The 57671-nt window shown below is 48.1% G+C and carries 46 protein-coding genes, 2 rRNA genes and 5 pseudogenes (2 of these 53 cut by a window edge); 32 read left to right on the forward strand and 21 right to left on the reverse strand.

From position 1 onward, the window contains the following. The 6 genes from ACGCCZ_RS00595 to ACGCCZ_RS00620 form a co-directional block, all read left to right on the forward strand. Positions 1 to 1358 (forward strand): 23S ribosomal RNA (locus ACGCCZ_RS00595); it begins 1475 nt to the left of the window's first position. A gap of 386 nt (positions 1359 to 1744) precedes the next feature. Beyond that, on the forward strand, positions 1745 to 2605 hold the full coding sequence (locus tag ACGCCZ_RS00600; protein WP_411655038.1) for a hypothetical protein: 861 nt from the start codon (positions 1745 to 1747) through the stop codon (positions 2603 to 2605). A gap of 317 nt (positions 2606 to 2922) precedes the next feature. Continuing rightward, positions 2923 to 3132, forward strand: a complete 210-nt coding sequence (locus tag ACGCCZ_RS00605) for a hypothetical protein (protein ID WP_085534383.1) — start codon at positions 2923 to 2925, stop codon at positions 3130 to 3132. A gap of 274 nt (positions 3133 to 3406) precedes the next feature. Next, positions 3407 to 3712: a hypothetical protein gene (locus tag ACGCCZ_RS00610; protein WP_054325052.1), complete on the forward strand. Its 306-nt coding sequence runs from the start codon at positions 3407 to 3409 to the stop codon at positions 3710 to 3712. Between the two features lie 65 nt (positions 3713 to 3777). Continuing rightward, positions 3778 to 4032, forward strand: a complete 255-nt coding sequence (locus tag ACGCCZ_RS00615) for a hypothetical protein (protein WP_411655039.1) — start codon at positions 3778 to 3780, stop codon at positions 4030 to 4032. 170 nt (positions 4033 to 4202) lie between these two features. After that, the gene (locus ACGCCZ_RS00620; protein ID WP_411655040.1) at positions 4203 to 5120 is read left to right on the forward strand and encodes a hypothetical protein; all 918 of its coding nucleotides are present in this window, start codon (positions 4203 to 4205) and stop codon (positions 5118 to 5120) included. A 299-nt stretch (positions 5121 to 5419) separates the two neighbouring features. Here ACGCCZ_RS00620 and ACGCCZ_RS00625 read toward each other — a convergent pair whose 3' ends face one another. Continuing rightward, complete coding sequence (locus ACGCCZ_RS00625; protein ID WP_411655041.1) at positions 5420 to 5815, reverse strand: hypothetical protein; 396 nt, start codon at positions 5813 to 5815, stop codon at positions 5420 to 5422. A 447-nt stretch (positions 5816 to 6262) separates the two neighbouring features. Then, positions 6263 to 6556 (reverse strand): annotated as a pseudogene (locus ACGCCZ_RS00630) (DUF4261 domain-containing protein); the annotation flags it as partial. A gap of 82 nt (positions 6557 to 6638) precedes the next feature. Here ACGCCZ_RS00630 and ACGCCZ_RS00635 point away from each other — a divergent pair. The 4 genes and pseudogenes from ACGCCZ_RS00635 to ACGCCZ_RS00650 all read left to right on the forward strand — a co-directional run bounded on the left by ACGCCZ_RS00635 (position 6639) and on the right by ACGCCZ_RS00650 (position 8566). Beyond that, complete coding sequence (locus ACGCCZ_RS00635; RefSeq protein WP_325213449.1) at positions 6639 to 7001, forward strand: helix-turn-helix domain-containing protein; 363 nt, start codon at positions 6639 to 6641, stop codon at positions 6999 to 7001. Then, the gene (locus tag ACGCCZ_RS00640; protein ID WP_054325002.1) at positions 6961 to 7338 is read left to right on the forward strand and encodes a TnpV protein; all 378 of its coding nucleotides are present in this window, start codon (positions 6961 to 6963) and stop codon (positions 7336 to 7338) included. The genes ACGCCZ_RS00635 and ACGCCZ_RS00640 overlap by 41 nt, the downstream gene beginning before the upstream one ends. 51 nt (positions 7339 to 7389) lie before the next feature. Continuing rightward, positions 7390 to 7992 (forward strand): annotated as a pseudogene (locus ACGCCZ_RS00645) (Type 1 glutamine amidotransferase-like domain-containing protein). 55 nt (positions 7993 to 8047) lie between these two features. Then, positions 8048 to 8566, forward strand: coding sequence for a ClbS/DfsB family four-helix bundle protein (locus tag ACGCCZ_RS00650; protein WP_007047424.1), 519 nt, complete (start codon positions 8048 to 8050; stop codon positions 8564 to 8566). Between the two features lie 98 nt (positions 8567 to 8664). On the opposite strand, the gene ACGCCZ_RS00655 is transcribed toward ACGCCZ_RS00650, so the two are convergent. Beyond that, positions 8665 to 9471, reverse strand: a complete 807-nt coding sequence (locus ACGCCZ_RS00655) for a helix-turn-helix domain-containing protein (protein ID WP_007047423.1) — start codon at positions 9469 to 9471, stop codon at positions 8665 to 8667. 483 nt (positions 9472 to 9954) lie between these two features. Between ACGCCZ_RS00655 and ACGCCZ_RS00660 the strand changes: the two genes are divergently transcribed. The 9 genes and pseudogenes from ACGCCZ_RS00660 (at position 9955) to ACGCCZ_RS00700 (ending at position 17776) form a co-directional block, all read left to right on the forward strand. Then, positions 9955 to 10143, forward strand: coding sequence for a hypothetical protein (locus ACGCCZ_RS00660; protein ID WP_002304353.1), 189 nt, complete (start codon positions 9955 to 9957; stop codon positions 10141 to 10143). Then, the gene (locus tag ACGCCZ_RS00665) at positions 10140 to 10481 is read left to right on the forward strand and encodes a DeoR family transcriptional regulator (RefSeq protein WP_005924748.1); all 342 of its coding nucleotides are present in this window, start codon (positions 10140 to 10142) and stop codon (positions 10479 to 10481) included. Before ACGCCZ_RS00660 ends, ACGCCZ_RS00665 begins: the two co-directional genes overlap by 4 nt. Further along, positions 10474 to 10770, forward strand: coding sequence for a DUF3847 domain-containing protein (locus ACGCCZ_RS00670; RefSeq protein ID WP_002594808.1), 297 nt, complete (start codon positions 10474 to 10476; stop codon positions 10768 to 10770). The genes ACGCCZ_RS00665 and ACGCCZ_RS00670 overlap by 8 nt, the downstream gene beginning before the upstream one ends. A gap of 345 nt (positions 10771 to 11115) precedes the next feature. Further along, positions 11116 to 11964, forward strand: a complete 849-nt coding sequence (locus ACGCCZ_RS00675; protein ID WP_054325003.1) for a MerR family transcriptional regulator — start codon at positions 11116 to 11118, stop codon at positions 11962 to 11964. A gap of 109 nt (positions 11965 to 12073) precedes the next feature. Continuing rightward, positions 12074 to 13649, forward strand: a pseudogene (gene mobQ, locus ACGCCZ_RS00680) (MobQ family relaxase). A gap of 66 nt (positions 13650 to 13715) precedes the next feature. Next, a pseudogene (locus ACGCCZ_RS00685) lies at positions 13716 to 14359 on the forward strand (CHC2 zinc finger domain-containing protein). Continuing rightward, a complete protein-coding gene (locus tag ACGCCZ_RS00690; protein ID WP_008394605.1) occupies positions 14328 to 15665 on the forward strand; it encodes a virulence-associated E family protein in 1338 nt (445 codons plus the stop codon). The pseudogene ACGCCZ_RS00685 and the gene ACGCCZ_RS00690 overlap by 32 nt, the downstream one beginning before the upstream one ends. 242 nt (positions 15666 to 15907) lie before the next feature. Further along, positions 15908 to 16105, forward strand: a complete 198-nt coding sequence (locus tag ACGCCZ_RS00695) for a hypothetical protein (protein WP_002595176.1) — start codon at positions 15908 to 15910, stop codon at positions 16103 to 16105. After that, on the forward strand, positions 16106 to 17776 hold the full coding sequence (locus ACGCCZ_RS00700; RefSeq protein WP_008394601.1) for a recombinase family protein: 1671 nt from the start codon (positions 16106 to 16108) through the stop codon (positions 17774 to 17776). Here ACGCCZ_RS00700 and ACGCCZ_RS00705 read toward each other — a convergent pair. From ACGCCZ_RS00705 to rrf, 3 genes are all read right to left on the reverse strand, one after another. Next, positions 17660 to 18526 carry a hypothetical protein gene (locus tag ACGCCZ_RS00705; protein WP_411655042.1) on the reverse strand — a complete coding sequence of 289 codons (867 nt, stop codon included), beginning with the start codon at positions 18524 to 18526 and terminating at the stop codon, positions 17660 to 17662. The two genes, ACGCCZ_RS00700 and ACGCCZ_RS00705, sit on opposite strands and share 117 nt — an antisense overlap. A gap of 194 nt (positions 18527 to 18720) precedes the next feature. Continuing rightward, positions 18721 to 19737 (reverse strand): 3-deoxy-7-phosphoheptulonate synthase, encoded by a 1017-nt coding sequence (gene aroF, locus ACGCCZ_RS00710; protein WP_054325012.1) that lies wholly within the window; start codon positions 19735 to 19737, stop codon positions 18721 to 18723. A gap of 242 nt (positions 19738 to 19979) precedes the next feature. Next, positions 19980 to 20096 (reverse strand): 5S ribosomal RNA (gene rrf, locus ACGCCZ_RS00715). Between the two features lie 626 nt (positions 20097 to 20722). On the opposite strand from rrf, the gene ACGCCZ_RS00720 reads away from it, so the two are divergent. Next, positions 20723 to 24559, forward strand: coding sequence for an MGH1-like glycoside hydrolase domain-containing protein (locus tag ACGCCZ_RS00720; RefSeq protein ID WP_411655043.1), 3837 nt, complete (start codon positions 20723 to 20725; stop codon positions 24557 to 24559). Positions 24560 to 24586: 27 nt separating this feature from the next. Here ACGCCZ_RS00720 and ACGCCZ_RS00725 read toward each other — a convergent pair whose 3' ends face one another. The 14 genes from ACGCCZ_RS00725 to ACGCCZ_RS00790 all read right to left on the reverse strand — a co-directional run bounded on the left by ACGCCZ_RS00725 (position 24587) and on the right by ACGCCZ_RS00790 (position 41694). Further along, the gene (locus ACGCCZ_RS00725) at positions 24587 to 24745 is read right to left on the reverse strand and encodes a hypothetical protein (RefSeq protein WP_411655044.1); all 159 of its coding nucleotides are present in this window, start codon (positions 24743 to 24745) and stop codon (positions 24587 to 24589) included. Between the two features lie 257 nt (positions 24746 to 25002). Continuing rightward, positions 25003 to 25290 (reverse strand): putative ABC exporter domain-containing protein, encoded by a 288-nt coding sequence (locus ACGCCZ_RS00730; RefSeq protein WP_411655045.1) that lies wholly within the window; start codon positions 25288 to 25290, stop codon positions 25003 to 25005. Continuing rightward, positions 25217 to 26635 carry a putative ABC exporter domain-containing protein gene (locus ACGCCZ_RS00735; RefSeq protein WP_411655046.1) on the reverse strand — a complete coding sequence of 473 codons (1419 nt, stop codon included), beginning with the start codon at positions 26633 to 26635 and terminating at the stop codon, positions 25217 to 25219. The genes ACGCCZ_RS00730 and ACGCCZ_RS00735 overlap by 74 nt, the downstream gene beginning before the upstream one ends. Further along, positions 26632 to 27348 carry an ABC transporter ATP-binding protein gene (locus tag ACGCCZ_RS00740; RefSeq protein WP_411655047.1) on the reverse strand — a complete coding sequence of 239 codons (717 nt, stop codon included), beginning with the start codon at positions 27346 to 27348 and terminating at the stop codon, positions 26632 to 26634. The genes ACGCCZ_RS00735 and ACGCCZ_RS00740 overlap by 4 nt, the downstream gene beginning before the upstream one ends. Positions 27349 to 27428: 80 nt before the next feature. Beyond that, positions 27429 to 27914 carry a zinc ribbon domain-containing protein gene (locus tag ACGCCZ_RS00745; RefSeq protein ID WP_152918417.1) on the reverse strand — a complete coding sequence of 162 codons (486 nt, stop codon included), beginning with the start codon at positions 27912 to 27914 and terminating at the stop codon, positions 27429 to 27431. A 164-nt stretch (positions 27915 to 28078) separates the two neighbouring features. After that, positions 28079 to 28246, reverse strand: a complete 168-nt coding sequence (locus tag ACGCCZ_RS00750) for a hypothetical protein (protein ID WP_153802361.1) — start codon at positions 28244 to 28246, stop codon at positions 28079 to 28081. A 48-nt stretch (positions 28247 to 28294) separates the two neighbouring features. Beyond that, positions 28295 to 28828, reverse strand: coding sequence for a hypothetical protein (locus tag ACGCCZ_RS00755; RefSeq protein ID WP_411655048.1), 534 nt, complete (start codon positions 28826 to 28828; stop codon positions 28295 to 28297). A 24-nt stretch (positions 28829 to 28852) separates the two neighbouring features. Next, a complete protein-coding gene (locus ACGCCZ_RS00760; RefSeq protein WP_411655049.1) occupies positions 28853 to 30676 on the reverse strand; it encodes a M56 family metallopeptidase in 1824 nt (607 codons plus the stop codon). Positions 30677 to 30690: 14 nt separating this feature from the next. Then, complete coding sequence (locus ACGCCZ_RS00765; RefSeq protein ID WP_411655050.1) at positions 30691 to 31044, reverse strand: BlaI/MecI/CopY family transcriptional regulator; 354 nt, start codon at positions 31042 to 31044, stop codon at positions 30691 to 30693. A gap of 334 nt (positions 31045 to 31378) precedes the next feature. Further along, positions 31379 to 31888, reverse strand: coding sequence for a hypothetical protein (locus tag ACGCCZ_RS00770; RefSeq protein WP_152918418.1), 510 nt, complete (start codon positions 31886 to 31888; stop codon positions 31379 to 31381). Between the two features lie 529 nt (positions 31889 to 32417). Beyond that, entirely contained in the window at positions 32418 to 34103 is a 1686-nt protein-coding gene (locus ACGCCZ_RS00775; RefSeq protein ID WP_411655064.1) for a M56 family metallopeptidase, read from the reverse strand. After that, entirely contained in the window at positions 34082 to 34234 is a 153-nt protein-coding gene (locus tag ACGCCZ_RS00780; RefSeq protein WP_411655051.1) for a hypothetical protein, read from the reverse strand. The genes ACGCCZ_RS00775 and ACGCCZ_RS00780 overlap by 22 nt, the downstream gene beginning before the upstream one ends. A 2-nt stretch (positions 34235 to 34236) precedes the next feature. After that, positions 34237 to 34602 (reverse strand): BlaI/MecI/CopY family transcriptional regulator, encoded by a 366-nt coding sequence (locus tag ACGCCZ_RS00785; protein WP_054324869.1) that lies wholly within the window; start codon positions 34600 to 34602, stop codon positions 34237 to 34239. A 495-nt stretch (positions 34603 to 35097) separates the two neighbouring features. Beyond that, positions 35098 to 41694 (reverse strand): polysaccharide lyase family 8 super-sandwich domain-containing protein, encoded by a 6597-nt coding sequence (locus ACGCCZ_RS00790; RefSeq protein ID WP_411655052.1) that lies wholly within the window; start codon positions 41692 to 41694, stop codon positions 35098 to 35100. 851 nt (positions 41695 to 42545) lie between these two features. Between ACGCCZ_RS00790 and ACGCCZ_RS00795 the strand changes: the two genes are divergently transcribed. The 10 genes and pseudogenes from ACGCCZ_RS00795 (at position 42546) to ACGCCZ_RS00840 (ending at position 54424) form a co-directional block, all read left to right on the forward strand. Beyond that, positions 42546 to 43586: an ABC transporter substrate-binding protein gene (locus ACGCCZ_RS00795; RefSeq protein WP_082402299.1), complete on the forward strand. Its 1041-nt coding sequence runs from the start codon at positions 42546 to 42548 to the stop codon at positions 43584 to 43586. 116 nt (positions 43587 to 43702) lie between these two features. Beyond that, a complete protein-coding gene (locus tag ACGCCZ_RS00800; protein WP_411655053.1) occupies positions 43703 to 45226 on the forward strand; it encodes a sugar ABC transporter ATP-binding protein in 1524 nt (507 codons plus the stop codon). Continuing rightward, on the forward strand, positions 45213 to 46226 hold the full coding sequence (locus ACGCCZ_RS00805; RefSeq protein WP_054324871.1) for an ABC transporter permease: 1014 nt from the start codon (positions 45213 to 45215) through the stop codon (positions 46224 to 46226). The genes ACGCCZ_RS00800 and ACGCCZ_RS00805 overlap by 14 nt, the downstream gene beginning before the upstream one ends. Further along, a pseudogene (locus ACGCCZ_RS00810) lies at positions 46223 to 46777 on the forward strand (ABC transporter permease subunit); the annotation flags it as partial. The gene ACGCCZ_RS00805 and the pseudogene ACGCCZ_RS00810, both read left to right, overlap by 4 nt. A 73-nt stretch (positions 46778 to 46850) precedes the next feature. Beyond that, a complete protein-coding gene (locus ACGCCZ_RS00815; protein ID WP_411655054.1) occupies positions 46851 to 47213 on the forward strand; it encodes an ABC transporter permease subunit in 363 nt (120 codons plus the stop codon). A 921-nt stretch (positions 47214 to 48134) separates the two neighbouring features. Further along, positions 48135 to 49925, forward strand: coding sequence for a sensor histidine kinase (locus ACGCCZ_RS00820; RefSeq protein ID WP_411655055.1), 1791 nt, complete (start codon positions 48135 to 48137; stop codon positions 49923 to 49925). A 5-nt stretch (positions 49926 to 49930) separates the two neighbouring features. After that, positions 49931 to 50746 (forward strand): response regulator, encoded by an 816-nt coding sequence (locus ACGCCZ_RS00825; RefSeq protein WP_411655056.1) that lies wholly within the window; start codon positions 49931 to 49933, stop codon positions 50744 to 50746. Further along, the gene (locus ACGCCZ_RS00830; RefSeq protein ID WP_411655057.1) at positions 50656 to 51132 is read left to right on the forward strand and encodes a helix-turn-helix domain-containing protein; all 477 of its coding nucleotides are present in this window, start codon (positions 50656 to 50658) and stop codon (positions 51130 to 51132) included. Before ACGCCZ_RS00825 ends, ACGCCZ_RS00830 begins: the two co-directional genes overlap by 91 nt. 64 nt (positions 51133 to 51196) lie before the next feature. After that, positions 51197 to 53080 (forward strand): substrate-binding domain-containing protein, encoded by a 1884-nt coding sequence (locus ACGCCZ_RS00835; protein ID WP_054325018.1) that lies wholly within the window; start codon positions 51197 to 51199, stop codon positions 53078 to 53080. 306 nt (positions 53081 to 53386) lie between these two features. After that, positions 53387 to 54424, forward strand: a complete 1038-nt coding sequence (locus tag ACGCCZ_RS00840) for an aldose epimerase family protein (protein ID WP_143255326.1) — start codon at positions 53387 to 53389, stop codon at positions 54422 to 54424. Positions 54425 to 55715: 1291 nt separating this feature from the next. Here ACGCCZ_RS00840 and ACGCCZ_RS00845 read toward each other — a convergent pair. Next, positions 55716 to 56588, reverse strand: coding sequence for a nuclease-related domain-containing protein (locus ACGCCZ_RS00845; protein ID WP_054324964.1), 873 nt, complete (start codon positions 56586 to 56588; stop codon positions 55716 to 55718). A gap of 357 nt (positions 56589 to 56945) precedes the next feature. On the opposite strand from ACGCCZ_RS00845, the gene ACGCCZ_RS00850 reads away from it, so the two are divergent. Continuing rightward, a complete protein-coding gene (locus ACGCCZ_RS00850; protein ID WP_085534328.1) occupies positions 56946 to 57494 on the forward strand; it encodes a biotin transporter BioY in 549 nt (182 codons plus the stop codon). An 8-nt stretch (positions 57495 to 57502) separates the two neighbouring features. Further along, positions 57503 to 57671 carry the 5' portion of a DUF1284 domain-containing protein gene (locus ACGCCZ_RS00855; RefSeq protein ID WP_411655065.1) on the forward strand. Its footprint extends 227 nt past the window's final position, so only the first 169 of its 396 coding nucleotides appear in the window; it begins with the start codon at positions 57503 to 57505; its stop codon lies beyond the right edge, outside the window.

Consider the following 57671-nt stretch of genomic DNA (forward strand, 5'->3'; position numbering starts at 1 on the left):
GCGATGGTCGCCCCGGGCGTAAGGGACCGAAATTAGAGTAGGGAAGCATGCTGGACGGGGGGCGAGAAAAGCTTATTGTATATCTGAGGCGCCCGTACCGCAAACCGACACAGGTAGATGGGAAGAGAATTCTAAGGCCAACGGGAGAAGGGTAGTTAAGGAACTCGGCAAATTGGTCCCGTAACTTAGGGAAAAGGGACGCCACGGAGACGTGGCCGCAGTGAATAGGCCCAGGCGACTGTTTAGCAAAAACACAGGTCTCTGCTAAATCGAAAGATGAAGTATAGGGGCTGACACCTGCCCGGTGCTGGAAGGTTAAGAGGAGATGTGCAAGCATTGAATTGAAGCCCCAGTAAACGGCGGCCGTAACTATAACGGTCCTAAGGTAGCGAAATTCCTTGTCGGGTAAGTTCCGACCCGCACGAATGGTGTAACGATCTGGGCACTGTCTCAATTACCCGCCCGGCGAAATTGTAGTACCGGTGAAGATGCCGGTTACCCGCGACAAGACGGAAAGACCCCATGGAGCTTTACTGCAGTTTAATATTGGGTTTCGGTAATTTATGTACAGGATAGGTGGGAGACTGGGAAGCCAGCACGCCAGTGTTGGTGGAGTCACCCTTGGGATACCACCCTTAAGTTGCTGGAATTCTAACCTGCGGCCGTGAATCCGGCCGGGGGACATTGTTAGACGGGCAGTTTGACTGGGGCGGTCGCCTCCAAAAAGGTAACGGAGGCGCTCAAAGGTTGGCTCAGCACGGACGGAAACCGTGCTTTAGAGTGTAAACGCGTAAGCCAGCCTAACTGCGAGGGTGACGGCCCGAGCAGTAACGAAAGTTGGAGTTAGTGATCCGGCGGTATGAGAGTGGAATTGCCGTCGCTCAACGGATAAAAGCTACCCTGGGGATAACAGGCTGATCTCCCCCAAGAGTCCACATCGACGGGGAGGTTTGGCACCTCGATGTCGGCTCATCACATCCTGGGGCTGTATTCGGTCCCAAGGGTTCGGCTGTTCGCCGATTAAAGTGGTACGCGAGCTGGGTTCAGAACGTCGTGAGACAGTTCGGTCCCTATCTGTCGTGGGCGTAGGATATTTGAGGAGAGCTGTCCTTAGTACGAGAGGACCGGGATGGACGCACCTCTGGCGCACCAGTTGTTCCGCCAGGAGCACAGCTGGGCAACTATGTGCGGATCGGATAAACGCTGAAAGCATCTAAGCGTGAAGCCGACTCCAAGATAAGATATCCCATAGCGTAAGCTAGTAAGGCCCCTTGAAGACTACAAGGTTGATAGGCTGCGTGTGTAAGCATGGTAACATGTTCAGCTTGGCAGTACTAATAGGCCGAGGGCTTGACCATAGTTCCTTGGTTCAAAGCTTTTTCAGTTAGCTTCTATCTTAAATCTTTATTCAGTTTTCAGTGTACTGGCAAAAGACTCATCCGATTTGGATGAGTCTTTTTTTATTGTGTGAATTGTTTGTATATATTGTAGAATTAGAATTGTAAACGGAATTGCTTTTTATTTATAAAATATATGTACGATAATAGAATATGATTGTATTATAAGTAATAGATAATTTTGTTTTGAGACCATTTAAAGAGCGTGATTCCGATGGGCTGTTTATTTTGTTTGAAGGATATTGTGAAGGGTGAAAATATAAGAAGGTTTTTATTTTCAAAAGAGAATGGCTATGCGAATCATCCGCCTTTGCATGATGTTGGTTCTCGTCATGGTTTCCATTCCTATGGCAAACGCGGTAGAGATAGACAGCCCAAAAGCTACGTCGAATATAGTTTATTTACAAAGGGATACCGGCGTGGAAGCGATCCAGCTACCGGAGAACGTGACGCAGGCGGATAAAGCCCGGATGCAGAAAAATTTGCTTTTGTACGGAAATCGTGTGCATTCGGAAAGCGAAGTAGCAAAAATTAACCAGGAGGCCGCGGCAAAAGGCGGACTGGTTTATGGCCCTTGGTTTGGCGGAGTCGAAAAATATTATAGTATGTCTACAGCAGAAAGCATGTCTGCTTTGGCGTGGGTGGCAAACGCTGTTGTTCCTATCCTTTCTGCGGCAGGGGCAATTTCTCTTGGAGCTGCGGCAGTGGCAGAGGCACTTTGTTTGGGCTGCAGGAATTCCTTCAATCAATCCGCCGGTATTTGGCACAGGATCGGAAATAAGCGTTACTATGAAGAAGCAGTATCGGGAGGTTTCTTATTCAGACGGTACATTTGCCTATTACGAAACGGGGTTTTTCGCTCAGGATTTGACGATGGGAGGAACCTACTACGGTTCTCCGGAGGCAATTTTTTCAGGGGGGCTTTACTGAGTGCATTTTACAGAAAAGCTGATCGCGTTTTTTCAAGATTACCGGCCTTTGATTATGTTTTTTGGGTCGAGCATGCTTTTTGGCGCGATATTCTTTTTGCCATACGAAAACGGTGCGGCAAGGGTTTTGGTGGGATGGCTGGGTGTTACGATTGCGAGTCTCGACTTCTCCAAAGTTCCAAAGCAAGCGGAGAATCGGAACAAAGAGATTGCAAAAACCGTTTTGCGCGCTGTACTTGTGGCGTCAGGGCTCTTTGCCGTTTTTTGGGCGCTGCCTAATATTTTATGGCGTGTGTTTTGCTCTGCGTAATCTGTTTTCCATTTCGAGTATTCTTGTTCAAACAGGGGCTCAAGTACAAGCCATCATAGAGCGCAATAAGGAAGAGGTTCTTACCAACGCGATTCCTATAACGGCTCGCAGGAGGCAATTTGCTTGGGAAGTCTTTGGTGAGGCAGGCACGGATGAAGTTCTATGAATTTTTACAAAAGTAAAGTATGGAATGAATATTTTTAATAGGGACAGCCTCCGCAAAAAGCAGGGGCGTCCCTATCGCTATTAAACTAATTGATATCTACGCTGTATGCGGCATTGTACCGTGGCTAACACTGTTTTATCCGGACAGGTATTGGATTCTTCGATTGTTGCCATCTGGATGACAACGGCGGCCAATACGCACTTTTGTAAAATATCTGAAGATGTGGATGGAAGAAGCGAGGCGATTATAGAAGTATTTCTTTGGAGAACGCTTATCGGGGTTGGCAGTGGCCGTATTTTTGCGCTGCTTGTGTCTCTGCCGTTTGGATAATGGTCACCATACCGCGAATCTTTTGCACAGCACTTAAACCTTTCCTGTATATTCGGTGGCGTGTTGATGTTATTTTTAGGAGGCGGACCCTCTATTCCGGTGAGGTACGGGGGCATATACGGAAATTATTCAGTTATACAAGGCTCCGGGATTCGAACGATTCGATTGTTAGGAGGCGACCGCTCTATCCAACGGAACTACGGGGGCGTATACAGAAAATATTCAATTTCAAAGGGTTCCGGGATTCGAACGATTCGATTTTAGGAGGATTCCATTGCATCGTTTCTTGATTCGTATCTATGAACTTGTCCGGCGCTATGGTTTATATGTTGGGGTGCTTCCCTCATTGATTGCACTCATTTTGCCGGAGAAATATTTTTATATCAGCATCCCGCTTCTGCTTTTCGCGATCTTGTTAGACAGCCTGAGCTTCTATTATGGCAGGATTCCGGAAGAGCTTGTGGAAAAGCGCCGGAAGATTGCAAAGGCAACTGTGTATGGCGTTTGCACGACTATTGCGTTATTTGCGGCGTGCTTTTTGGCGGCATTCCTTTTGCATCCGGAAACTTTTGGGAGATAGCGTCAGTTCCTCTGGAGAAGAGGAAAATTGAATTTCTCCGGCTGGCTATGGAATCTAAGTGAAAAATGATGTTTATTAAAACCGGCAGTTCTTGTCAGCTCTTTGGCTCGGTATTTCTTCTTGGTAGTTGGATGATCCTGAAAGCTTTTTTGGCAGTAGTTGCGGGAACCGCCTATTTGCCGGACTTTTCGTGCATCCCGGAGACGCAAAAAGAGGATAAAAAGGCAATCGTCAAAGCGGTCCTGCGTTCCTTTTTGGAAACGTTGGCAATCTTGGCGGTTGTTTGGGTGGTTTCTTTTCTTGCCCAATGGATACGATGAGCGGCCATCCGGTATCGAAATCCAGTAAATCAATTGGAATGTGTTTGTGGACGAGACATGTCTAGAGATCAAAGGGGGGCAGAGAAACACCTCTAATTCAGACGGAATATTTACCTATTATTGAAGTAACACCAGGTTCCAATTAACGCAATAGATTGAGAGGCACTTCTATGATGGCAAGGAGCGGCGCATTTGGAAAAAAGGGAAAATTTCTAGGAGCAGGGATTGCTGTCCTGGCGGTTCTCTCCATGATTCTATATTATGGGGTGGCGTCGGGAACAGATTTTTTCTGCACAGACCGCCCATGGAGTTTTGAGCCACGTGCAAAAATCCTTGTCTTGGGGCTTTCGATTGCAATGATTGTGTATTTGGGAATTTATCTTTTGAAAAACCAGTTGAGTTTGCGGCGCTATACGCTTTTGGCGTGGGGCTGGTTTGTGATTTTCCTTCTGTTCGCCGGTTTGTTTGCAGTTGTTTTCCCGTCTTCCGTTGGGAGCGGATGGAGTATTTGTATTTGGGCCTTTCCAAAAATGGTTTGGGCGTCGATTTTGATGGCGGCGCTCGGTGGATTCCGCCAGATGGCTGCTGGGAGGCAAACCGCGCCGCCGCAAGGCGGTTCCATACGTTGCCTGTTTTTACAGGAGCGGGGAAAATATGGGTGGTTTGCCGCCGCTGCCCTCGCAGGAGTGCTGGCAGAGGGCGCTTGCCGGATCGTTTATTTCATGGGAAACCAGGCGGTCATTTCCCGCCAGGACATGGCCTTCTTTTCGTGGGCTTCCAACGCAGGGACATTTCTGGACGGCCTGTTTCTGGCCCTGTCAAAATGGCTGCTTGCGGGCCTGGCTGTCCTTCTTTTCTATGGAAGGATGCGGCTCTCGACGTATTTGGCGGGGAATGCCCTGTATTTTGCCATTTTGTTCATGGTTCTTCCCACTCTTCAATGGCTGCTCGATCCCATGTTTGTTCAGAATGTGGTCTTTTCCGTCGGGTTGTCCTTGGTTGGCGGGATAGAAATTGTATTCGCGGTATGCCTTCTATATTTGATAGCTGCCTTTATGCAGGAGAAAAAGGGGAGAACTACCGGATGATGGAAAGAATTTTTGCAGAATGGGGTAAAACTCATAAGAAATGATAAATGATTGCCAATGTGTAACCATTTTACCCGCTGATGAAAGAGGCTCCTTACTTTTCAATAAAACAAAACCCCAGCCTTCGGCTGTTTTCTACAGCGAGGCTGGGGATTTTTTGTATATTGCGAAAGGCATTTGGACGAGTGCACTTTTCTATTCTTTACGCGTTGAATAGATCCTCTCCCATCTTGTTATTTCGTTTTCAGTGTACTTCGGAAAGAGATCGGTCCAATTGCACAGGCCCTTTATTGTTACCGTTATTCTCTTGAAACTTTTTGAATCCGTTTTCCACAGAGGCCGGCAATGCTGTGGAAAACATTCTCCGCAACCAGATTTTTTGCCGTTATAAAAAGGGTTACCACAATCCTCTTAGCCTTCTTCCCGGGTACCGGAAGCATAAATCCCAGGGTATATGTCCGAAACTTCCCTTGCCGGTTGAATGAATGCGTGTTCGTATGGACAGCTCCATGGAATGGCTCTTTTTGGATATTCCCATCCAGTCCAATTCCGTCAACCGTTTCGCCAGCTATGAAAAGGCTTACTACAAACCTCCTTAGCCTTCTTCCCGGAAACCGGAGGCATAAATCCCAGGGTATATGTCCGAAACTTCCCTTGCCGGTTGAATGAATGCGTGTTCGTATGGACAGCTCCACGGAATGGCTCTTTGGATATTCCCATCCAGTCCAATTCCGTCAACCGTTTTCGCCAGCTATGAAAAGGCTTACTACAAACCTCCTTAGCCTTCTTCCCGGAAACCGGAGGCATAAATCCCAGGGTATATGTCCGAAACTTCCCTTGCCGATTGAATGAATGCGTGTTCGTATGGACATCTCCATGGAATGGCCCTTTGGATATTCCCGTCCGGTCCAATGCCATCTACCGTTTGGCCAGATATGAAAAGGCTTACTACAAATCTCCTTAACCTTCTTCCCGGAAACCGGAAGCATAAATCCCAGGGCATATGTCCGAAACTTCCCTTGCCGGTTGAATGAATGCGTGTTCGTATGGACATCTCCATGGAATGCTTCTTTGGATATTTCCGTCCGGTCCAATGCCATCTACCATTTGGCCAGATATGAAAAGGCTTACTACAAATCTCCTTAGCCTTCCTCCCGGAAACCGGAGGCATAAATTCCAGGGCATATGTCCAAAACTTCTCTTGCCGGTTGAATGAGTGCATGTTCGTATTGACATCTCCATTGTATGCCCCTTTGGATATTTCCATCCGGTCCAATTCCGTCAACCGTTTCGCCAGACTGGATTGGAGAATTGTTTTGGAATAGATACGAGGCCAGGCAGTAGGCATGGTTTACCACATGATTTGGGTCCATTTCATGGAAGTGGTATTGTACGTCTGGAAGGCCAAGCGCGTACATCCCCAAGGTATCTACCAGCTCATGGCTAATTAGTTGGAACAAAAAACGAAAGGAAAAGCACAATCCAGACGGTATCAGCGGCAGTCTACAAGAATAAATTGTGATTTCACAAGATTGGTGTTATAATAAGAGAAAAGTTCCTGCCGGGGCAGCCGCCCCGGTGGTATGGATAGAAAGGCAGGAAAACAATATGCACATCAGCTATAAACCACTCTGGCACACACTGTTAGAGCGTGATATGAGAAAAGAGGATTTAAGGCTTGCTGCTGGTATGACAACAAATATGATTGCCAACATGAGCAAAGAGGGAAAGCACATCAGCATGGATACATTAGCCCGTATCTGCGAAACGCTGAATTGTGAGATTACCGATGTGATTGAGTTAGTACCAGACGAGCCTACTTCCACAGGAGGTAAGGAACATGAGCGAATTGAAACCAAGAATAACGGAAAATGGAATTGATTATATTCTTGTCGGAGATTACTACATCCCAGACTTGAAACTGCCGGAGGAACACCGCCCCATCGGAAAATATGGACGGATGCACCGGGAATATTTAAGAGAAGTCCATCCAGCCAGATTGAACACATTGATACTGACCGGAGAATTGTGGACATATCTTGCAGACCTGAACGAACAGGCACAGAAGCGGTTCGATACCATCATGGAGCAGATGAAAGCTGCCGAGGGTGTGACTGAGGAATTAAAGCGTACCTGTCAAATGGAATGGGTGCAGCGTTGCAATAACATTCGCAACCGGGCAGAAGAAATTGTTTTGCATGAGATGATTTATTCATAACGATATGGTAGAATAATTATGATAAATCGAAATCTATAAAGGAGAATATTGATGAAACTATTTTTATGTTCGCACTTTTCAAGTGTAGGAAGTCTGATAAAGGAAGAAATTGAAAATAAGAAAGTCGCATTTATTCCAACAGCTTCGTTGCGTGAAGGCTATATCGGTTATGTCGGCTCGGCTCGAAAATTATTCAAAAAGTTGGGAGCAATCGTAACTGAAATTGATATTTCAACGGAGGCTTATTCAACGATACAGTCTGTTTTTGAAAATGCAGATGTGATATATTTTACCGGCGGAAATTCTTTTTTTCTTATGGACTAGCTCCGTAAGACGGGAGCTGATGGGCTGCTGAAAAAGGAATTGGCAAATGGAAAATTGATGATTGGCGAGTCGGCAGGCGCAATTATATGCGCTCCAAGCATCCAATATATCGAGCAAATGGATGAAAAGCCAGAGGACTACTCACAAGAAGATGATGCAGGGCTTGATTTGATTGATTTCTATGTTCTTCCGCATTATCTTACAGCACCATTTAAGAAAGTTACCGAGAAAATAATGACTGAGTTTTCGGATTTGAATCTATGCCCAATTAACAACCGTCAGGGAATTGTAATTGATGGTGAAGGTTCAAAGGTTATTTGCAAAGACTAATTTGAAAATTCCTGTTTTTGAAACCGGAAAATCGGAAGCTGAGGGGGATAGACTATTGAGAACATATGAGAATAAAGACGAGCTTAAAAACGAGATAAATAAAAGCTTTGCAAAGTATATTTCAGAATTTAATGATATTCCTGAGCATTTAAAAGATAAGAGAGTTGATGAGATCGATCGAACTCCAGCTGAAAATCTTGCTTATCAGGTCGGCTGGACAACTCTTGTTATTAAATGGGAATCAGACGAAAGAAAGGGTATTCCTGTCAAAACTCCTTCGGATAATTTTAAGTGGAATCAGCTTGGCGAATTATATCAATGGTTCACAGATACATATGCCCAGCTGTCACTGCAAGAATTGAAAGACAGATTGAATGAGAATATCAACTCTATTTATGCAATGATTGATTCTCTGAGTGAGGAAGAATTATTTAAACCACATATGAGAAAATGGGCTGACGAAGCAACTAAAACAGCCGTCTGGGAAGTATACAAATTCATACATGTTAATACAGTTGCTCCGTTCGGAACCTTTAGAACCAAGATTAGAAAATGGAAAAAGATTGCACTATAACTTCCAGCTTGTCTTTCAGAAATTCTAACTGAATAATCACAGCACGAACCGCTGCTACATGGAATGAAGCCAACAAACCATGCAACAGCGGTTTTTCTTTACCATTTTTTCCTCTGGCTGATAGGCGTTCCCATTTTCTTTGATTTTTGGAGAATCCGAATCAGCCAGCGAAATTCTTCTTCCGATAAATTTTTGTAGTTGATACCGAGTTGCTTGCAGTAAAGCATTGCCAGTTTTTCCAAACGGCTGCCCTTGAAATTTTCGACGGCTTCCAGATTTTCTTTCAGTTCATCGGCAACGGTGGTCTGGGGCGCACTTTCACTGTCCTTTTTGTGGGATTCCCGAATATCCCGGATAATCAGGTTGAGGTCATCCAGAACCATGTGGCTGAAATATTCATCATCACTGATATGGGCAGCTTGCAGCACTTTCAAATGCGGGTCATCTTCGCCGGGGCGATACCGTTCAATGATTTCATGCCGGACGGTATCAACAAGTGCATTGAGGTTTTGAATCTGCATGGTGGCAATCCCGTCCACATAAATCTCAATGTCTGCAAGAAACTTGATAAAATCTTTATGTGTGGCAAGCTCACAGAGCAGACGGTTGTTAATCCGACCGCTTTTCAGAAGTGCAACCATCTCATCGTTCAAATGCAGCTCCGTCAATGGCGTGTTGATCTGCTCCTTGTTCTCTGTCCGGCACAGCAGATAATCAACGGAAACCCCATAGAAGTCTGCCAGCGTGATGAGGTTTCCATGATTGATTTCCTTAAAATCTTCTTTTTCATAACTGCCAAGGGCTGATTTAGAAATACCCGTCAGCTTTGAAAGTTCTTCCAGATTTAAGCCTTTGTCCTTGCGGAGTTCCCAAAGGCGTTCCTGTATGCTTGTTGCTCCTTTCATGGGTGCACGCTCCTTTCCGGCGGTTTCATTGTTGCCGTTTAACTGGATTATATCACACTTTCCGCAATCGTGGAAATTTCTGATTTTTACCCCTAATTCCTACTTTGTGGACATACGGCACAGGGCACAAAAATGTTCTATGATACAGGTAGTTCATCGATGGATTATTCCAATCGAATGACCAGCCTGTGTGGGATATGCTTCCCCGGCGATGTAGCGCCATGACTTTTGGCAGGGATATGGAGGAACCCTGACCGAAACGAGCGTACCAAAGGGAGCGATACGCCGCTGTGAGATTCAGGGGAGGAACGACACCGGGGAGAACTGGCGAACTGACACCGAAATGATACCGAAACACGACAATCTGATAGGGGGATAGTCTACCCTATCGCTGATACTTCGGGAGATTTTAAGCGGCTCTATGGCTGTAATTTTGCCGAAAATCGCCCCGAAACCATACACGAAAACGGGAGGAAACACAATATGCCGAGAATGAGCAAAAAGAGGAAGCATGAGCTTTCCTTTTACCTCAATGACCGGGGGCGTGTCACTTACAACGAATTATGCCGGAAATGCCAGCATGGGTGCAAGCAGAGCTTCCGGGCGGTTGTGATTGACTGCCCCCGTTATTTATCCAAACGAGCAAAGAAAAAGGAGGAACACACCGAATGAATTTTGAATTTATGACGATAGACACACCATTACCGCCCTGTATGCCATTTCCCAGAGCGTTGACAGGATTTCCAGTCAGCAGCACCGCAAAGGTCATGTACTGCCGGATGCTGGACGCTATGCTATCCAAAGGGAAGGAGGACGAGAACGGAATCCTGTTTGTCTGCTTCCCCATCACAGCCATTGCCGCAGTCCTGTCCCGCAGCCCCATGACGGTCAAGCGTTCTCTGAATGAACTGGAAACCGCCGGACTTATCATGCGGGTGCGTCAGGGCATTGGAGAACCAAACAGGATTTATGTGCTGATACCGGGAAAGGAGGACGCTGCCCTTGCCTGATACCTCAAAACTGGAAAAGCTCAACCGGGAGTTGGAAAAAAGCGAAAAGAAACTGCGGAAAGCCATCAATGATGAAAAGGCATTGCAGCACCAGTTGAAGCAGCTTACCCGAAAGGAACGGACGCACCGGCTCTGTACTCGTGGCGGTATGCTGGAAAGTTTTCTGCAAGAGCCGGAACGCCTGACAGATGATGATGTCATGCTGCTGTTGAAACTCATTTTTCACAGGCAGGACACGCAGGAACTATTGAAAAAACTGCTGGAACGGGAGAAGCCGGAAACCCCTTAGTTTACTAAGGGCGCAATTATACACCACCCAAAGGTTGGTGCATTGCGTTCTCCGAAGGCTCCTCGCCGGAGGGCTGTAATTTTCCGCAGCCACGGTCTGCTCCAAATCAAACAGGGGACGCTACACTTCCCCTGCGCTGGCTTTCGCCAGCTACCCTTTTGTGGACTTGCCATCTGGGGACACCTTGCGTTGCAAGCTGTTCCCAGCCGACAAGTTTTACAGAATCAGTTTTCTGTCTTTTGAGAAGAAATGAAAAATGTTATACTAAAAAATGAAAATGCCTATTGACTCTCACGGAACGTCATAGATTAAAGTTACCTTATCAGGAACAGGAGGTCAGCAGCTATGAGGACAGTAAAAGAAATATCAGATTTAACAGGTATCAGCGTTCGCACGCTTCACTATTATGATGAAATCGGGTTGTTAAAGCCAACAGAAAAAAGTGATGCGGGATACCGGCTTTATGACGATAAGGCACTGGAAACATTACAACAGATTTTATTTTTCCGTGAGTTTGATATCTCCTTGAAAGAAATCAAAGCTGTTTTGGACAATCCGGCTCTTGAAAGAAATCAGATTCTACAAGTACAGCGAAAAATGTTGGTAACAAAGAAAGAACGAATGGAACGTCTGATTGCCAGCATTGATGACATTCTGAAAGGAGAGAACAAAATGGATTTTACAATTTTTACCAAAACAGAAGTAGAAGAAATGTTCCAAACCATGCTTGAGCATATGCCGGAGAATATGAGAAACATTGCAATTAAAGAATTTGGTAGCATTGAACAATGGAAAAAGCATTATATGGAAGTCGTATCTTCGGAAGAAATGCAGAAAGGCTATGCAAAGGTAGTTGAATGGTATGGTGGAAAGGACAAGTTTCTGTCTGTTGCCCGAACTCCCGTCAGCAAAGAAGTTGCAGAAAGCTATAACAAACGGATAGAAGCGATTTTGCAAAAACTGATTGCAAAACAGAATTGTGACATAGATTCTTTTGAAGTAAAAGAGCTTGTTGGAGAATATGGCTTTGTTATGAAACAGCTTGCCCAGATAAAAGAAGAAAAAGGCTTTATGATGGCACAGGCGCAGTATTACCGCAATGAACAAATCAAACCAATGATAGACGAAAAATACGGTGAAGGGGCTTCTGATTTCTTTGCACAGGCAATAGAAAACTATTATAAAGTTAAGTAATCTTGAATTTTAACTAAATACCCGCCGCCCCCAGCGGCACACCAAGCAGGAAATCTGAAAAAGGTCTCCTGCTTTTTTTATACCTAAAATCGGAAAGGAGGAACACTAAATGCCCTGTCCACACAATCAAATCTCCATCGTCCAGCGTAGCAACCGCCAGTCTGCTGTTGCCGCCGCTGCTTACCAAAGCGGCGAAAAGCTGTTCTGTGAATACGACCAGCAAGTGAAGCACTACCCAGAAAAGCGTGGTATCGTCCATAATGAAATCCTGCTCCCGGCAAATGCCCCGCCAGAGTATGCAGACCGCAATACCTTATGGAACGCCGCCGAAGCTGTTGAGAAGCAATGGAACTCCCAGCTTGCAAGGCGGTGGGTGCTTTCCATTCCCAGAGAGATACCGCCCGACCAGTACGCCGCCCTTGTCCGGGATTTCTGCAATCAGCAGTTTGTTTCCAAAGGAATGTGCGTGGATTTTGCCATCCATGACAAAGGGGACGGAAACCCTCACGCTCATGTCATGCTGACTATGCGGGCAATGGATGAACATGGGAAATGGCTTCCCAAGAGCCGCAAGGTTTATGACCTTGACGAGAACGGGGAACGGATAAAACTTCCGTCCGGCAGATGGAAAAGTCACAAGGAAGATACGGTTGACTGGAACGACCGCAAGTATTGTGAAATCTGGCGGCATGAATGGGAGATCATCCAGAACCGCTATCTGGAAGCCAACAACCGCCCGGAGCGGGTGGATCTCCGTTCTTATGAAAGACAGGGGCTTGATATTATCCCTACCGTCCATGAGGGTGCTGCTGTCCGGCAGATGGAAAAGCGAGGGATTCAGACCAACATCGGAAATCTGAACCGGGAAATCAAAGCCGCCAACAGCCTGATGAAGTCTATCCGGCAGCTTATTAAAAATCTCAAAGGCTGGATTATCGAGCTTAGTGAAAAACGAAAAGAACTGCTTGCGGAAAAAGCTGCGGAGGAAGCGGTATTTCTTCCCAATCTGTTGATGAAGTACATGGAGGTACGAAAGGCAGAACGGAGCGACTGGACACGGGCGGGACAAAACCGTGGAACTTCCAAAGACTTAAAGGCAGTCAGCGAAGCCCTGTCCTATCTTCAGAGAAAGGGACTTTCCACCGTGGAGGATTTGGAAAACTTTATAGAAACGTCCGGGAAATCTGCCGCCGACTACCGAAAGCAGATGAAGCCAAAGGAAACCCGCAGCAACGTGATTGACGCTATCCTTGCCGCCCGGACGGACTGTAAGGAATGTAAGCCCGTTTATGAGAAATACCAGAAGATATTTTTCAAGAAAACTAAGGAAAAATTCAAGCTGGAACACCCGGAGGTTGCCCGGTTTGAGAAAGCCAGTGCCTACCTTGCCAAGCACCCGGATGATAAGGACAGCACGAAAAAGGAGCTTTTGCAGGAACAGGCGAAGCTTGTGGGCGAAATCGCAGACTTGAAAGTACCGTTGACCGAGGTGCAGGAAGATTTGAAGAAGCTGCGGGACATCCGCTACTGGGTACGGAAAGCCACACCCGGCACAGAGGAAAGCAAAGAGCCGCCCAAGAAGCAGCCCCTCAAAGAAGTCTTGCAGGATAAAGGCTGACGAGAAGAAAGCACAGAAAAACGCCCCGGCGCAGACGAAACACAAACAACAGGATATGGAACTTTAACAGGCACTTGCCATTTTCAGATTGAGAATGATAAGTGCCTTTTCTTTTTTACAAGGAGGAATTGATTTGAATGTATTTGAAGCTGTGAAGCAGTCCGTTACGACAAGACAGGCTGCGGAGCATTACGGAATCCGGGTAAACAGAAACGGGATGGCTTGCTGCCCGTTCCACAACGATAAGACCCCCAGCATGAAGCTGGACAAGCGTTTCCACTGCTTCGGATGTGGTGCAGATGGGGATGTGATTGATTTTGTAGCTGCCCTGTACGGGCTGGGGAAAAGGAAGCCGCCGCACAGTTGGCGAGTGACTTCGGGCTTGCCTATGAGGACTGGAAGCCACCGGGCAGGGCAAGGAAGCCCAAGCCCCGGCAGAAATCCCCGGAAGAACAGTTCCGGGAAGCAAAGGCACATTGCTTCCGTGTCCTTGCCGATTATCTACACCTCTTACGGGTATGGAAAACCGACTATGCCCCGCACTCCCCGGAGGAAGCGTTTCATCCCCGGTTCGTGGAAGCCTTGCAGAAGCAAGCCCATGTGGAATATCTGCTGGATGTGCTGCTGTTCGGGGAGACAGAGGAAAAAGCGGTTTTGATTATGGACTACGGAAAGGATGTGATACAGCTTGAACAGCGAATGGCAGAGCTTGCAGCCGCAGACGCAGCAAGAACTAAAAAACACCATGAACGCCATGCAGCCGCCCCAGAGCGTTGAGGAAGTAAAGGCAACTCTGGAAACCACCGAGAAAGGCGGCGTCCGCCAGAGCATACGGAACTGCCTGACCGTATTCCAGCGTGACCCTGTGCTTGCCGGGGCAATCGCCTACAACATCCTGACCGACCGCAAGGACATCATAAAGCCCATCGGTTTTCACAGAGAAAGCACAGCCCTGACCGATACGGACATGAAGTATCTGCTTCTCTATCTGGAGGAAACCTACGGGCTTACCAGTGAGAAAAAGATTGAAACCGCCATCGGGATTGTGGCGAATGAGAATAAGTACCACCCCATCCGGGATTTTCTGAACAGCCTTGCATGGGACGGGACTGAGCGCATCCGCTTCTGTCTGCGGCACTTTCTGGGAGCTGATGTGGACGATTACACCTATGAAGCCTTGAAGCTGTTCATGCTGGGGGCGATTACAAGGGCATTTAAGCCCGGAAGCAAGTTTGAAATCATGCTGTGTCTGGTAGGCGGTCAGGGGGCTGGCAAATCCACCTTCTTCCGGCTGCTGGCAGTCCGGGACGAGTGGTTTTCCGATGATTTGCGGAAGCTGGACGATGATAACGTGTACCGCAAGCTGCAAGGTCACTGGATAATTGAAATGTCGGAAATGATGGCAACCGCCAATGCCAAGAGCATTGAGGAAATCAAGTCCTTTCTAAGCCGCCAGAAAGAGGTTTACAAAATTCCCTATGAAACTCACCCGGCAGACCGCCCCCGTCAATGCGTGTTCGGCGGCACTTCCAACGCCCTTGACTTTCTCCCCCTTGACCGTTCCGGCAACCGCCGATTTATCCCGGTCATGGTGTACCCGGAGCAAGCCGAGGTTCACATTTTGGAGGACGAAGCCGCTTCCAGAGCCTATATCAGCCAGATGTGGGCGGAAGCAATGGAGATTTACCGAAGCGGCATGTTCAAGCTGTCATTCAGCCCAGCCATGCAGCGGTATCTCAAAGAACACCAGCGGGATTTTATGCCGGAGGACACCAAAGCCGGGATGATACAGGCTTACCTTGATAAGTACACCGGGGAAACGGTCTGCTCCAAGCAGCTCTACAAGGAAGCCTTAAACCACACCTTTGATGAGCCGAAGCAATGGGAAATCCGGGAAATCAACGAGATAATGAACCAGTGCATTACCGGGTGGAACTACTTTTCCAATCCGAGGATGTTTGCGGAATACGGCAGACAAAAGGGCTGGGAGCGTGAAATCCCGGCAACGGACACCGACAACCCGCCCGAAAAATCTATGGACGGTTTTGTGGAGGTCACAGAGCAGATGGAGCTTCCATTCTGAAAATGACAGCCCGTTGCCGACTTCGTTGCTATCCCGTTGCCGCAGCCGGTTGCCGGGGAAATCCCTTATTTCCGGGCTTTTTCCCTCTCTGACAACCAAAACAACAGAAAAATAAAAGAAAAGTATAAATAGTAATCAACGCCAGATTGAGATTGTTTGCAAGGTCTTTTGAAGCCCGTTGCCGGACTTCGTTGCCGACCGTTCTCTGTCTGGCTATTTTCATGTATGGAGGATAACTGCCTATGGCGAAAAATAAGACCAAGATTGAAGTGACAACCGTATTTGACGGGGAACTGGACGCCACCGATGTGTTCGTCAGCCTGATTTCCCAGAAATACGGCAAAACAAATACAAAAGAATATCTTGCTAAAAAGAAAGATTTGAAGTATAATGAAGATGAGGTTCAACAGAGCCAGATACCGTCTGGATTGTGTGGGTAAATGGCTATGATGAACGAAATGGAATACAGAACAATCGGTTCAGCACTTGCCGGGGGCTATCGTGCGGCGGTCTATTGCAGGCTGTCAAAGGACGATGACCTGCAAGGCGAAAGTGCCAGTATCGCAAACCAGCGTGATATGCTGGAAAAATACTGCGAAAAGCAGGGATGGGAGGTTGTGGCAGTCTATCAGGACGATGGCTTCACAGGTCTTAATATGGAGCGTCCTGATTTACAGAGAATGTTGAGAGCCATTGAGCGCAGGCAAATCAACCTTGTCATCACGAAAGACCTCAGCCGACTGGGGCGTAACTATTTGCAAACAGGGCATTTGATTGAGGACTTTTTCCCAAGAAACGGTGTCCGCTATATCGCCATGAATGACGGTATCGACACCCTGCGGGATAACAACGACATCGCCCCGTTCAAGAATATCCTGAACGAGATGTACAGCAAGGATATTTCCAAGAAAGTCCATTCCTCTTATCTTCTGAAAGCGCAGAAAGGACAGTTTACCGGGTGTCTTGCCCCGTTTGGGTATCGGAAAGACCCGGAGGACAAAAACCATCTGCTCATTGACGAGGAAACCGCCCCGATTGTGCGGCTGATTTTCGGATATGCCCTAAACGGTCATGGTCCGAACTATATCCGCAGACGGCTGGAGGAAGAAAAAATCCCCTGCCCCACATGGTGGAACCGGGAACGGGGGCTTCGCAATACCCGCACCAAATGGGAAAAGAAAGACCCGGAAAACGGGCGGTATATGTGGGACTTTTCCGTTATCAAAGACCTTTTGATGAATCCCGTTTACACTGGGGCGATTGCTTCCCAGAAAAAGGACTACCGTTTCAAAATCGGCACGATTGGGGAAAAGAAGCCGGAGGACTGGATTGTAGTGGAAGGACAGCATGAACCGCTGATTGACCGCATGAGCTTTGACATTGTGCAGAACAAGCTGAAATCCCGCCAGCGTCCGGGGCAGACCAATGAAATCAGCCTGTTTGCCGGACTGATAAAATGCGGCGAGTGTGGGAAGTCTCTGACGGTACGCTACACAAACGCAAAACATCCCCAGCAGATTTACTCCTGCAAGACCTACAATGCCTTTGGAAAGAACCACTGCACCCAGCACCGGATTGATTATGACACCCTTTACAGTCATGTGCTGCGGAAAATCCGGGAATGTGCCAGAGCTGCCCTGATGGACGGGAAAGCGGTTGCTGACCGCCTGACCAATACCTGTGAAGCCGAGCAGCGGGAACAGCGGGAAGCAATGGAACGCTCCCTTACAAGGGACGAGGAACGGATTGAGGTTCTGGACAAAATGGTAATGCGGCTTTATGAAGATATGATTGCAGGGCGTATCAGTGAGCAGAACTTCAACACCATGCTGGAAAAGACACAGACCGAGCAGACGGAACTTAAAACAAAAGTGTCCGAGGGCAGAAAGCGGCTGTCCGATGAAGTCCAGCTTGCCAATGACGCAAAACAATGGGTGGAAGCCATTCAGGAATATGCCAACATCACAGAGTTGGACGCAGCCACCCTCAACCGCTTAATCAAAGAAATCGTCGTGCATGAGCGCATTGACGAAGATAAAACAAGACACATTTCTATCGAAATTCATTTTAATCTCAAACCCATCCCGGAGGTGGAACAGGTCACTGCCTGACCTGTCCCGCCGGGACGGTTCTCTTAAAAACACCATATAGATTTTTTGTACGCCGCCGCCCGCCATCGAGCAGAGTTTTACACCTAATTGGGAATAAAACACGTTATCCTGTGTGCCCTGTATCCGGAAAAAGCGTGCGTTTACAGCAAGGCGTATAAATGGGTCCTGCTTTTCTGCGAGAATATCACGGACTTGCTGCGCCGTATGCAATTTTCCAGCGGATGGGACCCATACGCCAAGGCAGGAAGGAAAGAGATCCATCGCCACCTGAAGCCACTCCAAGAGCATTTGCGAACGCTCTTGGTAGGATAACAAGCTGCTCATAAAGTCAGAAAGCATCACTTTCCATGGGCAACGGTCCAAAAGAGCCTCGCCGTCCGGGATATTCCAAAGTTGGCTGCGCTCCATGAAGCCCAATTTTTCTGTTCCGGACGGCATTTCTTCTGTGAGCAAAATCTGTGCGGGGACCTGCTTGACGTCAGAAAAATCCACAGGATATTTTTTAAGAGCGAACGACCAAAGCCCTTTGGAACATACAATGTCTACTTGGCCAAATGCCTTTCGCAGAGCTGCATGAACGGTCTCGATCGGGGGACGCTGAGGCTTTTCCGAAAATAATAGATGGATAAAGAAAATTCGCTGAAAATCCCCTTTTTCCTCTAAATTTTGCTGTAAAGGACTCTGCTCCTGCTCCATAGGAACGTTCACGTTTTTCGTCTGGTCTTTTTCGCCACAATTTTGAAGTTCCATAAGAAGTCCCTTTCTTCCCTTGGCTGTATACGCTTTTGTAGCTTCTTTTTTGAACAGTCTATGAGAATGTCCCCTGTATGATAAGACTCTAAAAGCCTTGTCAGAGATTCCCAAATTCATCGGGCCGAAAGTAGGTAGTAGAGAACTCCCTGCTAGCCGAATTGACCGCTATTGAAAAACCAATCAGACAAGCGTCAGGTTAGACTTCGGCCGACGGCGCCCGCGACGGCACGCACTTTTTTAACCAGCGCTTGATACTCCGGAATGGTAAGCTGCTGGGCGGCGTCGCTCATAGCGACCTTCGGATTGGGATGTACTTCAATGATAAGTCCATCGGCCCCGGCGGCAATTCCGGCCAGCGATAGGCTTTCAATATAACGCGATTTACCTGCGGCATGGGATGGATCGATGATGATCGGTAAACTGCTGCGCTCTTTGACCACAGCTACAGCAGAGACATCCAACGTATTACGCGTTGCCGTTTCAAAGGTACGAATGCCGCGCTCGCAAAGTACTACATTATAATTTCCTTCGCTCATAATATATTCAGCAGCATCCAGCCATTCCTCAATGGTGGAGGCGATACCACGTTTGAGCAGCACTGGCACCTTGGACCGCCCAATTTCCCGTAAAAGGCGGAAATTCTGCATGTTGCGAGCGCCAACTTGGAACATATCGCAATATTTCGCGGCTGTATCAATCTGATCGTGAGAGATCACTTCACTGACGACCTTGAGACCGGTTGCGTCAGCGGCCCTGCGCAGAAGTTTAAAGCCTTCATCTTCCATCCCCTGGAATGCATAGGGGGATGTGCGCGGCTTATATGCTCCACCGCGTAAAAAAGTAGCTCCAGCGGCCTTAACCCCTTGGGCAGCCTCGAGTATTTGTTCTTCACTCTCAACCGCACAAGGTCCTGCCATTAGAACCAGATCTTTCCCGCCAATCTTCTGATCGCCCACCTCCGCAATACGGCCATCCGGACACATTTCGCGGCTGGCAAGCTTATAGGAATGCATAATGGGCACACATTTCTCGACGCCGTCCATCAACTCTAGGTTGACATCGGCCAACTTGCTTTTATCGCCTAGTACACCAATAATGGTCGCCTGAGCGCCGGTGGAGAGGTTTGCTCCGAGGCCGTGTGCTTTCAGGACATCAACAATTCTATCCACGTTCTCCTGCGAGGAGCCGTTTTTCATGACAATAATCAAGTAATCACTCCCTTTGATACTTTTATAACTTTATGCTTTAAAGTGCTAAATAACATTATACGAAAACGATTTATAAAAAACAAGTGGGAAATAAAAAATTCTCCGATATGATTGTCCCCAGGGAGAACGTTGTCATGTATAGACCTGAAATCAACAAAAATCTGCTGAAAGATGACAAGGGGTATCCTTTTAAAGGCAAAAAAATATAAAAAAACAGCCACCCTATTGGGTGACTGCTTTGATGTTGGCACCTTCCTATTGTCCCAGGCCGTTGCCAGCCAAGTATCGTCGGCACTAATGAGCTTAACTTCCGTGTTCGGGATGGGAACGGGTGGACCCTCATCGTCATCGACACCAACTATTTATTTTGTTTGTCGCTCTCACCGGCGACTTCTAAATAATATCACAGAAAGTTTGAAAATGCAAGCACTTTTTTAAATTTTTTGAAATTTTTTTGGCGGTAACCGGATTTCCTTTTGTAAGTTTCTGTTTACATGAAATATCGTTACGAAATTCAGCCGATTGGTTCTGTTTGGTTGGTGGTTGGTTATTTTATGTCATAAAATGAAGTCTTTCTATAAAGGAGTGGAATGGAATCCATCTTTTCATTGTTTGAAACCTACGATGCATAACAATTTTTGTGGTGCTGGTTATATCAATAGCAATCTAAGATTGGATATAATTCGATCATGCACAGATTTGTATAAAAGTTCTTTACAATTCTTTTGATAAATGGTAATATATTGCCAAAGAAAGCAAAGGCACAAAATAGTTCGCCAACCCCATTTTTTCGATACTAAGATTCCGCACGAAAATCCTGTTTTAGGATTTGTGCCATTTTATAGGGGGCCCAAAAGGAGGAAATTTGCTGGGGAAATTCCATATCAAACGATTTCCCACAGGGGGGCGTTCTTATTCACGTGCAATTTGCTAAAAAATTCTGCGACTCTTGCAAACGATCACATGAAGAAAGGAAGGATGTCTCATGAAGAAACTCCATCGTTCCGCACTTGCGATGTTCCTGTGTTCCACACTTGTAACGGGGACAATCCCGGGTGGGGCGTTTGCGTCAGCAGACGTACAGGAGGATTCCATTCTTGCCCCAGAGCCGATTGGCTACGCCAACGTGCTGGACATGACCGCTGTTCCCACCCCACAGATCTATGGCGACTACAGCACCAACAAATACAACAATTTCTGCGATCTAGGGTCCTGGCACGGCTACTACCTGCATACACAGGACAACACAGAGGCTTACGGCGGCTTTGCCGGCCCGGTGATCCTCGCGGAAGAGTACCCGGTGAACCTCTCGGATTGCATCGGCAAATGGGTAATCGAGGGGACGGACGGCACAGTCTATGACCTGGCGGACGCGGAAGCCACTGTCAACGCCTATCCCGGCAAGCTGGTACAGGGCTATGCCATGGAGGACATCGACCTCAAACTCGAATTAATCTTTGTTAGCGACCGCACCGCCTTAATCCGCACGACCATTGACAATAAGACGGACGAGGCGTTGGAACTGAGCCTCAAGCAGACCGGAAGAATCTTCGACACATACAGCGGAGGATCTCCTATGGGAACCTCTCTGGCGGCGACGGACGACGGTGTGGCCGTAAACTTCCAGACCATCCGTTCCATCTGGAGCTACATGACCACGGAGGAGAACAAGTTCAACATCCGCTTTGATCAGCCCGTCACAACAGAGGTTTCCGAGGATGAACTCTCCTATGAAAGCACTTTCGAAGAGCCCATCACTGTGGAGCCGGATGAGCCCTATGTGACGTATCAGACGCAGAGCTTCACCTTCACGGATGAAGAGGCCGCAGAGGAAGCAGACAAGTCCACCGATATGCTGGTTGGCGGCGACGGCTATTTTGTAGAAAACAGCGAGCGTTGGGAGGGCTATGTCGAAACCATCGACAACGCAGACGTAGATCAGGCGTATAAAAACGCGGCTGTAAAAGCCGTCGAAACCTTGATGACCAACTGGATCAGCGCAGCGGGCGCCCTGCAGCACGGCGGCATTGTCCCGTCCAAATCCTACCAGTGGTTCATCGGCCTGTGGGGATGGGATTCCTGGAAACAGGCGACCGGCATGGCCCGCTTTAATCCCGAGGCCGCAGAGGATAATATCCGCGCGCACTTCGATTATCAGATTACCGCAGACGACCCGGTCCGTCCGCAGGATGTGGGCACCATCGTCGACTGCATCTTCTACAACCTTGGGCCGGAACGCGGCGGCGACAGCGGAAACTGGAACGAGCGCAATTCAAAGCCAGCGTTGGCTGCCTGGGCAGTCTACAACGTCTACCGGCAGACGGGCGACGTCAGCTTCCTGGAAGAGATGTATCCGAAGCTAGTCGCGTATCACAATTGGTGGTACACCAACCGCGATGTGGACCACAATGGGATTGCAGAATATGGCGCCATGGTCCATGATTCCCATTACTTATACGACAATGAAGGAAATATCCAGCTGGACAAAAACGGCGAGCCGCTTTTTGACGAGGATGCAGTGATTGAAGCTGCTGCTTGGGAAAGCGGCATGGACAATGCGACTCGTTTTGACAAAGAGGGGAACGGCCCGGATGACATCGGCGTGCATGTCTTCCCGGTGCGCAATTCTGACAACGAGATCGTCGGCTATAGTATCAACCAGGAATCCGTGGACCTGAACTCCTATCTCTACGCAGAGAAAGCGTTCCTGATGTCCATGGCAGAGGAACTTGGCTACGACGAAGACGTTGCCAAGTACGAAAAAGAAGCGGAATATGTCCGCGATTATATCAACACGAATATGTACGATGAGGAAACCGGCTTCTACTACGATCTCCAGACCAACGAAGACGGCAGTGAAAAGAAGCTGCTGGTCAACCGCGGCAAGGGCACAGAGGGTTGGCTCCCGCTGTGGGCAAAGCTCGCCACGCCGGAACAGGCTGCGCGCGTTGCCGAGAACATGCTGGACGAGGACAAATTCTACCGCCCGGTTCCGTTCCCGACCGCTTCAGCAGACAACGACAAGTACAGCCCGAGCACTTATTGGAGAGGCCCGGTCTGGCTGGATCAGGCGCTCTACGCGGTAGAGGCATTGCAGAACTACGGTTACAATGAGGAAGCCAGGGAAGCGGCCTACCTCCTGTTCGACAATACGGAAGGACTGCTGGGCGACGGACCCATCCGCGAAAACTACAACCCCGAGACCGGAGAAGGCCTGCACACTAAGAACTTCAGCTGGTCCGCGGCGGCATTCTATCTGTTGTTCGAAGATACACTGGCCGGCAACGAGACCACCTCGCAGGACGCCCTGCCGATTCCAGGGTCGGAAGAACAGAACCTGACGGTGGGATACAACAACAAGGACGTAACGTTGAAGGTGGACGGCGAACCGCAGAAGATCGCAGACCTGACGGGCGAGTTTACGCTGGAAGACGTGGCAGAGGGAACGAGCGTAGAATTGACCTTTGAACCGCGCGTGGCGGGCAAGAACTTCCGCTCGGTGGCGGTCAACGGCCAGGAGGAACTCATCAGCGGCGATTCGTACACCTACACAGTAGAGATGACGGGCGAAGGCGTCGACTTGGACTTCGTGTTCGAGGTGACGGACAAGCGGATTCTGGAGCAAACCTATCAGTATGCAAAGCCCTACGTGGATGATGGGACGGTGGATTCGCTGGTGACCGAGGCGAAAGAGGCCTTCCTGGAGGCATATGACGCAGCGGAGGATGTGCTGAACAATACAGCGGCGACGCAGACGGAGATTGACCAGGCTTGGAGCGACCTGCTGAACGTACTGCATTATCTGAACTTCCAGCCGGGCGATAAGAGCGCCCTGGAAGAGCTGTACAATATCCTGAGCGCCCTTGTGGAGGATGACTTCACAAGCAGCAGCTGGACCTTGTTTGAAAAAGCGATGGAGCAGGCAAAAGAAGTGGTCGAAGACCCGGAACCGTTGGAGGGTGACATCACAAAGGCATATGAAGACCTGACAGCTGCGTCCAAGCAACTGATTCGCGCATCGGACGTCAGCAATTTGAATACCGCCATTGAAAAGGCGGAGAAAATCAAAACGGACATCGAAGCGGGCAAATACCTGCCGGACGGACAGGAAGCGTTCCTGGAGGCATTGGAAGCTGCCAAGAAGCTGGACAAGAATTCCCCACAGGCAGAAGTGGACCAGGCCGCGAAGGATCTGTTGCAGGCGATGTCGGCCCTGCGCAAGAAGGCGGACAAGACGGAACTGGAAGAGTTGCTGAAGGAAATCAATGCGCTCGATCCGTCGGAATATACAGCGGCAAGCTATGCAGCAGTAGCAGAGGTCAAAGAGGTTTTGAACGCATTGATGGCGGATGACAGCCTGGACGCGGAGGAAGGCCAGAAGAAGATCGATGCAGCTGTGGCGCAGGCACGCGAGGCACAGAACAACCTGGTGAAGGTTGATACCAATAAGCCGTCCAAGGGCAGCAGTTCTGGCAGTTCTTCTGCAAACGGGAGCAACGCCTATGGGGCCAGCGGTGTGGTATCCGCAGGTCAGAATGTAGCGGCAGTTGGCGCCTATGTCCGCAGCGATACGACGGTGAACTTTACCCTGAAACGCGGGCAGGCCTATTGCTTCAAGATGACGGTGGTAAATGGAAACAACCAGACGCCGAGCTTTACAGTGGGCAACGGCAGCGTTCTCAAGACGCAGTTTGTAGCGAAGGTTGGAAACGATTACTACTACAGAGTCTATGCAACCGGCACCCCGGGCCAGAGCACGGGCGTTTACACGACCCTGCCGGGGCAGAACGCAGTGAAACACTGCACAGTGGCCATTGGTTAAATACTGGACACTTGTAAGGAACATAAGTCATCCGATCAAGTAACAGTTGATCAGAGAGCCTGCGCAGGAAACACTGTAGGTACGAAAAACGCGCTGTGCGTCCATCGGTTTGAAGCACGAGTACCGGCATAATGCCGCCGGGCAATGTTCCAGTAAAGCATTGTGCAGTGACGATTGTGTAATCATGGACTGGACGCCGGAATAAGAGGGAAGGTTTCTTCCTGATAAACAAAGGACCTAATCCTGGGGATTCCCAGGATTAGGTCCTTCTATGTTTGATTCATCTATTTTACGCTATGGCAAGTTAGTGATGCCGGCCACTGTGAAGGCTTCTGCTTGCTCCTGTAGGACTTCCCCTGTGGAGCGGAGAGCAAACTCTTTGCAGTCTGCTTTCGTAGGGAACGCGGTAGGCGCGAAAGGCACTGTGTGCCCGTGCCTGAGAATTATAAGGAATTCGTCAACTCAACATTATCCAATGTATTCCGGCATAGAGCAAATACGCCGGTCGAAATAGCCAAATTCCAAATGACCACCGGAAGGCCGATCACTATGGCAGGAAGGAAATCCCCCATTGTGAGCAATAGGACAAAAGAGATCCCCACGCCTGGCAGAACCATCAATAACAGGACTACCATATATAGCATCATAATGAGGCCCTTATTGGCGATAGTACCGAGAATACGATCCGAAAGAATACTCCCCGCAATGTACAAGACTCCCATGCTCAGCATAGATCAACATGCACAGAATGGCCGTCAGTGGATTGGCATGCATATAGATGCCTAATACCGTAAAAACAATCACACCATCAATCACTGGTTTTAATATGGTGGACATCGCCGACCACACCAGCTTGGCGAAACTGCTCGCTGGGGAAAGGTAGATGTACGGTTTTAACAATTCCTGCATCCATGCACCAGTCGCATTCAAAAAGAACAAAATATAACAGCTAAAAACTGCACCGATCACCATCATCAATCCAGGGGGCATGGGGGCTCCATCTTCGTTCCAAATATGCGAAAGAAAAAAGGCCAATCCCAAGTTGACGACTACAAGAAGAACGGTAGAAGAATCCACAAAGGGAATACGGCTCTTGCGCCGCGCCTCACACATGTGTTTGTAGAAAAAAGTATTTGCGCCCCAACCATGTCCAAGGCCTGTTTTGCGCACCTTATACCGCCGCTTTTTTCCATTGTTGGTGGTTAGCATCCCGCCGTCCGCTGCTTTTTTTAAGGCGTCGCGCTGTTCCTGCGCTGTCTCAGTGGACTGTAACACATCTTCGTAGTAGTCCACATTTCCACGGACAAATACCAATACACAAACCGCGACGGCCAATATCGTCAGGATAGAAAATAGCCCAGCTTGCGCAGCGTTCCCGGCAATGAACGCGAAGCATGCGCCCTTAATCCAACCGAGCAGAGGAAGATATTCCAACTTTGGGGAGGAGATCGCCGCCAATAGCGCCTCGGTGTTGGAACCACCTTCGGTAAATTCCAACAGAATAATCCCTGCAATTGCGGCGATATATACATAGAGAACCACTTTGGCAGTCCGGACCCGTAAAGGGCTGCCATTTGTAAAGTTATAGAGCAACAGCGACAGGACCTGTACCGAAAAAAGCGCTACAGCCGCCCCTAGTACCAACGCGAGGGTGTCTGTCCAAACAATACCGAATGTTTCTGCCATCATCGCGCCATAAAAGAGGAAGAAGAACACCATCAACAGCGTCCGGCCCATTTGTTTCATCAGGCCATATGCTAAGATCTTCTTGGGAGAGATGGGGGACACAAACAATAGGTTTACATCGCTCATCCCAAAAAAGGTCGTACCCTTTTGCAACGCGCTTAACAGAATGGGGACTGTAATTAACAGCAAAATACCAAAATAGATGCCGTGTAAAATGCGCAGGTCTACGAACCCGCTCAGATCAGCCTGCGGGGTCAAAGCGACCGATACGACCGAATTGACCAGCAAAAGCACCAGCAGGATATATACCACCAGTTTCCCGGGATGACGGAATAGCGCCAGGAATCGGTTTTTCCACTCCTTGCGGAGCATATAAAAAATTGCGCTCATGCCGTCCCTCCATCCGGAGTGCCTTCGGTGATTGCGAAGAAAAGCTGCTCCAAGTCCTCGCCGTTTGCCTCAATTTCCGAGCGGGTGCGCACAGCGGCAATCCGGCCTTTCACCATGATGAGCGCTTTGTCCCAAAGCTCTTCTACGCTGTCCAACATATGGGTACTCACCAGAATGGAACAGCCGCGCTGCCGAAGCTCCAGAAGCATCTGCTTGAGCTCCTTGATCGCATGGGGGTCCAGACCCACCAACGGTTCGTCCAGCATAATGACTTTTGGCTCAGACAGAAGGGCACAGCAGATACTCACCTTTTGCTGCATTCCCTTGCTCAGTTCTCCGCCCAGTTTCTTTTGTTTGTCGTCCAACTCCATGCGTTGCAACAGCGCATCGGCCTTCTTTTCCCAACCATCTACTTTGTATGCCCGCGCGACAAATTCTAGGTGTTCCCGCACAGTCAGCGCCTCGAACAGCGCTGGCAACTCGGGAATATAGCCGAAATTGCGCTTGGCCTCCACACTTTTATTTGGATGGCCGCAGATCGATATATTTCCCTGGAAACGCAAAAGGCCTGCAATACATTTGATTGCAGTGGATTTTCCCGCCCCATTGGGGCCCGACAACACGGCAATCTCCCCGGGATTCACCGTGAAGTTCAGATGATCGTTTGCCACCAGATGATTGTAAATTTTTGTCAGGTTGGTTACCTGTAACATATTCTATCCTCCCACTTCAAAGGGCCTTTCCTTTTCGGGGAATTGTTCCCGCGCTTTCTTCTCTTTTTCCTCAGAAGCCGTCAATACATCGCTACGCCAATCAATGATGCAGTCAGCCAAAACACGGAGATAATCGCCAGAAGAATCACCGCAACATAGGCCACAATTCCCCAAATCAGCAAAAGCTTTGCGCGATGTGCCTGTTGTGCGGCAAGAGGGTTTTGAAACGGCGCGCTGTACGGATTTTGTACATGGCACTGCGGACAGAAGGGCTCCGCCACCCGGTGGGCGAATCCACACTGTGGGCAGGCCATCAGGCGATTTGCCCGATGATTGCGCACACACAGATAGACGATCCCGGGAATCCATCCGAGGATGCCCACCAGCAGGCCCCACATTGCCGGGTCACTGTTGCCGCGGGCTTTTGCGTCGTTATACGTCGCCAGCCCCAGAAGGACCTGTGCCGCAATCCCTAAAAGACTGACGAGTATGATCACAACAATGAATCCCATCAGAGCGTTGATTGCCGCCGCTTCTGCTACATAACTACTCCCTATGATCCCCACTCCCTTTGTACTAATATGTTAGTACAATAATATATATTGCGGATGGCTTTGTCAAGAAAAACTACAATTTTGTAAAGAGGGATATTTTTCTGTATAGCGAAGATACCCCGGCGTTTGCCCGCCGGGGGTATCTGAATACCACTGTACAAATTTAGCACAGGCAGTTATGCCGTCAAAAAGTCCTTACCGTCGATGCGCTCACCCTGTTTCTGTTCCACATTTTCCAGTTTATACGTTCCGTCCTGGACGGAGAATGTGAATTGATAGTTGACGCCTTGACCATCCTGTTTTAGTACCAACAGTGTCCGTCCATCCTTACGCATCAAGTACACGGGCTTGGTGTCTCCAACAGCTCTACCAATTTGTTCCGATACATTTTTTTATTGGAATGTCGTATAGTCCTCGCTATAACAACTGATATGGGTATATTCGTTTACGGGGATTTGGAAAGCTTTAGCAAGCGCGTCTTTAAAACCAATTTCCAGCTTGGCGCCTGGTGATTCGCCGTCCTTTGCAGAAATAAAACTTTTTGTTCCTATCTCGTCAAATGGATCGCTGGCAATCCCATGTTTATAGGAAAAACTACCCCATATATGTATCTCATAATACAGGCCGCTTGGATTTTTGACATCCCAATCTGTATCGTAGCTTACTTGATCGCCTCCTGCCATTTGGTAGAATTCTCTGCCATCTTCCTCGATATATCCTTCGTAAGAACTCCCTTCTAAATCTGATTTTGAACAATTTGTACTGGCATGAGCGCTACAGGTGATCGCATTTTTTCCTCCGGTAATCCCTGCCCATGCATCTACATTATACGCGAAACCTGCTGTTGAAAAGATACATAAGGAAACCATCGCAAACATGAATGAAATAACCCTTTTTTCATTTTTTCGTCCTTTCTGTACGGTCATTTATAATGGCAGTGGTATCCGGAACTACTGGGGAATACATCTGTTTTCGATAATTGGATACCAATTTTCCTCTCCACTTATTTTGCTTCTGTCCGTATACGCCTCCATTCTAAAAAAGTGTGCATATATCCCATTTCCATCTTGGTTGAACAGAACTCCTTCCGTATGGTCTTTTTTTATATAAGCCCAAGTATGATTAAGAGAAAACTTCTCAAAGGAATAACGGCCCATTTGTGCCAACTGCTTTTTTATAGAACCCCCTAAAAGATACGCTTGGTTTTGAATGACGGAAGGATAGACCGTAGAAAAAGCTTCTTCATATTGCGACAAATCAATCTGAAATTGCTCTGCAATTGTTTGTATATGCCGCTTTTCGGATTGCCGCTGAAAATATCTTTGATTCAGTTGTTCTCCCTGACAAGCAAAGGCTGTACCGATCTCAAAAACTTCTGGATGAAACGGATCGGAGAATTCTAATTCGATAAGCGTTATCTGCCCTTGATCTACCTGGTTATCGGCTTGACAGCAAAAGAGCCCGGATGTAATTTCCCCTTTCTTTTTACTGTCGACCGCGAGAAAGAACGGATTGTTTGTATATTCGCGCGTTTGCATTGTAGGGGAGACTTTTTCTAAGAGGCTTCGGTACGATTCTTCCGCCTGCTCGCACCTCTGGTAATTTTCATCGGTCAACGGCAAATCGCGGAAGGGCTGGTAGTTTTCGAACATTGACCCTTCCAGGCACTGTGCCAGAAGCGCCTTGGTTGCGGCCTGTTCTTCCGGGGTTGTATGGGTTGCCTTTAACTGGGAAAGAACCGAAGGATTCAACGCCTGAGCAGACGCCGGGTTCAGGGAACTGGTAAGCAATACCAAAGCCACTGCGATACAACCGATCAGGACATGTCCATTTCGCTTTGGCGATGGATGGACAATATTTTGGAACCGCTGGACCATTTCCTTTTTCTTTCCCGAAAAACCGGTAGAGAGGGGAACTCTGTGGGACTGTTCCGTCAGGACTTCCAGTAGGACCGTCCCGTATTCCTTCCGGTAGAGGCGGCTTTTCCCCTTTAGGACGGTATCGTCGCAGGCATTTTCCAAATCCAAATTTGCCTTCTTCGCCAAAATATGTACCAAGGGGTTAAACCAGTGGACGCTCTGCACCAGCAGAAACATCCACTTGATCCAGAGGTCGCGCCGTTTGTAATGGGCGAGTTCGTGTCGGAAAATAAATGCCAACTGTTGTTGCGACAGCTCCATCTGTGGCAAAATCAGCACGGGACGAAATAGGCCCAGGATCATAGGCCCCTCCGCATGGCTGCTGATTCTTACGGGGATATCCCGCCGGATATACATGTCATTCCGCACCTGTTCCAAAAGAATCGATTGTTCCCGGCTTAAGCCGGATTCTCCGCTTTTCTTCAGGAATCGGATATGAAAAAGATAAAACCCTATATGAGCCAACAAAAAGCAAATACTCCCCATGACCCAAACCAGTGCGAGACCTTCCAGGAGAGGAAGGTGTTCATAGAACGGTTCCATGGGGGCGTCAAATGTAGGAACGGGACTGGCGGGAAAGGCCTGCGAAAGAACGTCCGGCTGCTGGCAGACGGCCTGAGAACCGGCGGAAGAAATGGTTCCGGCCGAACCCTGCATAGCTGCATTTCCCGCTGAAAGAGGAAATGCAAAGGTCATCGGAATCAATAACCGGACACTAAACACCAGCCATAAAAAGCATCTTGCCTGAGAGGGGAATGCCCTTGTAAGCCATCTGTCGGCGAAAAAGAGCGGCAATAACAGCAAAGCCGCCTGTACGGATACACTGAGGGTTTGGACAAACAGGTTTTCCAACATTCCTACTCCTCCTCTCAATCCAACAGTGCCCGAATTTCTTCCAGGTCCTCCTTACTGAGAGGCTGAGATTGGACCAATGCGGCGATCAGGGACTTCGGGGAATTGCGGTACAGTTTTTCCACAAAGGTTTCCGTCTCTGCCGCCCGGTAGTCCGCTTCCGTGACAAGCGGAGTGTAATAATTCAGTCTTCCGGTTTTCTCACAGGAGAGATACCCCTTGTTGACCAACCTGCCCAAAATCACCTGTACGGCTTGTATCTTCCATCCCTTTTGCAGGCGGCGCGCAATTTCGCCGGTATCCAGAGCCTCCGGGGCTCTCCAAATGATCAACATGATGTCCAATTCTGATTCGGAAAGCCTTTTCAACATATTAACTCACCTCTCTTTGTTTGTTTAACATACAGTTGTATGTTAAAAGTATATAGGATATTTTTCTTAGTGTCAAGGTTTTATAAACAAATCGAAAAGAGGGCAGCGAGGTGATCTCCCCTCTCTGCCCTCTTCAAGGATATGAAACAATTTGTCTGCTGCTGAAAATGCCACATGCTGGCATACCACTCAGCGGTTTGTGTATGATCCGAAGGAATCCAACCTACAAGTGTATTCAAATCAAGTATTTCTGTATACTTCTGCACATGTTCGATAAGCATCTAAGTATTTGTAGGAATCGTTATCCGGATCGTCCGTTGTAAAACGCACTTCATCATGTTGGTTCGCCGCATTTTCCTATAAATATAGGCAAATGTATGCAGGAATTATTTGGATAATTTGCTTTACTTGCCTTTGTAGGCAAATACAGATGTCTACCATAATCGCAATCCATGGGAGGATAGGACTTTATAAAAGAATCCCAACGCCGATACCCTGCACGGTCCTCCGCGTAGGAGCTGAAACTTATAACGGTGCCTTCGATTGTTTGTCTCAACTGTTTTGGTGTCCGGACAGCGGCCGCCTTCTTTGATGTTTCTTCCGCGCCTGTTACAGCACGGCCGGAGATATCTTCCCACTCTCTTTCCACTTCCAAATTTGCCTGGGAAATCCGCTCGGCGATCGGACGCATGTATTTCTCAAACTCTGTTGCGGAGACAGTCGCGGTTCTCGGGTCGACCGTATTGGTAAGGCCCACTTCGTGCAACTCCTCTTCGGTTGGAAAACGGAACGTCGTTCCATATTCTTCGTTTAACTTGTCCAATACCGACTGATAGGCTTGCAAATTTCCAGTTTCCTTTGTAGTCGCGGCAAAAGCAGGCATTGAGAAAAACAGGAGGCAGCAAAGACATAAACAGAGACTCAGAAACTTTTTCAACACAATCACCCCTTTAAAATCATCCAATTTGGTCTTTAAAAATAGTTCTATATAGATATTATAATGGTTTGCCTAAGCAGTCAATATGTCTATTTAATATTATTCGATTTATATGATTCGTTTTGGGTGTTTTTAATTCCACAATTACTTGTTTCTCATGATGGAGTTCTACACTTATAAGCTGATGTTTCCCGTCATACTCGCATGTCTACTTACAGAATAGGCAAAGGCCGCAGAAGGCAGACAGTACATGAATAATAGGATACAGACTACGGACAAAATCTTTTTTTTCATTTTATACATCCTTTCTCATACATAATAATCATTTGGTTTTGTTTATTTGTAATGGGGATATATGAAATGACAGCCACCATCAAATTGCAGGGTATCCCTATCGCTACTATGCTTTATTGTAGTGGTATTTGAAATGAGATGGTTATGAAGACTGACATTCTGAACGGATGATAGGGAATTGGCTTTCTAATGTTTTTCTTTGATTTCTTTCATCAATCGTAGGGATTTCAAAATAATGGGCATAGATACCGCTCCGATCCGCATTTAAAATAACACCCTGTGTAGAATCGTTATGAATATAGGCCATCATATGGGCCCTATCAAATTGTTCAAATTTATATGGACCTAGTCTTTTTAATTGTTCCTGAATGGACCAACCTAAATTGATAGCGTGATTCTCGATTACGGCCGGATACATCCCCGTATATGCCTTCTGATACTTCGACAGATCGATTCCGAACCGGGTGGCAATATTGTACGCTTGCTGGGATTGTTGTTGTATAAATTGAATATTCTCGTTTAAATAACGGCCTTTATTTGGATAAGCAATTCCCAAATCGGTTACTTGCAGTGAAGTCGGATCGGAAAAGTCCATCCAAATCATTCGAAAGCATCCCTCTGCTCGATCTTGATCTGTTTGGCAACAAAAAATGCCGTTTGACATAAGGGATTGTATATCGACTAGAAGAAAATAAGGGTTCGATGTATATTCATATACCTGAGAGGTTTCTGGATATTTTCGGAGTAGATCGCAGGATGATTCTTCCGCCTGTTCGTACCTCTGGTAATTTTCATCGGTCAACGGCAAATCGCGGAAGGGCTGATAGGTTTCGAACATTGACCCTTCCAGGCACTGCGCAAGAAGCGCCTTGGTTGCGGCCTGTTCTTCCAGGGTTGTATGGGTTGCCTTTAACTGGGAAAGAACCGAAGGATTCAACGCCTGCGCAGACGCCGGGTTCAGGGAACTGGTAAGCAATACCAAAGCCACTGCGATACAACCGATCAGGACATGTCCCTTTCGCTTTGGCGATGGATGGACAATATTTTGGAACCGCCGGACCATTTCCTTTTTCTTCCCCGAAAAACCGGTAGAAAGGGGAACACTGTGGGACTGTTCCGTCAGGACTTCCAGTAGGACCGTCCCGTATTCCTTCCGGTAGAGGCGGCTTTTCCCCTTTAGGACGGTATCGTCGCAGGCATTTTCCAAATCCAAATTTGCCTTCTTCGCCAGAATATGTACCAAGGGGTTAAACCAGTGGACGCTCTGCACCAGCAGAAACATCCACTTGATCCAGAGGTCGCGCCGTTTGTAATGGGCGAGTTCGTGGCGGAAAATAAATGTCAACTGTTGTTGCGTCAGTTTCATCTGTGGCAAAATCAGCACGGGACGAAATAGCCCCAGGATCATAGGCCCCTCCGCATGGCTGCTGATTCTTACGGGGATGTCCCGCCGGATATGCATGTCCTTCTGCACCTGTTCCAAAAGAATCGATTGTTCCGGACCCAAGCCGGATTCTGCGCTTTTCTTTAGGAATCGGATATGAAAAAGATAAAACCCTATATGAGCCAACAAAAAGCAAATACTCCCCATGACCCAAACCAGTGCGAGCCCTTCCAGGAGAGGAAGGTGTTCATAGAACAGTTCCATGGGGGCGTCAAATGCAGGAATGGGACTGGCGGGAAAGGCCTGCGAAAGAACGTCCGGCTGCTGGTAGACAACCTGAGAACCGGCGGAAGAAATGGTTCCGGCCGAACCCTGCATAGTTGCATTTCCCGCTGAAAGAGGAAATGCAAAGGTCATCGGAATCAATAACCGGACACTAAACACCAACCATAAAAAGCATCTTGCCTGGGAGGGAAATTCCCTTGTAAGCCATCTATCGGCAAAAAGAGAGGTAATAACAGCAAAGCCGTCTGTACTGATACACTGAGGGTTTGGACAAACAGGTTTTCCAACATTCCTACTCCTCCTCTCGATCCAACAGTGCCCGAATTTCTTCCAGATCCTCCTTACTGAGAGGTTGAGATTGGACCAATGCGGCGATCAGGGACTTCGGGGAATTGCGGTACAGTTTTTCCACAAAGGTTTCCGTCTCTGCCGCCCGATACGCCGCTTGTGGAACAAGTGGGGTATAATAATTCAAACGTCCTATCTTTTCACAAGATACATATCCCTTGTTGACCAACCGCCCCAAAAGGACCTGCACAGCCTGCAACTTCTTGCCCTGTTTCAGTTTACGGACGATCTCGCCGGTATCCAAAGATTCCTGCGCGTTCCAGATTACTAACATGACATCCAATTCGGCTTCGGACAATTTCTTGAACATGGATTTTCGCCTCTCTTTGTCTGTTTAACATACTTTTGTATGTATAAAGCATATGCCTATTTTTCTTTAATGTCAAGATGCAATCGGACAGGGGAAACTTTGGCGGAGTTTCTTTCATCCGTTTTCTTTTAGACGGTTATCCCCTATACTTCGAAAGAACGCGAACCATTGGGAAAAGACCGCAAGATTGCGAACACGTGTACCAGTGCGATTTGGTATCCTAGTAGATGGTTTACCAACCCTACCTGGAAGCCTCTCGCCCGGGGAAACATACCGATTCTTTCTGGCCTGTACAAAAACCTATTAAGCCAGAATATCTTGGGGAACGCCGGATGGCATAAGCTCTAGATTTGTATGCGCCGGGCTTTTTGAACGTCTTTAACAACTGCGCTAACGTAGGGATTCAAAGCCGCATGGTGGACTTTGACAGGAAGAAATTCTTATAAAAAAGGACAAAACCGCCGGGAAACCGGCGGTTTTGTCCAATAAACTATTTTATACGATGGTAACTACGCATTGTCTTTGGGGCGTTTCGTTGGGCATCTGTGTATAAACGCCAGCGCTTTCGCCTGGCATACCGATTGCCCAAACTCGGTAATAATAGTCGTTCCCTCTTTTAGCCACAAATTGTGTCTTGAGCACGTTGCCATTCCCCACCGTGAAGCTTGGTGTTTCAGGACTTCCGTTTAATACGGTAATCTTAAAACAATATGCGCTACCATGTTTGACTGTAAACGGAATGGTTGTATCGCACAAAACAGAGCGTACAGCAGATCCTATGGAGTTCTCAGGCGCTACCTGGACCCTTCCGGCATCTGCATACGTATTTGCTGCAGCATTTTTTGAAGAGCTTCCTTTCTTGGAAGGCGAAGGAGAATTTACCGGTTTAAGATTGCCCTCTGCGATTAAATAGGCTTTTATAGCAGCTTGTGCTTCTTCTTCTGCAACTTCTTTTTGGCTGACCAATGCTTCCAACACATTGCATGCCGCTTTGAACTGGGACACGCTGGAGGAAGTGTAGCCGCTCAGATTGATTGTATTCGCTCTGTGAAGCAACTCTTCCAGTTGGGTCTTATCTGCTAGCTTACGGAGAGCAGCCATCGCTTCTGTTAATGCCTCCGTTGCACGATCCACTTTCTCCTGTGAAACATTTGAATCCACGGCAACCCGTTTTGCGGCGGCCAGAGCCCGTTTAAAGGCCTCTTTTCCATCGGTCATATAAAGGTTCAGATTCGTTTCGATCTCAACTGCTTTAGCAATCGCACTGTTTAAAGTGGTTTTTTCCGCTACACGCTCCAAAGAAACCATTGCTTCATACAGCGTATCGTAGGTATCTTGTACCTCTTTTTCCAGCGCATCCTCGTCCTGTAGGATCTTTTTAGCATCCTCCAGCGCTTGCGCCATTACGTTGTAGCTTTCTTCTATGAAGTCTGTTGGTTCCAACTCCTCGGCAATAGAAACCAACTGTTCCAGCCTGCTCTTATCCCCCTTAGCAAAGGACAAATGGTGAATTGCGTCTAATAGGTTGCTCCAAGTTTGATTCACCTGTTCTTGGGACGCGTCCTTGTCATAGTACACAGACCGCGCCTCTGCCAATGCCTTATCAAAAGCTTTCTGCACGGACGGGACGGCCGCTTCCCACTCCTCGCTATTCACCAATCCTTCGGCGACCTCTAGGATGGTCTTTAAGACAGACTTATTGACGGTTTCAAATACAAAGGTCAGATTGGCGCTACTATTTTTCATAGTATAAGCGAATGTCAACCCGTCCGGTGTAACGCCTTCTACAGGTTTGCCATTTAGGGTTACTGTACGGAACGTGCATTCCTCGCCCTTTGGAATAAAGGTAAGCGTCAGTTCTGTACCGCCCAAAACGGACGCCGCATACAGGCCGTCCTGATCGAGAATCTCTTGTTCTACATTTCCATTGAATTCCATTGTCGCCTGATTTCCATATTGAACCACCAGAACATGTGCCGATGGAGCTTCTTTCGGTACAACCGCTATCTCCACTTGATCCTCGCAATCCGAAACAACGCTTTTTGCCGTAATGGTTGCAGTTCCTTCAGCAACTGCGGTTACAATGCCGCGGCTGTTCACCTTTGCTACGGAACTGTCGCTGCTGATCCATTGTACATTCCGATTGGATGCGTTTTCCGGGAGGACAACCACTTGCAACGCCTGTGATGTACCAACCGTCATAGGCTCTTCCGGAGCGTTTTGAATTTCCACGGAAGCTACCGAAACGGGGAGGCCGCTGTAAGGCACAACTGTCACGGTGCAAACCGCTTGTACTTTTGGATTGAGCGTTGCACATGCAGTGATTCTTACGGTTCCTTCTTTGTGTGCCGTCACAAGTCCATTAGCGTTAACTGTGGCAATCGCCTCGTCGGAACTGCTCCATTGGAGGCTCGCCGCATTGGCTACTGGTTCTGTGAGAACATTGAGCGTTTGGGTATGCCCAGGCAATAGTTTGACTGAATCCTGAAGCATGGTAATAGAAGTAAGCTCTACTGGCTCCATCGATGCCTGATTTCTCCCTATGACTTCGAATTCGAACAGGCTTACGCCGTAATTAGTTCCGCGCTTAATACACTGCATCTTGACGTACTGGGCCTGAACGGGGCTTTCCAGGTTATGGTAATTCCAGCCAACCGCTCCTGCTTTATTGGTCAGCAGATCGGTCCACTTCTTTCCATCATCGGAAATCTGGATCGTATACTCTTTTGCATAGGCTGCTTCAAAGTTCAGATTGACCGCAGTAACCGTAGAAGGCTCTCCTAGATTGACCGCGATCCACTGGTTGTCGTCACGGTGGGATTTATCGACATCCCACCGTGTATTGAGATCTCCATCCACTGCGTTTTTGGCCGCATACCCGCCTTCAATATTCTCATTGCTGCATAGGATTTCTTGGTTCAAAGCAATGTTGGTATCCACTACGTCCTCGTCAGAACCCGCGGGGCTACTGTTCAGGAGCCGCCATTCCACTAAACCGTAGACGGCATTCTCCGCCAGTCCGGTCAGTTTTACATAGCGTGCCTTGATTCCCGGCGTTTCCACAGCAACCTGTTTACCATCTGCTTCTTTCATTGTGATCGGTTTGCTCCAAGTATCCCCATCTTCAGAAAATGTTACCGCATAGTCGCCTCCTATGCTGTCCCAGGTAAAATCCATCCATTCGATTTCTGCGATTTCTCCCAAATCCACCTGAATCCAAGAGATTCCACTCCCGCTGCTCTGCCAACGTGCAGCATCGTTCATGTTGCCGTCAAAAGCCTTGTCCGGCGCATAGCCATTATAATAAGCGCTGCTGGTTGCAGTTTTGTTCTTGGCTACATTATGATAGACATCCACAGTCGCCTCCGCCGTAATGTCACTTCCTAAAACGGAGGCCGTCAGATCGGTACTTCCCACTGCTTTGGGATGGAGGATACCGTTCTCATAGGTGGCAATCGCTTCATTGGAAGTCTCATAGAGCAATTCACCGGTGCCATTCATAGGGGCTTTTTTGATAGACGGCTCAACATCGTACAGAGCTACTGCACGGAAAGTATCCTCATCAAATCGAATCGCTTCAATGGGCGCAATCTCATGTAGATAATCGATCTGCACACCGCTTACCTTAGCGTCACCGTTCAGCATGATCTGCACATATTTTGCGCCATTCAATTCCGCATGGATTGCGCGATCTGTGATTTCCAGATCATCCAACGCCGTATAGGACAGCCCGTCTTCTGAGACGGCAAGGGATACGTTTCCAGAAGCCTGCACAACCATTTCCTGCATTTGAGTCAAGCTGTACACCAACGAGCCGGTATTCTGGTCCTGTGCCTCAATCGCTCCATTGCGCAATACTACATGATCCGCCCGATATATTTTGGAGAAATCCACCATGGAATCCACCATTTGACGTTCTTTCACGCCATATGCAATCGTCGCTGTCAAATCGGAAAGCTGTGGGCTCCACGCTTTCGTTGTACCATTCAGAACAATTTTCAGATAATTGGTACCTTCTGGAATCTTCCCCAGAGGAGTAATCGTATGGCGAACCCAACTACTGCCGCTGGTTTGATCCTTTGTCTGCAATTCAGTCCATACCTCATTGTCCGGAGAAGTAAACAAAGTCACAGTACCAGGAGCTGTGGAGTGGATATAAGAAACCAATGTAAAGTTGGAAAGAGCCGGCAATGAATAGGTGATCCAACCTTCCTCCATAGTTGCACGTTTGAGCGTAAAGGTATCCCCGCTAAAGTTTGCCCCATCGGAAACCTCCAATAGGATATTGGAGCTCCTGCTCAAAATCTGATCCATAGTATCAAAATGGTCGGTAAACTGCGTGGTTAACGGAACGGTAAAGCTTTGTTCCGGAGCTTGCGGGCTTTCTCCGGAATCATTAAACGCGACCGCAGTAAAGTAGTAGGTTTCTCCTGCCGTTAAGCCGTTCAAACGGATGGAAGTTCCTGTGGACGATTGCGTATAGGGATACTTTCCACTTTCTGTGCCATATCTCAGCGTGTAAGCCTTTGCACGGGCAGCTGGTGCGAGCGTAACGACCACTTCGTCCCCTTCGGTCTTAAAGCCTTCAATGGCTGTTGATTCCGGTTCCCCCAGATCCTCAAAGGAAAGTTTAGTAGAGAAGGTCTTACCTTTCGCATTGTTCACATGAACCTTGAGCCGAATGGTTGGAGTTGTGGAGAGCACCTCCACACCCTCGTCTGCAGAAATGACTCCGCGCGCTGCACGGTTAAGCTCAATTTGGATACTTCCCTTATTCTCTTGTGTTGGGTCGGACACAGAGATTTCCATTTCGCGGTCATTTTCGCGAACCATCACCGAAGAAGGGCTATCCGAAGTCAGGTAGCTACCGATCCCCTTTGCATCAATGGAGGCGCCCTCCCAGAAATTAGCCCCTACCAGATTTAAGTTTTTCTCATAGGCTGCCTGGACCAGTGCGTCATTGCGTAGAATGGTTACATCGCTGTTTCCCGCATAATCAGCCGTCTCGTTGGCTGTCTTGTTTGGCAGCAGGATGTAAGAATATGTTTCGTTTATCGGATTTACCCCATGGTCTTTCCAAAGGGTGAGATAGTTGGCAGAATATAAGGTTGCGTCGGTATTATAACCGCCCAAATCCGTCCATCTTCCAGAGCGGGTTTCTCTTTTCATAGAAACGGTTTCCTTCTCTGGGAAATAAATGCCAAGGTTGGCTCCTTCGACATTTGCTTCAATATTCAACCATTGTACATCGGATTTCTTTTCTTCCCATCCGAGTTCTGAGGGCTGTTCTTCTCCATCGACCACCAGGCGATTATCGCCAGCATCGTCGATCATATAATTCTCAAAGGTGGTTTCCGTAGACTCGGAATCGCTGCTGGACTGAATGTCCGAACCCAATGCGACGATTTCATCGTCAAACATAAACCAAGACTTTTTGGCTTTTAAATTGGTCCCAGGTGCCGCCAATTGCATTCCAGAAACACCATACATTCCATCGCCCGTACCACCGGCAAAAGATTGAGAGGAAGTTCCCGTATTGACTTTCTTATTGTAAACAGAGGTTGTGCCCGGGAGCCGGAACCAGTCGATGGTTGCTTTATTCAAGCCGTCGTACCGCTCCAGATCGCCATTATATATGTAGGTCATGCCGCTTCCCGTGTTCCAGCCCTTTGTATTGACATCTCCAGTTTCATAATGAGCGATTCGCTTCGAAGCCATTGCAACACAGGCAGAAAATGTTTCGCCGCGTAAAACGGCACGGTCAGATTGTGTAAATTGATAATATTTTCCTGTTATATGGCGGGGCTGGATCGTGTCGTCGTCGACAATGTTAAGGATCCGTACAACGGTATCCAACGGGAATTTATGCCATGGCAGGTCTGCGCTTTCATTCAGATTCTTTAGAGTATACGTATTCCCTGCATACCACTGCTTAATCATGGACTTATAGTTGGCGGCGTCCTCGGGTTCCGCCATCTCGATCGCCATTAGGATTGCATTTACTACAATAATTGCCGCATCGGCTTGTTTCATATCGGTTCGGGCGATCTCGCGTCCACGGAAAGCATCCATTAACACCCCGTTGTAGATGATCGTTTCGTAGGAGTCATAAATCCATTGAAACACGTTTTTGGCTTTTTCATCCATAATTTCCCAAGGAGTATCGGTCAGCATATACACCAAATGGCAGGATTCGGACAGGGCCGTATAACCATAACCGCCGTTATATGCGATATTGGAATGGGCAATATAGGTACCATCCGGATAATACCCATCCCCGCTGGTCACATACCCCAAGTAATCCGGCACTTTTTGCTGTACGCGCTCCAACATCTGTCCACCGGTCATTTGCGATCCTTTATAATTACCCATCTGATCTTTTAGCAACATACCTGCATACATGCTCGCACGTAACTGCCAAAGGGAATTTGCAGCGCCAATCATATTATTCTCCGCCCATTTGCGAGATACCACTGCATATTTTAAGATATCTTCCCACGGCAGGGAATCATACAAAAGAATGAGTGTTTCATCCAAATAAATGGGAGCTCCAATTCCCCACCCAAACCAGTTGCCGTAATTGCTTATACTTTCATTGAAGTGGTTTATATACAAATACTCCAGGCCACGCTCAATATCTGCTAAAAGAGCTTCGTTGTGATATAATTCACAGCCCCTCGTCTCATGTGCCAGCGCCATTGCACGCAGATATTGATACGAAAAATGGATACTATTCGAATCAATTGAATCACCGCGCCAACCAAGTGGATACTCTTCCCATAAATAGTCCTGAGAGGAGTCGCCTGCTCCTTCTACACCATTATAGCGCCCGTTTACCGCGTTACAAACAGGCGAAGGATTCATGCGATCCCAATAGTCCTGCGCTGTGTCGTTGATGGATTGGAGCATAGGCTGCAAATCCGGATCGTTTTCTTCATAATCGCCGCCTACAGCCATATTATACCATTTCAGACGCAGCTGATCATAAGCGTCCAATTCCTCTGGTGCACCTAAAGCGACTGGCATGCCAAGTCCCGTGCCGGTAAGCGCCATCACCAGTACCAGAAAAAGTGCCAACACCTTCTTTTTCATCTTGATTTCCCCCTTATCCTCTTTCTTTGATCTCCTGCGAAAAAGCAATGGAAATGAGCGCGTTAGCTCGCGCCGTTTGCCTATAAAATGCAGGAAAGGCATGCGGCAACGATCAAGTTCTGCCGGCTTGCTTTCCGGATAGACAAACTTACCAGACTGTTTTATACACCTCCTTTTTATAAATAATTTGGCATTATTTATAAATTCATTAAATCTATATATATTTAATCACACCATTATGTAAAAATCAATAGAAAAAATGAAAATAGTTTTGATTTTCTATAAAAATTGAAAATGGTTTTATTTTACCAGAGGTCCTGACTTCATTCGGAAATTTTAAGGCAGTTGCTATGGGTGGAAAAAGAAATATGCGGCGGGTTGAAACAGGTCTATAGAAGGATGGGGAAGGCATACCATTTGCATTGAAAATATTTACAAAAGGACAGAAGCCGCGGTATTGGGTGGACAACCTTCCTTTTATATGTTATCCAAGCAATGACACTTATAATAGGGATAGCCCATGCGAAAAGTAGGGAATCCCTATTGCTTTTAAGCGAACAAATAGTTGTGAACATCGGGCCTATTGGGGAAATTCCGGCATTTGTACAGCGATTTTTACTACATAAGTTGGGAAAAGAATTGTGTAACGTTCCCCTTTCAGGAGGGACTGTATGAAAGAGAATAAAGCGAAGGTCTGCTAAAATATTGTAAATTCCAGTTTTGTTATCGTAAAGACTTTAAAAACAAAACCAGATACAATAGAGACAACGAAAGGGGAACGGCCCTAGGGCGGTAATCAAACCGGCCGAACCAAAAAACAAACAGTCAAAGTTACATAGGAGGAACGATCTATGAAAACGAGAAGAATTGTAGCAGCTATCCTTTCTGTCTTGATGATGGGCGCATGCTTCACCGGCTGCGGCAGCACAGAAGATACCCCGGCGGGGACCGACGGTACTGCTTCGACCGATGGTACGAGCGCAACAAACGAGGGTGGCGGCGACGCGGACGATGGAAAATTGAAGGTTGGCTTTGCACAGATCGGGCAGGAATCCGGATGGCGCGACGCAGAGACTGCTTCCATTCAGTTCCATGCAGGCCAGAACGTAGATACCATCGACTTTAAGTTTGCAGATGCACAACAGAAGCAGGAAAATCAGATCAAGGCAATTAAATCCTTTATTGATATGGGTGTCGATGTCATCGGTTTGGCTCCAGTTGTTGAGACCGGCTGGGACGCCGTATTTACCGAGGCAAAAGATGCAGGTATCCCGATCATCCTGGTAGACCGTATGGCGGATGTTCCGGAAGACCTCTATGCAACATTCATCGGTTCTGACTTCATCGAAGAGGGCAAGAACGCGGCGGATGAGATGGCAAGACTGCTCAACAACAGCGGTAAGATCGTAGAGCTGGAGGGCACCGTCGGCGCCTCCTCGGCAAACGACCGTAAGAAGGGCTTTGATGACCAGATTGCGGCGGAGTACCCGGACATTGAGATCCTCGCATCCCAGACGGGCGACTTTACCCGTGCAAAAGGCAAAGAGGTTATGGAGTCCTTCCTCAAGACCTATGGTTCTGAAATCAAGGGTGTTTATGCACACAACGACGATATGATGCTCGGCGCAATCGAGGCCATCAAAGAGGCCGGTCTCAAGCCCGGTGAGGACATTAAGACTGTATCCTGCGACGGCGTCAAAGCAATCTTTGAAGCAATGGTCGCTGGTGAAGCCAACGTGACCATCGAATGCAACCCGCTGCTTGGACCGATCTTCTTTGAGACTGCTCAGAAGCTCAAGGACGGCGAAACGGTTGAAAAGTGGGTAAAGCCCGAAGAGAGCATTTTCCGTCAGGAAACTGCCGCGGAAGACATCAAGGACCGCGTATATTAATTTGATTTCTCCTTCACTTTCTTTCTTCTTCATTCCATAAATTTTACCGACTCTGCAAAATCCGCCCCGCCTGTTGAGACGGAGGCGGATTTTGCATACCAAAAGGAGGGGCTGCAATGAGCGGCGAATCGGCATTGATCCAAATGTCGCATATATCCAAGACATTCCCTGGCGTCGTCGCGCTCAACGACGTGCAGTTTACACTACAAAAAGGCGAGATCCACGCGTTGCTGGGCGAGAACGGCGCGGGAAAGTCCACTTTGATTAAGGTTTTAACAGGCGTAGAAGAGCGCGACGGGGGAACCGTCCTGTTGGATGGGAAAGAGATTTTCCCCAAAACACCGCAGGAAGCCCAGAATGCCGGTATCAGTACGGTGTATCAGGAGGTCAACCTGTGCCCGAATCTTTCGGTTGCGGAAAATGTCTATATTGGCCGCGAGCCAAAAAAGGGCGGGCATATCGATTGGAAAACCATCAATACCCGATCTAAAGAACTTTTGAAGCGGTTTGACTTGAGCATCGATGTGACCAAGACGTTGGATTCCTACTCCGTGGCCATACAACAGATGGTTGCCATCGCCCGCGCGGTGGATGTCTCGGCAAAAGTGCTGATCCTGGACGAACCTACGTCCAGCCTTTCCGCGCCAGAAGTACAAAAGTTGTTTGAAATCATGCGCATGCTGAAAAAGCAGGGGATGGGGATTATCTTCGTCACCCACTTCCTTGACCAGGTTTACGAGGTCACCGATACGATCACCGTCCTGCGCAACGGTGGATATGTGGGTACATATGCAACCGCGGACCTGCCGCGTGTACAGCTGGTCGCTAAGATGATCGGCAAGGAGTATGCGGACTTGAATCAGCGGTTTGTCAACGAGGAGGCGGAACAGGCCAAAAAAGAGACGCTGCTCTCCCTCAAGGATGCCAGCGGCGCGGGGACCATCGACTCCATTTCACTCGACATCAACCGCGGAGAGGTTCTCGGACTCTCCGGCCTGCTGGGTTCCGGCCGTTCTGAGATTGTCCGCCTGATCTTCAGTGTGGACCGCCTCAATGGAGGCGAGATGGACCTCAAGGGAGAAAAGATTCACAATCGCAGCACATTGGCCGCAATCCGCAAAGGGTTTGCCTTCTGTCCGGAAAACCGAAAGACAGAGGGAATTGTCGGAGACCTGAGTATTCGGGATAATATCATCCTGGCGCTCCAGGCGAAGCGCGGCATGTTCCGGGCCATTTCAAAGGCGGAGGCCCAGAAACTGGCGGATGAATTTATTGAAAAATTGGAGATTAAGACGCCATCCGCAGATCAGCTTATCAAGAATCTCTCCGGTGGAAACCAACAGAAGGTCATATTGGCACGGTGGATGGCCACCAATCCAGACCTGTTGATGTTGGACGAACCGACCCGCGGCATCGACATCGGTACAAAGGCTGAAATTCAAAAGCTGGTGGTCCAGCTTGCGGAACAGGGAATGGCAGTCATTTTCATTTCCTCGGAAATTGATGAGATGCTGCGCTGCTGTGACCGTATGATCGTCCTGCGGGACAAAAAGAAAGTTGCAGAGCTGGCCGGACAGGAGATTTCGGAAGCTGCGATTATGCATTTTATTGCGGGAGGTGCGGAGAATGAACCTGCTTAAAAAGTGGAGCAAAGCTCAGGTTTTTTGGCCCATGGTGATCTTTCTGTTGATTCTGTTAGTCAACGGAATTATCTCCGGCGGCGCATTCTTTGAAATGAAGATTGTGGATGGGCACCTATATGGAAGAATCATTGACATTTTAAGGAATGGTAGTAAACTTATGTTGTTGGCTACCGGCATGACGTTGGTTTTGGCCACGGGCGGAACGGACATTTCGGTCGGCTCGGTTATGGCAATCAGCGGCGCAATCGCATGCAGCATTGTTGCGAATGGCGGCAATGTGGCTGTTGCGGTGTTGGTGGCAATTTTGGCGGGAGTTGTTACAGGAGCTTGGAATGGGATGTTGGTCTCGAAGGTTAAGATTCAGCCCATTGTCGCAACCATGATCCTGATGGTGGCAGGCCGTGGTATTGCACAGCTTATCACCAATGGCAAGATTATCACCATCAATTCGGATTCCTACTATTTTATCAACGGCGGCTATATCCTTGGATTGCCGTTCCCCATCTTTATCGTGGCATTTGTCGTACTGGTTGCCATGCTGTTCACAAAGAAGACGGCTTTCGGCTTGTTCCTGGAGTCCACGGGTATCAACCCGGTGTCCAGCCATTTTGCGGGAATCAATGTGGACCGCATCAAATGGATGGTCTATACCTTCTGCGGCGTGATGGCGGCGGTTGCCGGGCTGATCGAAAGCGCGGGTATCAAAGGTGCGGACTGCAATAATGCAGGCCTTTTGATCGAGATGGACGCCATCCTTGCGGTTGCCATCGGCGGCACTTCTCTGAACGGCGGCCGGTTCTCCATTCCGGCGAGCCTGTTTGGCGCGCTGATTATCCAAAGTATCACCACCTCCATTTATGCTATGGGCGTTGCCCCCGAGGTCACGCTGGTGGTCAAGTCTCTGATTGTTATTTTTATCTGCCTGTTCCAATCCAAGGCCTTTAAGGAGAGACTCAAGAGGCGTTTTGTATCCCGGAAGGCGGTGAGCCAGGCATGAGTGGACAGAACAAAAAGAAAAAAGGTTTTCCGATCAAAAATATTTCCCTGGCAATTACAACCGTCCTGTTTATTGTACTGTTCGGAGCAGGTTCCATTGCGTATGACAACTTTTTGTCCTTCTCAACGTTCTTTAACCTGTTTAACGACAACGCCTATCTCATTATTGCTTCGATTGGTATCACGTTTGTACTGTTGACAGGCGGCATCGATATTTCGATCGCATCGACGATTGCTTTTACATGCGTATTTTCTGCATTTTTACTGCGGCTCGGCTGGAGTCCATTCATCGTGATTCCTCTCGTGCTGCTGATCGGCCTGGCGTTTGGTGCTTTGATGGGCTATATGATCCATTATTTCAAACTTCAGCCGTTCATCGTCACGCTGGCAGGTCAGTTCTTCATGCGCGGCATGTGTGCGGTCATTAGCACCGAGTCCATCCCGATCTCGGATGAATTCTACAAGACGATGGCGTTGACAAAAATCACGCTTCTCGGCGGCAGGATCTACTTCTATGTATTCATCGCATTGGCGGTGCTGCTGGTATCCCTGTTTGTGTTGAAGTTTACACGCTTTGGCCGTACAGTATATGCGGTCGGCGGCAATGCAGCAATCTGCAATCCTGATGGGCTTGCCAGTTGCACGCACGAAAGTCGCTGTATACGCGATCAGCAGCTTCTGTGCGGCGTTGGCTGGCGTGGTGTTCAGCTTCTACACCCTGGCAGGCTACTCGCTACAGAACATGGGTCTGGAACTCGATGCGATTTCCTCCTCCGTCATCGGCGGCACCCTGTTGACCGGCGGCGTGGGCAATGTGGTTGGCACTACGGTCGGTGTTTTGATCCAGGGTGTCATCCAGACCATCGTGACCTATCAGAACTTGAACACTTGGTGGACAAAGGTGACGATTGCAGCCTTGTTGTGCATCTTCATTGTTATCCAGCGTGTGATTGCCATCCGTGCGGAAAAGATGAAGGGTACGAACTAAGCGGCCTGTGTCTTGCTGAGATTATACGCAATAGGTCGGAATAGACAGAGTCCCGTTTTAAAATGAATCGTTATCCCTGGCAGAGCTTTTGCATAAGTTCTGTCAGGGATACTCGTGTTTTTGATCTTCCGATAGAGGGTTGCTCGTTATGGGTCTTGGTTTGCATGCAATGGTATTCGACCGGAGGAAAAGGCATCCCATTACCACAAAGTGCCGGCCCTGTATCGAACGCTCCTGGCGGCGTCCCTTTTTGCGGGCGCTCCGTTTTCAACGGGAGGCCGGGTGGCCGTACAGGGGAGTGCGATATGGAAGGGAATGCCCGGTTATCTGGGTTCTATCTGCATATGTCTTGGCTCGCATGCAATGGTATTTGACCGGAGGAAAAGGCATCCCATTACCACAAAGTGCCGGCCCTGTATCGAACGCTCCTGGCGGCGTCCCTTTTAGCGGGCGCTCCATTTTCAACGGGAGGCCGGGTGGCCGTACAGGGGAGTGCGATATGGAAGGGAATGCCCGTTTATCTGGGCGCTATCTGCATATGTCAGGGATAGGCATGCGGCAAGGGAGAGTCCATCGATTCTTTCTATTTATAATTATAACTACCGCTTCCTTGAGAGAGAAAGCCATCGAAGAAGGACTTTTGGCATGACCTAGAGAACTTTCCCGGATGGCACAAAGTTTCAGAAAATATGCCCTGTGGCGTGGGAAGGAACCTCGGGGCCTTAAAAGAAGGGCTTAGCGCCCATGGTGCGAAGAACAGAAAGCGCATCCAAACCGTTTGAATGGAATGCAAGGGATTCCATGCGAAACAAATAGATCAACCAAAAGCAGCGGCCGGTTTAAGAGGCCGGCAAAAAAGATTGTTGACAGAACCATGCTATAAAGTCGAAAATATTTCGAAGAGAAAGCGAGGGAGATGCATTGAAAAAAATACGGGATATAGTGCTGAATGTCAGTTTACGGACCAGAATGATCCTGTCCAACATTGTTGTGGCGCTCATCCCCTTCCTGATCTTTTCGATTGTCAGCGGAATCGTATTTCTGAATCATGCACAGAAAACGGCAGAGGAACACTCCGTACAGATGATTCATCAGGTGAGCAATTCCATGGATGTATATGTCGAAACCATTGAAAAGATGGTGAATTATGTCCAGCTGGAGGTGCGGGACACCCCGTTTTTTAACATGCGATCGGATGATGCCCCAGGGTGGAGGGACGAAACCGCTTATATACGCTCTATATTGGAAAATGTTGCAAACTCGCACCGTGAGGTGGCGGGGATTTTAATCGCTTCAAAAGAGGACCTTTATGTCAGCACAGGGATGTCGCGTATCTCGCGCGACCCATTCGAAAATGAACAGTGGTACCGTGAGGCTGTGGAAAACCCGGAGGAAATCCAGCTCATCAGCGTGGTGACAGGCCGAAATATCGTGACCAACCGCAGCTATAGCATCGACGACGTGTTCTCTCTGGCCAAGGCCGTCCAAAATCCGGACACCGGCGAGGTGCTGGGGGTCATTCTGCTGGACATCCGGCATGACATCATTCAGAGTTCCATCAATGGCATCACCATTGGAGAAGAAGGTTTTGTCTTTGTCATCGACGAGGAGGACAATATGGTATACACGCCCGTCAATGAGATTGTATACCGCGTCAATCCCAAGTGGTTCCGGTCTGCGGAGCCCATGTCGGTGCAGATTGGCGGCGGCAGCTACCAAATCCGAAGTGAACTGTCTCCTTATACAGGATGGCGTACTGTGGGGGTGTTTTCGCTCGATGAAGTGATGTCCAGCGTCAATACCATTGTGTACATTCTTCTGGCCTGTGTCATTATTTCTCTGGTGCTGGTGGTGATTGTGTCCTTCCAATTGACTCGGACGCTCACCAACCCGATCTTTAAGTTAAAGCGCCTGATGCGGCAGGCAGAATCCGGAGATCTAACTGTTCGGTTCAATGGGCGCAATAATGATGAGATCGGCGAATTGGGACAGAGTTTCAACCATATGATTGCACGCATTGACGACCTGATTCAAATGGTCTACGTAGAACAGAAAAACAAGCGTACAGCCGAGATGAAGTCCCTCCAGGAGCAGATCAAGCCGCATTTCCTGTATAACACACTCGACACCATCAGTTGGATGGCCCGCGACTACGAAGCGGACGACATTGTGCGGTTGGTGGATGCGCTGACCAATATGTTCCGCATCGGCCTGAGTCACAGCAAGGATATTATCAGTGTCAAAGAGGAAATCACGCATGTTTCCAATTACCTGTACATTCAAAAAATTCGATATAAGGACAAATTGAACTACCAGATCCAGGTGGACGAATCCCTCTATTCCATCGAGGTGCCGAAATTGATCCTACAGCCTTTGGTGGAAAATGCAATTTATCACGGCATCAAGGCGAAGCGAGGGGGAGGAACGATTTATATTACAGGAGAACCTGTGGAGAGGAACCTGCTCTTTACTGTGCGGGATGACGGCGCGGGGATGCCCCAGGAAAAGGTGGACGAAATCAACCGGCGGATGAGTGAACGCAGTGTGTTGGATGAGCAGAAGAGCTTTGGGCTGTTCTACATCCGAGAGCGCATCCAACTCTGTTACGGAGAGGGATACGGCGTACATGTCGAGAGCACACTGGGCGAAGGGACCCGTGTGACGATTACGCTGCCTTTGGATCAAAGGCCAAAGAAATTCGATGAGGAGTGATGGGGATGTATAAGGTGCTGATTGCAGATGATGAAGAAATCATTCGAAGAGGGATTGCCTATTTTTTAAAGAAAGATCCAGAGATTCAAGTGGTCGCGCAGGCGGAAGATGGAGAAATGGCTTTGGATCAGGCAATGGAGTATCGCCCGGATTTGCTCTTTGTGGATATTAATATGCCGTTCTTAAACGGATTGGATTTCATTGAAAAATTGAAGGCGGTACAACCGGATGCTTTGATTATTGTAATCACTGGATATGACGATTTTAAATATGCGCAAAAGGCACTGCGGTTGGGCGTCTTTGACTATTTGCTGAAGCCGATTATGGAAGATACCTTTTACGGCGCTCTGCACAAGGCGAAGGAACAACTTGGCCGCCGGCAAAAACAGGCCCAATATCTTGAATTTGCCCGGAAGCTGGTGGAAAAGAACCGCCCTGCAATGATCGCGGAATTTCTGGAGGGCTGGCTGGATGGCCGGCTTACAGAGGCGGAGGTACAGGAACGTACAGCGGCGCTCGATCTGGAAATCCCAGAACCGTTTGGTGTGACGTTGGTACACCTGGAAGATAAGGACAATGCTGAAATCGGAGGTGAATGGGACGACGATCTCCTGTTTTATGCAGCGGAGAATATGGCACGGGAGGTGTTCCAACCCTTCCGCCCAGTATCCACCTGCCGAAATCCAGCCGGCGAACTGGTGCTTATATCATCCGGAGAGCCGCGCGCGGAGTGGGAGGCCGCAGGGGAACAATTGAAAAACCTTTTGCAGACCCACCTGCCGGTGGATGCCTTTTTGACCCGGCGCGGGGAGAAAAGTTAGGGGGCCTGCCGGCCTCTTATGAGGGCGCGGCCGAAGACCTGCGTGCACTTTTAGAGACGCCGCAGTTGGTGCGCGATGCAAAGAAATACATAGAAGAAAATTTTGCAAGGGAAGAGTTTTCCCTGACGGATGCGGCGGACTATACGCACGTTTCTCCACAACACTTGAGCCGGGTATTTCGACAGAGTACCGGAATTACCTTTATGGACTATATCACACGTGTTCGTATCCGCAGGGCAATCGAGCTTTTGCGGGATGACGACCGTAAAATGTATGAGATTGCCGAGACCGTAGGGTATTCCAGCCAGCATTATTTCAGCAGTGCTTTTAAAAAGGTTTTGGGCGTTTCCCCGATGGAGTATAAAAAGAGCCTACAGAAGAAATAGAAAGACAATTCCCACTGGAAATGCGGATCAGGGAATATATACGTTTGGGGAGTAGGGGGACAGCATGAGGGAATGGTTTAAAAATATCGGCGGCCGGCGGATTGGGAAGATTGCCTGTGCATGTGTTTTGACTTTTGCACTGCTTTTTTCCCTCTGTTCGGCATGTGTGGCCAAGAAACAACCCGATCAGATTTCGTATGTGATCGGTATTTCACAAGCCAATATGCGGGAACCGTGGCGTCTTGTACTCACACAGGAGATTCGAGAAGAGGCGGCGAAACATTCGGACGTCCGTCTGGTCATCACGGATGCAACCGACAACAGTGAAAAGCAAATAGCAGATATACAAAAACTGCTGGATTTTGGGGTCGATCTGATGATCGTGTCCCCCTGCGATGTCAAGAAGGTCACTCCGGTGGTGAGCGACGTCTACCAGTCCATCCCCGTGATTGTTCTTGACCGTGTGGTAGAAGGGTACGATTATTCCCTGTTTATTGGTCCCGATAACGAACTGATCGGGAAGCAGGCGGGTAAGTCTGTTTCTCAGATGTTGAACGGCAAGGGAACGGTGCTGGAACTTTGCGGAAGCTCCGCCTCACAGGCCAGCATCGACCGAAGCGAAGGGTTTAGCAGTATCATTGATGAAACAGGGGATATTCAGGTCGAGCAGGTACACGTGGTCAGTGAATCGCGCGATTCGGCGGAGGACATCGTTCGGGCATACGGCACGCATTTGCGGGATATCGACGCCATCTTTGCTCACAACGATTACATGGCCTTGGGAGCGTCCCGTGCTTTGGAGCAGCTGGGGTACGAGGATATCCGCATCGTCGGGGTCGATGGATTTACCGGTGAAAATCGCGGAATCGACTTGGTGAGGCGTGGAATCATTGATGAGACGATCACCTGCCCGACCGGCGGCAGGGAGGCAGTTCAGTATGCATTGGAGATTCTGCAGGAGGTCAGTGGTGTTCCCAAACAGGTGATTCTTCGCAGCCATAGCGTTACAAAGGAAAATGCCGATGCGTATGAGGCGGGCCTCAACCGCAGCTATGAAGAACCCGATAAGATCATTGACGTAGGATATGCCCAAGTTGGCACAGAGAGCGCTTGGCGTCTGGCCAACACACAGTCGATCAAAACCGCTGCAAAGGAATTTGGAATCAATTTGATTTATGAGGACTGCAACCAGAGTCAGGAGCGGCAGATCGAAGCCTTGCGCCGGTTCATTGAGATGGATGTCGATGTCATTGTTTTAAGCCCGGTGGTGGACAGTGGCTGGGATGAGATACTAGAAGAGGCGCAAGAAGCGGACATTCCGGTTTTGTTATCCGATCGAAAGGTCAGTACAAAGAAAGATGACATGTATATGACCTTTATTGGGGCCGACTTCCTGGAGGAAGGGCGGCGCGCCATGCGTTGGGTAGCAGAGACTATGGAGGACCCGGAGGAGTGCGTGCGTATTATGGAGATTGAAGGCACGGTGGGGGCCTCCCCATCGGAAGAACGCAGCCAAGGGTTCAAAGAGGTTATGCAGGAATACCCGAATTGTGACATCGTCTATTCGTCCTGTGGAGATTTCACCTATGAGGGTGGGAAACAGGTCGTAGAAGAGTATATCAATTCCCATGATTGGGACATCGATGTGATTTTCTCACAGAACGACGACATGGCGCTTGGCGCGGCGGAGGCGTTGGAAAACAACGGGATCACGCCTGGTGTGGATGTAAAGCTGATCTCTGTCGACGGCGCGCGATCGGCGTTTGAAGCGCTGATTGACGGCCGGCTGAATTGCGTGGTTGAATGTAGCCCTTTGTTGGGCCCCCAGCTGATGAAGGCGATCAAAGATCTGATGGCGGGGAAAGAATTGCCCTTGCGTATCATTACAGATGAAAAGGTTTACACACAGGAAAACGCACAGAAGTATATCCGAAGCAGAAAATATTGATTATAAAAAGCATTGCTTTGCCGATTTTTAGTGTGATTACAAAGGGAAATCGGCGGTAGCGGTACGACTTTAAAAAGGCCCCGATGGAGCTTAGGCGGATGAGAAACGGCAAAGCAGGAGGAAGCAGCACAAAGACTGCAGGCAAGGAATCCACCCAAGGCTGTCCGGAAATGTCTGGACAAGAGACCTCTCGGACTTTCAAAAAGACAAGCGGGCTCTTCCCATAGATATACAGACAGATGTTCTCACGCAGGGGGAAAATCATTGAGCCAGCTTACTGGCAATTAAAATAAGGAGAATACAAACATGATTACACAGGAACGATTTGGAACAAGAAAGGACGGAACTCCGGTTTACCGGTTTCGTATCGAAAATCAAAGCGGGGCGTCCGTCACCGTGATGAACTATGGATGTACCATTACATCGATTCAAGTGCCTGACCGGGAAGGCCGCTTGACAGACGTATGTCTGGGCTATCGCACCTTGGCGGAATATGAACAGAACAATGGGTATCTCGGCGCGGTCGTTGGAAGACATGGAAACCGGATTGAAAAGGGTATTTTCACACTTGGCGGGACAGAGTATCATCTGGCAGTCAACGATGGGCCGAACCATCTGCACGGCGGACTTTGCGGCTTTGACAAACGGGTGTGGGATGCCACAACGGAGGGAAATTCCGTGACCTTTCACCGGATTTCGCCGGACGGGGAGGAAGGGTACCCCGGCGATCTGGATGTATATGTGACCTATACTTTCACGGATGACAATCGTTTGTGCTTGCAGTATCGCGCAGAAACCGATCTGGATACCGTGGTGAACCTGACCAATCACTGTTACTTTAACCTCTCCGGAGAGGGAAGAGGCACGATTCTAAACCACTTTCTCCAGATACCAGCTTTGTCCTTTACGGAGAACGACGAAAATTGTTTGCCGACTGGAACAATCCTTCCAGTTGAGGGCACTCCATTCGACTTTCGTGAGAGCAAAGAAATCGGGCGGGACATTGGTGTGGATTGTCCACAGCTTCGGAATGGGAAAGGGTACGATCACAACTTTATTTTGCAGGGTGAAAAAGGAGAGAAACTGGCGGCAATTCTATATTCTCCGGAGACAGGAATTGAGATGACCGTCCGCACAACCATGCCCGGTGTACAGTTTTACAGCGGGAATGTATTGGATGGCCCCGTTGGCAAATCCGGTATCGCCTACGAAAAAAATATGGGGTTGTGTTTGGAAACGCAGTACTTCCCCAATGCAATGTCATGTACCAATTTCCCTTCTCCGGTATTGCGGAAAGGCGAACCTTATGCACAGGATACGACATTTACTTTTTGTTGTAAATAAGATAAATAGTTCTGTTTGTATATTAGCTGAAATAGCCAATAAAAGAAGAAGCCAAAAAGATCCATGTATTCTTAACCGTTGTACTGCGGATTAAGAATTGAAAGAGGGCGTCCCCAAACTGCGAATCTTTCGATTCATAGGAAAGGGACGCCCTCTTTCTGCTTGAAAAATCTGGGTTTCTAAAAAACAGGAGAGCGTCCCCAAACTGCGAATCTTTCGATTCATAGGAGAGGGGGCCCTCTTCTGCTTGAAAATCTGGGTTTCTAAAAAACAGGAGAGCGTCCCGAAACTGCGATTTTTTCAATTCATAGGAGAGGGCGCCCTCTTTCTGCTTGAAAAATCTGGGTTCCTAAAAAACAGGAGGGCGTCCCCAAACTACGAATTTTTCGATTCATAGGAGGGGGGCGCCCTCTTTCTGCTTGAAAATCTGGGTTCCTAAAAAACAGGAGCGCGTCCCGAAACTGCGAATCTTTCGATTCACAGGAAAGGGGAATCCTCTTTCTGCTTGAAAATCTGGGTTCCTAAAAAACAGGAGAGCGTCCCCAAACTGCGAATCATTCGATTCATAGGAGAGGGGAATCCTCTTTCTGCTTGAAAATCTGAGTTCCTAAAAAACAGGAGCGTGTCCCGAAACTGCGAAGCATTCGATTCACAGGAGAGGGGCGTCCTCCTTCTGCTTGAAAATCTGAGTTCCTAAAAAACAGGAGGGCGTCCCCAAACTGCGAATCATTCGATTCATAGGAAAGGGGAATCCTCTTTCTGCTTGAAAATCTGGGTTCCTAAAAAACAGGAGGGCGTCCCCAAACTGCGAATCATTCGATTCACAGGAAAGGGGAATCCTCTTCTGCTTGAAAATCTGGGTCCCTAAAAAAACGAGAGGGTGTCCCCAAACTGCGAATTTTTCAATTCGTAGGAGAGGAGCGCCCTCCTTCTGGTTGGAAAAATATCTGAGTTTCTAAAAAAGAGGATATCCTTCAGCCTTTTCATGATTTTTGGGACACTCTCCTGAGGGGTTCATCATAACAAAAATTTTGGATTTTTTCAGATGGGCATGAGAAAGAGAACTTGCTTTGCATAGAACGCCATTCGAAAAAGATCTCATCTAACACACAAGCGAAATTATTTATATGTGCGGAATGCCTGAGACATCCATAAAACCCCCTTCTATTCGTTACATCTGCAAAAAGGAAAAGAATATTTTGATTGTTGGGCAAGGAAAAATATAAACGGATGCCTGCAAGGAAACAGGTCCGGCTCCATTCACGAAACCGATTCCTTATATAGGTCGGTATTACTCCTCCATATTTTGCACGTATTTACATTTGGGGTAGTTGGAACATCCCCAAAATGGTTTTCCAGCCCGGGACCCGTGGGAGGCTGTCCGCAATACCAGTTTGCCACCGCATCTTGGGCAGCGTTTTTCGCCCTTATCCACAGAAGGGGAGGCCGAATACTTTTTTTGGATGTTTTCAATGTGAGTAGCCTTTAGCGCAGCATCGGCCTGTGTAAGAGGATATAGTTTCTCATAGAGATCATCGATTTTATCAACAGAGAGCTGGGCGGCCATTTCCTGGGAGATGCGCGTCACTTCGGCGAGAAGATTGTAGCGGTTTACTACGCGATGTTCGTCACTAGTTAGGTTGATCTCTTTTAATGTACAGCGGTCGCTGAATACAATGAACGAGTAAAAATGGAGTGTATCTTCCTGTAAAAATGTATGGAGCCATTTCAAATGGACCTTGTTTTGAATAATAGGGTTTAAAAAGGAAGATTTTTGAGAACGCCCTCTTTTCTTAGGCAGTGTTTGGGTCCAGTATGGTTTTGATTCGGTTCCAAAGATCCAACCGCTATAATTTTTTGATTCAAAAACATAAATACCGGATTCATGCAAAAGGATCACATCCACTTCCGTGGTTTCTCCATCTTCCTTTGGCAAATAGCAGTTAAAGAGGAAGCGCTTGTGGCCTTTTAAAGGCTTGAGATATGTATAAATGCAATATTCCCCCAGCAACCCCTTATCCCCGCGAAGTTTCCTATATGCATGATGCGTTTGAGCAAAGTATTCGGTTTTTTCGTATTTTTTTCGTTTTACCGTATAGACAATAAAAATGACGAACGCAATCAATAAAAAGGCCAGAATTTCCATATATAAGAGATCTAACATGGCTTACCCCTCCTTTAGACTAATTATACCATTATTTTGCAAAAAAGCTATAAAAATGATTGATATAGTAATGTTTTTGTTGAACGGTAGAAATAAGAGAAGAAGGATATTGCCTATTTGATCTTTATTAGGAGAAAGGCAAATGGTGTCGCTCCTAGGAACAATCGAGCGTTTTCTATTTGAAAGTGTAACGATCGAAAGGGATAATTTGACAATCTTTCGATCGATATTTATGAGCCGAAAGCGTTTTAAGAGATTCCAACACTTGACATTTATTTGGAAAACATTTATAATGCAGCTATTGTAAACTAAAATATTTATTATAGTTTACAATTAATTTGAAATGGAGGAGAATATATGAATCGACTGGAAAAAACCCGGAATCTGGTGCTTTGCGCACTATTTGCAGCATTAACCGCCGTACTTTCTCAGATTGCCATTCCGATCCAGCCTGTACCAATTAATTTAGCTACATTTTCTGTATTTGTCGCAGGAGGGGTCCTAGGAGCGAAACGCGGTGTAATAAGCCAAGCCATATATGTGCTATTGGGGGCAGTCGGATTGCCGGTATTCGCCTCCTTTAGTGGCGGAATGGGGATTCTGTTCGGTCCAACGGGTGGTTATATTTTTGGATATATTGCGGCCGCTTGGCTTGTGGGAATTCTATCGGCACGGTGCCGTGGTAAAATCTATTGGCTTGCATTGAGTATGATCGGCGGACTGGTACTGTGTTATCTGCTGGGGACGATTTGGTTTATAGTTTCGTCGCATACAGGCTTTGTAGAATCCCTGTTCCTTTGCGTAATTCCCTTTTTGCCGGGCGATGCGGCAAAAATTGTGGTGGCCTCATTGTTGGTACCGGTATTACAAAAAGCATTGTCCAGAACTGGGACGGTGACTGCATGATTACCAAAATGATTCGGTTGCGTCCCCATCATGGACTTTGCATCCAGCATTTTACTGGAAAAGGATATAGCGCCGCATTTGTAGCCAATATGACCCATGTAATTGCCGTTTTGCGCGCGATGCCTGAAACACAAATTGAGCTCACAGCTGATATGGACGTGCTTTGCGCATGTTGCC

It is taken from the genome of Anaeromassilibacillus sp. SJQ-1, from assembly GCF_046693725.1.
Taxonomy (GTDB): Bacteria; Bacillota; Clostridia; order Oscillospirales; family Acutalibacteraceae; genus Anaeromassilibacillus.

What these genes read in the sequence shown, in the direction of transcription:
- ACGCCZ_RS00600 (WP_411655038.1), top strand. Translation starts at nt 1,745, where the DNA reads ATGGCAAACGCGGTAGAGATAGACAGCCCAAAAGCTACGTCGAATATA.
- ACGCCZ_RS00615 (WP_411655039.1), top strand. Translation starts at nt 3,778, where the DNA reads ATGATGTTTATTAAAACCGGCAGTTCTTGTCAGCTCTTTGGCTCGGTA.
- ACGCCZ_RS00620 (WP_411655040.1), top strand. Translation starts at nt 4,203, where the DNA reads ATGATGGCAAGGAGCGGCGCATTTGGAAAAAAGGGAAAATTTCTAGGA.
- ACGCCZ_RS00640 (WP_054325002.1), top strand. Translation starts at nt 6,961, where the DNA reads ATGAGCGAATTGAAACCAAGAATAACGGAAAATGGAATTGATTATATT.
- ACGCCZ_RS00655 (WP_007047423.1), bottom strand. Translation starts at nt 9,471, where the DNA reads ATGAAAGGAGCAACAAGCATACAGGAACGCCTTTGGGAACTCCGCAAG.
- ACGCCZ_RS00660 (WP_002304353.1), top strand. Translation starts at nt 9,955, where the DNA reads ATGCCGAGAATGAGCAAAAAGAGGAAGCATGAGCTTTCCTTTTACCTC.
- ACGCCZ_RS00665 (WP_005924748.1), top strand. Translation starts at nt 10,140, where the DNA reads ATGAATTTTGAATTTATGACGATAGACACACCATTACCGCCCTGTATG.
- ACGCCZ_RS00675 (WP_054325003.1), top strand. Translation starts at nt 11,116, where the DNA reads ATGAGGACAGTAAAAGAAATATCAGATTTAACAGGTATCAGCGTTCGC.
- ACGCCZ_RS00690 (WP_008394605.1), top strand. Translation starts at nt 14,328, where the DNA reads ATGAACGCCATGCAGCCGCCCCAGAGCGTTGAGGAAGTAAAGGCAACT.
- ACGCCZ_RS00695 (WP_002595176.1), top strand. Translation starts at nt 15,908, where the DNA reads ATGGCGAAAAATAAGACCAAGATTGAAGTGACAACCGTATTTGACGGG.
- ACGCCZ_RS00700 (WP_008394601.1), top strand. Translation starts at nt 16,106, where the DNA reads ATGGCTATGATGAACGAAATGGAATACAGAACAATCGGTTCAGCACTT.
- ACGCCZ_RS00705 (WP_411655042.1), bottom strand. Translation starts at nt 18,526, where the DNA reads ATGGAACTTCAAAATTGTGGCGAAAAAGACCAGACGAAAAACGTGAAC.
- ACGCCZ_RS00720 (WP_411655043.1), top strand. Translation starts at nt 20,723, where the DNA reads ATGAAGAAACTCCATCGTTCCGCACTTGCGATGTTCCTGTGTTCCACA.
- ACGCCZ_RS00725 (WP_411655044.1), bottom strand. Translation starts at nt 24,745, where the DNA reads ATGATTACACAATCGTCACTGCACAATGCTTTACTGGAACATTGCCCG.
- ACGCCZ_RS00730 (WP_411655045.1), bottom strand. Translation starts at nt 25,290, where the DNA reads ATGCTGAGCATGGGAGTCTTGTACATTGCGGGGAGTATTCTTTCGGAT.
- ACGCCZ_RS00735 (WP_411655046.1), bottom strand. Translation starts at nt 26,635, where the DNA reads ATGAGCGCAATTTTTTATATGCTCCGCAAGGAGTGGAAAAACCGATTC.
- ACGCCZ_RS00740 (WP_411655047.1), bottom strand. Translation starts at nt 27,348, where the DNA reads ATGTTACAGGTAACCAACCTGACAAAAATTTACAATCATCTGGTGGCA.
- ACGCCZ_RS00755 (WP_411655048.1), bottom strand. Translation starts at nt 28,828, where the DNA reads ATGACCGTACAGAAAGGACGAAAAAATGAAAAAAGGGTTATTTCATTC.
- ACGCCZ_RS00760 (WP_411655049.1), bottom strand. Translation starts at nt 30,676, where the DNA reads ATGTTGGAAAACCTGTTTGTCCAAACCCTCAGTGTATCCGTACAGGCG.
- ACGCCZ_RS00765 (WP_411655050.1), bottom strand. Translation starts at nt 31,044, where the DNA reads ATGTTGAAAAGGCTTTCCGAATCAGAATTGGACATCATGTTGATCATT.
- ACGCCZ_RS00780 (WP_411655051.1), bottom strand. Translation starts at nt 34,234, where the DNA reads ATGTTGGAAAACCTGTTTGTCCAAACCCTCAGTGTATCAGTACAGACG.
- ACGCCZ_RS00785 (WP_054324869.1), bottom strand. Translation starts at nt 34,602, where the DNA reads ATGTTCAAGAAATTGTCCGAAGCCGAATTGGATGTCATGTTAGTAATC.
- ACGCCZ_RS00790 (WP_411655052.1), bottom strand. Translation starts at nt 41,694, where the DNA reads ATGAAAAAGAAGGTGTTGGCACTTTTTCTGGTACTGGTGATGGCGCTT.
- ACGCCZ_RS00795 (WP_082402299.1), top strand. Translation starts at nt 42,546, where the DNA reads ATGAAAACGAGAAGAATTGTAGCAGCTATCCTTTCTGTCTTGATGATG.
- ACGCCZ_RS00800 (WP_411655053.1), top strand. Translation starts at nt 43,703, where the DNA reads ATGAGCGGCGAATCGGCATTGATCCAAATGTCGCATATATCCAAGACA.
- ACGCCZ_RS00805 (WP_054324871.1), top strand. Translation starts at nt 45,213, where the DNA reads ATGAACCTGCTTAAAAAGTGGAGCAAAGCTCAGGTTTTTTGGCCCATG.
- ACGCCZ_RS00815 (WP_411655054.1), top strand. Translation starts at nt 46,851, where the DNA reads ATGGGCTTGCCAGTTGCACGCACGAAAGTCGCTGTATACGCGATCAGC.
- ACGCCZ_RS00825 (WP_411655056.1), top strand. Translation starts at nt 49,931, where the DNA reads ATGTATAAGGTGCTGATTGCAGATGATGAAGAAATCATTCGAAGAGGG.
- ACGCCZ_RS00835 (WP_054325018.1), top strand. Translation starts at nt 51,197, where the DNA reads ATGAGGGAATGGTTTAAAAATATCGGCGGCCGGCGGATTGGGAAGATT.
- ACGCCZ_RS00840 (WP_143255326.1), top strand. Translation starts at nt 53,387, where the DNA reads ATGATTACACAGGAACGATTTGGAACAAGAAAGGACGGAACTCCGGTT.
- ACGCCZ_RS00845 (WP_054324964.1), bottom strand. Translation starts at nt 56,588, where the DNA reads ATGTTAGATCTCTTATATATGGAAATTCTGGCCTTTTTATTGATTGCG.
- ACGCCZ_RS00850 (WP_085534328.1), top strand. Translation starts at nt 56,946, where the DNA reads ATGAATCGACTGGAAAAAACCCGGAATCTGGTGCTTTGCGCACTATTT.